Consider the following 54,438-nt stretch of genomic DNA (forward strand, 5'->3'; position numbering starts at 1 on the left):
ACGCGCTTGAACAGGAACACTTCGTCGGCAAGGCGCAGCGGATCGCCGTGGTTGAAATTCACCTCCAGCTGCGCGGCGCCCATTTCGTGAATCATCGTGTCGATCGTCAGCCCCATCAGCTCGCAATCGTCATAAATATGGTCGATGATGTCCTCATATTCGTTCATCGCCTCCAGCCCATAGGGCTGGCTCGCGGTTTCGGCGCGGCCCGACTGGCCCGTGGGCGGGGTCAGCGGGAAATCGGGATCGGTGTTCTGCGAGACGAGATAAAATTCGACCTCGGGCGCGATGATCGGCCTCCAGCCCTTGTCTTCGTAAAGACCGAGGACTTTTTTGAGGATCGTACGCGGCGCGATGTCGACTTCGGTGCCGTCGCCATTGAAGGCGTCGGCGATGACGAAGGCGGTGGGCGAGGTGAAGCCCGGCGCGATGCAGATCGTGTCGGGATCGGCGATCAGATATTTATCGGGGTCCTTGTCCCAGATGTCGTCGATATCCTCGGGGTAATGGCCGTCGATCGTGCAGATGAAGACGCTGCCCGGAATGCGCAGCGACTTGTCCTTGACCGAGGTTAGGAATTTGCGCGCGGGGAGAACCTTGCCGCGCTGAACCCCGTTGATGTCGGGGACGATACATTCGACTTCGTCGATATTATGGTCGCTGATCCATTGTTCCAGATTAACTGACATGCGCCCCCGATTGGGCCGCAGGATCGGCCCTCTTTGTGGAAGGTCAGAGCCTATCGCAAGGCGCGATGAAGCGCCAGAGGGCGGTTATCCGGCGGATTTTCGGCATTGCCAGCGCCGCGAGGGCGCGCCAGATTGATCTCCATGAAGAGGCAGGAGCAGGTTAGAATGCACGGTGACAACGACCAACTGGCCGCCTTCTGGATGCCCTTCACCGCCAACCGAGCGTTCAAGAGCCAGCCGCGTCAGCTCGTTTCGGCGCGCGGGATGTATTACCAGTCAAGCGACGGGCGGCAGATACTCGACGGCACGTCGGGCCTTTGGTGCAGCAATGCGGGCCATTGCCGGGCCGAGATTGCAAAGGCCATCGCCGACACCGCCGCGACGCTCGATTTCGCGCCGACCTTTCAGCTCGGCCACCCGCGTGCCTTCGAGCTTGCGCAGCGCCTTGGCGCGCTGATGCCGGCGGGGCTCGACCGCATTTTCTTCACCAACAGCGGCTCCGAATCGGTCGATACCGCGCTGAAAATCGCGCTGGCGGTTCAGCGTGCCAATGGGCAGGGAATGCGTACGCGGCTGATCGGGCGCGAACGTGGCTATCATGGCACGGGCTTTGGCGGGATCAGCGTCGGCGGCATCGTCAACAATCGCCGGGCCTTCGGCGGCGGATTGCCGGGCGTCGATCATCTCCGCCATACGCACGATCCAAAGCGCAACGCCTTCAGTCGCGGCTTCCCGCAGCACGGCGCCGAACTCGCCGACGACCTGCAACGCCTCGTCGACCTGCATGGCGCCGAAACGATCGCCGCGGTGATCGTCGAGCCGATGGCGGGCTCGACCGGCGTGCTGATACCGCCCGTCGGTTATCTGGCGCGGCTGCGCGAGATTTGCGACCGTCATGGCATCATCCTGATTTTCGATGAGGTCATCACGGCCTTTGGCCGCGTCGGCGGCGCAACTGCGGCAGAGGCGTGGGGTGTGACGCCCGACATCATCACGATGGCAAAGGGGCTGACCAACGCTGCGGTGCCGATGGGCGCGGTGGCGGTGAAGCGCGCGTTGCACGATGTGCTGATCGAAAGCGTACCGGGCGGAATCGAGCTTTTCCACGGCTACACCTATTCGGGGCATCCGCTGGCGAGCGCGGCGGGACTGGCGACGCTCGACCTTTACGCGCGCGACGGGCTGTTCGACCGGGCAAGCACGCTCGGCGCCTATTGGGAGGATGCAGCGCAAAGCCTGAAAGGGCGGCGACATGTCATAGACATCCGCACGATCGGCCTTGTCGCCGGGATCGAACTCGATCCGCGCCCCGGCGCACCGACTGCGCGCGCGATGGAGCTGTTCCATGCCTGTTTCGATAACGGCTTGCTGGTGCGCGCGACCGGCGACATCATTGCCCTGTCGCCGCCGCTGATCGTCGAGAAGGAGCAGATCGACGAGATGTTCGGCATGATTGCCGGGTTGCTCGACCGGATCGACTAGGACTCCATCCTATAGGGTCCTGATCCTAGGAGTTCTCGCCCTGGGCACCGGTCACGAGCGGGAACGTCACCGAAACGCGGGTGCCCTTGCCCAGTTCGCTGGCGATGTCGAGCTGGCCCTGGTGGCGCTCGCCGATATGCTTGACGATGGCGAGGCCGAGGCCGGTGCCGCCGACCGAACGGCTGCGTGCCTCGTCGACGCGGTAAAAGCGTTCGGTCAGCCGCGGGATATGGTCCGGCGCAATTCCATCGCCTTCGTCGCTCACCGACAGCCGGACGCGCGCCCCTTCGCGCAGCAGCTCGACCGTCACCGGCGTTCGGGGGCGTCCATATTTCATCGCGTTCGAAATGATGTTGTGGGCCAGCTGGCCCAGTTGTGCCGCGTCGCCCAGCATGAGCAGCGGCGCGTCATCCAAAACCGCGACGATGTCTCGGGGTCGCTCGGCCTCGCTGTCTTGCAGTTGCGCGATGGTGTGGCGCACGATTGCGGTCAGGTCGACTTCGGTGGTCGGGCGGCGGAAGCGGTCGGCCTCGACGCGCGAGATCGACAGCAGGTCGATGACCAGCTGTTGCATCCGCCGCGCCTCGCGTTCGATAATCGAAAGGAAGCGGTGCCGCGTCGGCGCGTCGGCTTCGCCGTTCATGTCCTGGAGCGTTTCGACATAGCCAAGAATGGCGGCAAGCGGCGTGCGCAGCTCGTGGCTTGCATTGGCGACGAAATCGGACCGCATCCGGTCGGCGGCGTCCAGTGCCGACCGATCCGCGAGGAACACGATCCTTTCGCGGTTCGACAATGCCGCGACGCGCATTGTCCAGCGTTGCCCCGGACGAGGGAAATCGAGGAGATTGATCGTCTCGAGCGCGGCATCGGCATCGTTGCGCGACAGCCATTCGGCGGCAACGGGGTGGCGGATCGCGGTGCGGATGTCGGCGCCGACGATATGCCGGCCGAGCAGTCGGATCGCGGCGTCGTTGGCAATCGCCACGATATTGTCGGCGACGCCGAGCAACGGGTCTTTTTCCTGATCGACCCAGCGAGCGAAATCGGGATGGCGCAGAAACGAGACCGGCGGCGCTTCGGCAGGCGCTTGCGCTGCCGCAGAGCCTTCGACCGCGGCCGGAGGCAGCGCGCTGTAAACCGTCGCGGCTGCAAGGACACCTGCTGTCAGCATCATGGCGATGCCCAGCGGATCGCCGCCCGCCAGTGCGGCGAAAATCGCCGCGATGCCGATCAGCGTCAGTGCGATGACAAGGCTGGACAGTCGATCGAACATGCGCGGCCCGCGTCGCACAAAGCGGGGGAGGGGCGCAAGCCGCTTTATAGGGGGTTAATCCTTTACTGCGCCTTGTGCCAAAGCGGGAAGTTGTGGCGGCATGTCCGGTCTTTCGCTTTTCCTCGGCGCTTCCTTGCGTTATGCGCCTGCCATGGAAAACCACGACGCTCCGGTCGATCGACCCGACACCGACGAAACGGCACCCTCGCGGCGCCGGATGCTCGCGCTTGGCGCGGCGGGGGTGTCGGCGGCGTTGACGATCCGCCCGGCTTTTGCGCAAACCGCCGTATCGGTCATGAACTGCCAGATCCCCGTTCCGGGGCCGACCGCGGCGGGTCAATATATCGATGCGGCGGGCAAGCTGGTTCCTCCGGGAACCAAGGGCGCTTTTCCCGGAGCACCGCGGCCCTTTACGGGCGAGGAAGTGAAGCGCGCGTTCCGCGGCCGCACGCTTCCCGGCACGACCTATGACCAGTCGCAGGCCTATCTTCAGTACATCCGGCGCTTGCAGGCGGGCCAGAGCGGCTTTACCTGTTTCGCATCGATCACGACGTCGCGCTGATTATCGCTTCCCGACAGGCGATGACGGTTTTCAGCCGCATCGTCAGACAAGGGAGTTTTCGTGAAACTAGCTTCGCTCAAACAGGGCCGCGACGGCCGGCTTGTCGTCGTTTCGGACGATCTCGCCTGGTACGCCGATGCTGCGGCGGTCGCGCCGACGATGCAGGCGGCGCTCGATAATTGGGCCGATGCCGCGCCGCGGCTTGCTGCGCTGGCCGAAGATCTCAACCATGACGCGATTCCGAAGGAGCGTTTTCACGAGCGCGACGCGGCTTCGCCGCTGCCGCGCGCCTATCAATGGGCGGACGGCAGCGCTTATGTGAACCATGTCGCGTTGGTGCGGCAGGCGCGCGGCGCCGAAATGCCCGACAGCTTCTGGCACGATCCGCTGATGTATCAGGGAGGCAGCGATGCTTTCCTGGGGCCGCGCGATCCGATCCCGCTCGGCGATCCGGCGTGGGGGTGCGACATGGAGGCGGAGGTCGTCGTTGTCACCGACGATGTCCCTGCCGGGATCGATGCCGTCGCCGCGCGCAGCAAGATCCTGCTCGTCGGGCTTACCAACGATGTTTCGCTACGCGGCCTTATTCCCGGTGAGCTTGCCAAGGGCTTCGGCTTTTTCCAATCGAAGCCGTCGAGCGCGATGTCGCCGGTCTTCGTGACGCCCGATGCGCTGGGCGAGCGCTGGCGGGACGGCAAGCTTCACGGGACGCTGTGCGTCGACCTCAACGGTCAGCCGCTCGGCCGCGCTGACGCGGGCGTCGACATGACGTTCGATTTCGGCCAACTCATCGCTCATGCCGCCAAGACGCGGAATCTGGGGGCTGGCACGATCATCGGGTCGGGCACCGTGTCGAACCGCGATTCCGATGGTGGCCCCGGCAGGCCGGTCGACGACGGCGGAGTCGGCTATAGCTGTCTGGCCGAAGTGCGGACAGTCGAAACGATCCGCCATGGCAAGCCCAGCACGCCCTTTATGAAGCGCGGCGACACCGTCTGTATCTGGATGGACGACGAACGCCACCACAGTATTTTCGGCGCGATCGAACAGAGCGTTGCCTGACGCATAAACGAGGGAGGGCGGAATCGCTTCCGCCCTCCCGTATCGATCGAAACGGGTTCGGCTGCCTATTTGCCGCCGAAGCTGCCGCCCGACATGGCATCGGCCAGCGAACAGGCCGCCGGACCCAGAATCACGATGAACAGTACCGGCAGAATGAACAGGATCAGCGGAACGGTCATGATCGCGGGCAGGCGCGCGGCCTTTTCTTCGGCCCGCATCATGCGTTCGTTGCGAAATTCCGCCGACAACACGCGCAGCGCGCTCGCCAGCGGCGTGCCATATTTTTCGGTCTGAATCATCGTCGTGACGACGCCCTTCACCGATTCCAGATTGACGCGATAGGCCAGGTTCTCGAACGCCTGTCGACGCTCGGTCAAAAATCCGAGCTCGATCGAGGTCAACGCAAATTCCTCGCCGAGTTCGGGATAGGCGCGGCCCAATTCTTTCGACACGCGTGCAAAGGCGGAGTCCACCGTCAGGCCGGCCTCGGCGCAGATGACGAGGAGGTCGAGCGCATCGGGAAGCCCCTTGCGGATCGCATCGGTACGCTTCTGGCGCATATTGTCGACGAACAGGTCGGGTGCCTTATAACCGAGGATGAGCGCGCCCATCGTGAAACCCGAACGCTTGAGCGACGTCAGCGTCGGCCACATGTCGACGATATAGATCAGAAAGATGGCCGTCCCGCCGAACAGGATCGGCAAGACCATCCGCCCGAAAATGACGGCGACAGCCAGATCTTTCGATCGGATACCGGCCTGCGCGAGCTTTTGCTGGACTTCCTTGATCTGTTCTTCCTGCAGGACCTGCAGGCGACCAAGGAAGTTGCGCATCCTGTCAGCGGTCTGGTTCTTGCGCACCAGCCGCGCGCGACGCTTCGCGGTCGAAGCGGTGATCCCGGCCTTCAGCTGCTCGCGGCGTTCATTGAGCGCCTTGACGCGCTTGGTCATCGGGTTGCGAACGGTGAGTGCGTTATAGATCGCCACAAGCACGGCAAAGACGCCGACCGCTGCCAGCACGGTGCCGGCCCACACGACGTCGATTCCGAGGATCGTCGGGCCGCCCTGGGTGCCCGAAAAGGCCGCGGTGATAAGGAGGCTGCTGGTCATGATCTTTGCCCCCTCAAATCTCGAAATTGACCATCTTGGCCATGATGCCGGCCCCGATACTCATCCAGATCAGCCCGCCGATGCCGGCCACGATCAGTCGCTGTTCGACAAAGAAGCCCGCGAGGTAGGTGGGGTTCACGACCCACACAACCCCGAACACGAAGAAGGGGAGGGCGCCGACGATATAGGCCGATGCCTTGGCTTCCGACGACATGGCGCGGATCTTCAGCTTCATCTGGGCGCGCTTGCGAAGCACGTCCGACAGATTGGCCAGCGTTTCCGCCAGATTACCGCCGGTTTCGCGCTGGATCTGGATTGTGATGCAAAAGAATTGGAACTCGGGGGTGCCGAGCATATCGGCCGATTCCTGGAGCGCTGCCTCCATCGTGTTGCCGATGCGGATGCGTTCGATGACGCCCTTGAACTCTTCGCCGACCGGACCCGGCAGTTCCTGGCTGACCACCTGAAAGGTCTCCGTGACCGGCAGGCCCGAGCGCAGCCCGCGCACGAGCAGGTCGATCGCGTCGGGAAAGCGGGCGTTGAATTGCGCGACACGCTTCCTGATCGCCAGACCGACGACCAGATAGGGCAGGCCAAGGCTGAGCATCAGGCCGACGAGGGCGGCCATTGCGAAAGGCGCGCGGATGATCAACATGGCGCCGGTCGCCACCACGAACAGGCCCATCGACGCGAACATATATTGGGTGAGCGTCCAGCGCTTTCCCGTCCGGCGGATGCGCTTTTCCAGCTCTTCGCGGCGCGGCAGCAGGCTGGTCAGCGATGAACCGCCCCGGTTTCCGCTCGACTGGATCGTCTTGCGCATCTGCGCGGCCACCACGGCTTCGGTCGACGCGGCATGCCGGTCCTTCACCATCGCCAGCCGCCGGGACTTGGCTTTGCTGGCCGACGGACCGCCCAGCAAAATCACAAGGACGGCCAGGGCCATCACGGCTCCGACGATGATAAGGATGACGGGCAGGTTCATGATCAACTGGGTCCGCTTCTGTCGCTGGTCGTCGCGGCGGCGCGTCTAACGCGCCGTCACGCGGCCTGTTTCGTACCTTTTTTGGTAAACCCAAGCTTGCCGAGCAGCGAGCCGCCGGCCTTGCCCTTTGCAGAGGCCGCCGCGGCCTCTTCGGCCTCGACATCGGCGCCGTCGAGAATCAGGCGCATCAGGTTGTTCCAAACCTGCGCCGCTTTGGTGCCCTTGCACGTTTCGGCATAGGATTTGCCAAGCTTCGCCGCTTGCGCCACCAATTTGGGATCGAACGGAATGACAATGTCGATCGGGCGTTCGATCGAGGATTCGAACTCCTTGCGCGACAATTCGCCGATCGCGCTCTGGAACTTGTTCGCAACCAGCACGACACGTGCGCCGGGTACATTTTGTTTGAACCACGACAGGAGGCGGATCGTATCGCGCGCCGCGGCGAGCGTGATGTCGCTGACGAGCAGGATCGTCCCCGCTTCGGACACCAGATGCGGAAAGGGGATCAAGACCTGACGCGGAATGTCCACAATCGTCATCTCGAACGCATTGCGCAGCTCTTCTTCCAGCTGGAAAAAAGCCGAACCGTCGGTCAACACCGGCTGATGGATCGGCGCTTCGGCCGACAGAAGGCTGAGCTTGTCCGATGCACGCACCATCGCGCGTTCGATAAACAGCCCGTCGATGCGGCTGGGGTTGTCGATCGCGTCGATCAGCCCGCGGCCGGGTTCGAGGTCGAGCGTCAGCGCGCCGGTTCCGAAATGCACGTCGAGGTCGAGCAGCGCGGTCTGGCGATCGGCTTGCTCGCTGATTGCCCAGGCGAGCGAGGTCGACACCATCGACGCCCCGACGCCGCCGCGAACGCCGACGACCGCCATCATGTGATGCGGCTTGTCGTCGTGCATGTCGGCATGTTTCGGCGCCGAAAGCATCGCCTGCGCCATCGTCAGCGATTCGCGCACCTGGTCCAGCGACAAGGGCTTCAGCAGATAGTCCTGGATTCCGCTCGACAGCAGGTCGCGATAGAGCCGAACGTCGTTGACCTGGCCCGCCGCAATCACGACGGTGCCGGGCTCGCAGACTTCGGCCAGCGCGTTGATGTCGTTGATTGGATCGCCCGATTCCGACATGTCGACGAACAGGATGTTCGGGCTTGCCGACACGGACAGCGATTGCACCGCGTTCCGCAGCCCGCCCTTGTTACACTTTTCCATCGGCCAGCCCATGTCGGCAGCCGCGACGCGGATCAACTCCAGCGTATCGTCGTCGCACACAAAGGCGTTGAAGGGATCGCGCAGCGATGCAGATTTGAAAGGAGCGTTCACTGGCCGCCTCCGCTGGTGGGTGCCTTGGTCAGTCCGCCGACACCGGTTTGGGGTTTCGTGCGATAGGTCTGGATCGCGCGCGTCGCGGCAGCCGGATCGGTTCCGGTGTCGCGCGTGCCCTTGATCAGATCATTGGGGTCGGCGACCATCGCAGCAAGGTTGCTGTTCGTTGCGCAGCCATAGTTCGACGAGGTCGCGTTGACCGGGTTCAGCGACGATTTGCTGCTCCAGTCGGGACACCCCGGAACCGAGGCCGATGCGCGCGTCACGACGATGCGCAAATGCCCGTCGGGCACCGCCCCGGTGGTCACGGGAACATCCCTGCTCAACAGCAGTCCGCGGCGTTCGACCATCGCGCGGACGGTCGCCTGCGCCGACGCGGCGCCGTAAAGCGACGAATCCTCGATCGCCACACGGTCGCCGTAACGGATGCCCATCGCGTCGAACCAGCCTTGCAGGCGGCCCTGCTCGCTGGGCGGCAGTTCGCCTCCACTCGCGGCGACGTCGAACTGATAGATGGCGTTGCGCACGACCGGCTGATGCACCGATTCCAGGCTGCGATTGCTATAGCCGCTGCCCGTGCAACCGGCGAGTGTCGCCGCCAGCGCCAGGACCGTGCAAGTTGCGATATTTTTCATCACTTTAGCTCCTGAAGTCGGTCGCGTCACTTGATGCTGAAACCAGGCGACACGTCGCTGCTGCCACCGCGCGGGCGGTCGGCGTCGCCGACATTGTTGTCGAGCCGCGGTTTCGGCCGATCGCCACCGGTCACGCCGTCGCTCGTCTGATTGAGCAGCAGGCGCTGCAGATCATTGGTGTCGCGGAACGCGTCGGTCGGCAGCTTGATGTCGTTCGCCGACACGGGCTCGACGAGATAGGGCGTGACGACGATGACGAGTTCGGTTTCGCCGCGGCGGAAGCTGTCCGATTTGAAGAGCGCGCCGAGCAGCGGCACATCGCCAAGGCCGGGCATCTTGTCGATGGCGCCGATCGAACGATTGTTGAGCAGCCCCGCGATCATAAAGCTTTCGCCCGAGCCCAGTTCGACGGTTGTTTCGGCGCGGCGGATTGTGAGCGCGGGGACCTGAAAGCCCTGCATCTCGATCGCGCCTTCGGTCGACAGTTCCGACACTTCGGGGCGGACGCGCAGGCTGATCCGCCCGTTCGACAGCACCGTCGGCGTATAGGCCAGGCTGACGCCATATTTGCGATATTCGATCGTCGTCCCCGCAAAGTTGCCGGGGATCGGCACGGGAAATTCGCCGCCCGCCAGGAAATCGGCAGTTTCGCCCGAAATCGCGGTCAGATTGGGCTGCGCGAGCGTCGCGACCAGTCCCGACCGTTCACCGATGTCGAGCGAGGCGATCAGGTCGAGCCCGAACAGACGGCCCGCGCCGGCAAGGCTGCGCGTCCCGGGCGGCGTGGTGATCGTGTAAACGGTCCGGCCATTGGCGTCGGTCGTGATCGTACCGGCCTGACGGCCGCCGAAGACGCCGCCCAGAAAGCCGTTGCCGAGCGGGCCGTCGGTGTCGCGGGTCAACAGGTTGCCGCTCATTTCCTTGACCAGCGAGCGGTTCACCTCGGCAATACGAACCTGCAAATTGACCTGGAGCGGCGTTGCCGTGCGCAGGCGCGACAGCACTTTGGTCTGTTCGCCGACGAACGCCTGGACAAGCCGTTCGGCTTCGGCCGCATCGTCGGGCGACTGGACGGTGCCGGTCAGCAGGACAAAGCCGTTCATCGTGTTGGCCGCAATGCTCGCTTCCGGCATCGCCAGCGACAGCATCTGGTCGATCGTCTCGATATTGTTGCCGACGCGTGCGACGGTCGAGAAAACGACCCGGCCGCTGGCGTCGGTTGCATAGATGCTGGTCTCGCCGGGCGTCTTGCCGAACACATAAAGCTGACGGCTGGAGCGCACCTGAACGTCGGCCACCTTGTCGTCGGCGACAAAGACGTCGCTCATCGCCGCGGGCAGGCTGATCAGGCGCCCGCGGCCGACCGACAGGTCGATGCTGCTGCTCGCATTCTGGACGGCCTGTGCCGTGGCGGGCTGTGAAGGCGCCGCGGCCAGCGTGGCGGCCACCAGGCCGATGGCCAGGGTCCGCGCCAGAGCCGCGGCCCTGAAATTGGCTTTGCTGTTCATCTTACTTACCCCCAACCGGAACTTCGGTCATCTTGTCGCCGCGGGTCACGCGCACGACCGGGCCCACCGGAACCGAAGCACCGCGTCCATCATAGGTCGGCACGTTATTGCCCCTGTTGTCGGCCTGTTGCCGCGGCGCGGACACCCGCCCGCGCACCGGGATCCAGAAGCGCGATACGTCGCCGCCGGTCGTCGCCGACGAACGGCTGGCGACGGGGCGCGCGGCCGCCTGGGCCAGCATCTTGCGTTCGGCGGCGGTCCCGCCCGATGCCGGTACTTCGATTTCGCCCGAAGCGATGGCAGCATCGAGTTCGCCGGCGCTTTCGGCCAGCGGGCGAAGCGCGAGCGAAAGGCGGCCCATGCCCTGTGCAACCGCGATCTTCTCGGCGATCTCCGGCGTAGCCTCCAGCGTCACCGAGCCAAAGGTGCGCACGGGGGTCTTGCCCGTCTCGTCCTCGGCGTCGTAGCGCTGGTCGGTCGCAAGGACGCGGATGTTGCGAACGATGGTTTCGGCGGTGAAGATCTGGTCGTCGGGATAGCTGCTCCCCTTTTCGACATCGATCGTCTGCATCAGCATCACGTCGACGCGGTCGCCCGGAAAGACGAAGCCGGCGACGCCCTGTTCCTGCGATACCTTGACGGTGATCGCGCGCATCCCCGGGCCGAGCGCCGCTGCCAGAAAACCGCGATCGTCGGGATGGACGAGCGCGCCCTGCGTCAGCGGCTGCCCCGCCGTGATCGGGTGGCGCACGACGGTGCCGACCAGCGTGTTCACGTCGGTCTTTTCCTTGACGAAATAGGCGTTCTCGACCAGCTCTTTCGGCCAGGGCTGGAACCGGAAGCTATCCGGCCCGATGATGGTGCCGATCGGCAGTTGCCGCGTTGCAACCAGGATCATCGGTCCCGTAATCTCCGGCGCCGCCGCCGCGCGCGCAGCCGGTGCCCCCGCACCGCGCATCATGTAGTTGACGCCGAATGCCGCGCCGATGGCAATCACCAGCGCGCCCACGATCAGCATAATCTTTCGCGTGTCCATGACGATTTTTCGCCTCCTGCACCGTCCGGAAACGGCGGTGCTTGCCCTCAGGTCAAACCGATAGCCTGAAACTGGTTAAGATAGTGTTGGTGAAGCGCCCACAGCCCCGCAGCGGCGATGGCAACGCCATAGGGCACCTCGACCGGCGTGGCCGAAGAACGCCATTTCATGTGGATGAGCATGATCGCCGACAGGATGCCGCCACCGACCGCCATGACCATCAGCATGGGCAGAAACAGGGGCAGCGGGATCCACAGCATCACCGCGCCGATCATCTTGACATCGCCGCCGCCCATCGCACCGATCGCAAAAAGGCCCGCGAAGACGGCAAAGACCAGCAAGGCCGCGCCGAACTGGACCGGCACGTCGGGCCAGATCGTCAGTCCCGACACGATCCAGAACGGGACCGCCAATATCGCCATCGCGGCGTTAAGCTCGTTGGAAATCGTACGCGACCGGATGTCGCTGACCGCTGCGGCGACCATCATCAGGGCCAGGACGGCCATCAGGCCGAGCGCGAGCGTTCCGTTCTCCATATGGACGCGTCTACGCCGTATGGCTTACCAAAGAGTAACCATCTTGGCTGGGAGGTGCGGCACTTGCATTCCGCGGGACAGCCGATATGCGGCGGGCATGACCGGCGCCGCCCCCTCCGCAACCGACATATTGATCGTGGGCGCGGGAATAGCCGGCGCCAGCCTGGCGGCAGCGCTCGCGCCCTGGCGCCGCGTCGTACTGATCGAGGCGGAGGATGCCCCCGGCTATCACGCCACCGGGCGGTCGGCCGCCTTCTGGCACGAAAGCTACGGCGGGGCCGGGGTGCAGCCGCTGACGCGGGCGTCGCTCAAGGCGCTCGACCGGCCGCCGCCCGAATTCGCCGACCGGGGGTTTCTGGCTCCGCGGACGGCCTTGACCATCGGACAGGCAAAGGACGCGGCGGCGGTCGATGCCTTCGTTGCCGAATTTGCCGCAAAGGGCGTCGACGTCGAGCGTATCTCGGGCGCTGCGATGGCGGAGTATATTCCCGGGCTTCGGCCGCAATGGAGCGAGGCGGCTTTTGAAGCCGCGTGCCGCGACATCGACGTGGGCCGGTTGCACGCGGCCTTTCTGCGCGCCGCCAAGCGTGCGGGGGCCACGCTCGTCAGGCGCGCGCCGCTGCGGCGGGCCCGCAGGGTCGGGCAGGGGTGGGAGGCAGAGGTCGGCGGCTCGACGGTCCATGCCGCATTGCTTGTGAACGCCGCGGGCGCCTGGGCCGACCAGGTCGCCGCCGCCGCCGGTATCGCGCCGGTGGGTATCCGGCCCTATCGCCGAACGATGTTGCAGGTGCGTCTGGCGATGCCGGTTCCGGCGACCCTGCCGCTCGTCGTCGACGTGGGCGGTTCCTTTTATTTCAAGGGCGAAAGCGAGGCGCGCGTGTGGCTTACGCCGCACGACGAAACTCCGGTCGAACCGCATGATGTCGTTCCGGAGGATATCGACGTGGCGATGGCGATCGACCGTTTGCAGTCAGTCGTCGATTGGCCGGTCGCGAGGATCGAGCGCAGATGGGCGGGGCTGCGCAGTTTTACCCCCGACCGGCTGCCGGTCTTTGGTGCCGACCGGAATGAGCCTCGCTTCATCTGGTGCGCGGGGCAGGGCGGCTTCGGCATTCAGACGGCGCCCGCGATCGCGGGGCTGCTTGCCGCGCAGCTTGGCGCCCCGGCGCCCGTCGACGCAATCGCAGCGGTTGATCCATCGCCCTATGCGCCCTCACGCTTTGATTGAACCGATCGGTGCTTGCGCGGCGAAGCGGCTTGGTTAGCATGGGGCCGGCGCGTCACCCCCGGCGCGGACCGACCAAGTGGAGGATGGCATGGCCCATTATTTCGAAATCAAGAAGAACAAGGCCGGCGAATTTGTCGCCTATTTCAAATATAATAGCGAGTCCATCTTCTGGACCGAGGGGTACAGCAGCAAAGCCTCTGCGAAGAATGCGATTGAATCGATCCTGAAAAATGGTCCGGGCGCCGAGGTGCGCGAAACCGACTGAGGAGCTGCGCGCGGGCGTTCAGCGCGCCCGCGCCACTTTCAGGGCGGCGTCGCTGGCAAGCTGGTCGGCCAGTTCGTTGTCGCCATGTCCGGCATGACCCTTGACCCATAGCCACTCGACCTTGTGCCGACCGGCTTCCTTGACCAGCCGCTGCCAGAGATCGGCGTTGGCGACGGGTTTTTTGGCGGCAGTTTTCCATCCGTTCTTCTGCCACCCGAAAATCCATTTGGTGATGCCGTCGCGGACATAGACGCTGTCGGTCGACAGTTCGACGTTGCACGGACGCTTGAGCGCGGCGAGCGCTTCGATCGCAGCCATCAGTTCCATACGGTTGTTCGTCGTGTCAGCCTCCCCGCCGGACAGCGTTTTGACGACATCGCCCCAGCGCAGCACCGCCCCCCAGCCGCCGGGGCCGGGATTGCCCTTGCACGCACCATCGGTGGCGACGATGACGGTTCGGCCGTCGCTCATTTTACGGCAAAGAGCGAAGCGGCGTCGGGCGCCTGATACCGCCGGAGCCGCGCTAGAAATGGCGCGGGATCCTTGCGCGTGACGAGGGCATCGGACGGCGTGTGAACCCAGTCATGCGCGCGCGTCAGCAAAAAGCGCAGCGCGGCGCCGCGCGCCAGTAATGGCAGCGCCGCGATCTCGTCGTCGGTCAGTGCTGTTTCGCGCGCATAACCGCGCATAAGCGCCACCGCGCGGTCGGCATGGCAATGCGTGCCATCGGCGGAAAAAGTCCAGGAAGCGTGCGTGACTGCGACATCATAGGCGCGAAAATCACAGGCCGCGAAATAGAAATCAATGAGGCCGGTTACGCGCTCGCCGAGCATGAGCACATTGTCCGGAAACAGGTCGGCGTGGATGACGTGCGCGGTCAGGTCGTGCGGCCAGTGCGCGTCGAGATAATCGAGTTCGGCGGCAACGATGGCCTGAAGCCCTGGCATCACCACGTCAAGATCGCCGGCGTCCTCGGCGATCGCGCGCCAGTGTGCGTGTCCCATTGTGTTCTCGCGGGCGCCCGCGAAACCCGCAACGGCGCGGTGCATCGCGCCCAATGCCGCCCCTGCCGCCGCGCACTGGCCGACAGTGGGATGCGTCAGCGAAATGCCGGGCAGGAACTGGATAACGCAGGCCGCGCGGCCCGAAACCTGCTGAATGGCCGTTCCGTCGCGGTCGCGGATCATCGCAGGCACGGGACAGCCGCGCCGCGCCAGATGGTCGAGCAGGCCGACAAAGAAGGGCAGATCGCCCTCGCTCACGCGCTTTTCATAAAGCGTCAGGATGAAGCGGCCGCCCGTCGTTTCGAGGAGGAAATTGCTGTTCTCGACGCCTTCGGCAATACCCTTGCACGACACCACGGTGCCGATGTCATATCGGGCGATCAGCGCGGCAAGGTCGTCGGGCTCGACGTGGGTATAAACGGCCATCAGGCTGCTTCGAGGCCGCGCGGGAGTTTGAACACCATGTTCTCTTCAGCCGTAACGACGATGTCCTCGGCGATCGGGCGCACTGCCGCAACTGCGTCGATCACCTCGCGCACCAGCGTTTCGGGCGCGCTTGCGCCCGCGGTAATGCCAAGGGTGCCGATGCCGTCCAGCCAGGTCTGCACGACGTCGGTTCCGCGCTGAACCAGATGGGCCGGCGTTCCGAGCCGCTCGGCCACTTCGACCAGGCGCAGGCTGTTCGAGCTGTTTGGCGCGCCGATCACGATCACCCGGTCGCATTGCGCCGCGATCGCTTTGACCGCTTCCTGCCGGTTTGAGGTCGCATAGCAGATATCTTCGCCGCGCGGCCCGGCGATCGTGGGAAAGCGATGCTGAAGCGCGGCGACGATGTCGCGGGTGTCGTCGACCGACAGGGTGGTCTGCGTCAGAAAGGAAAGATTATCGGGGTCCCGAGGCGCCAGCGCAGCCACGTCATCGACCGATTCCACAAGGGTCATTGCGCCGTTGGGCAATTGTCCCAGCGTCCCCACGACCTCCGGGTGCCCGGCATGGCCGATGAAGATGATATGCCGGTCGGCGTCGTGCGCGCGTTCGGCTTGGCGATGGACCTTGGACACCAGCGGACAGGTTGCATCGATATAGTCGAGTCCGCGCATCTCCGCTTTTGCAGGCACGGCTTTCGGCACGCCATGCGCGCTGAAAACGACGGGAACGCCATCGGGTACCTGATCGAGCGATTCGACGAAGATCGCGCCCCTTGCCTTCAGCGAGTCGACGACATAGCGATTGTGGACGATCTCGTGCCGGACATAGACGGGCGCGCCGTACCGTTCGAGCGCCAGTTCGACGATGCGGATCGCGCGGTCGACACCGGCACAGAAACCACGCGGCGCCGCGATCAGCACCTTGAGCAAAGGGCCGCCTTCGCCCGGGGGCGCTATCGTCGGATCGGGTGCGTTCATGGTGCGCGCGCTCTAGCGCAGCTGGTACCGCGGGGTAAAGCCGCTTCGTCGGTTGCGCCTTGTTCATCGCACCGATAAGAAGCGGCGCGCATGAAACGGGATCGATCGTCCCGGCGCCTGTTTGGAAAGATTTGTCATGATGGCCATTTCGCGTCCCTCCCGCAAGAATTTGACCCTGCTGTGCGGAGCGGCGGCGATGGTGACGGTTGCTGGCTGCGCCAAGGATAACGAGATCGAACTGGCCGGGGGCGTCGGGATTACCGCGACCCGGTCGGCCTGCCCCGCGGTTGCGGTTCCGCTGCACACCGGCGACATCACGCTGTTCGACCCGGCGACCAGCCGCGATGCGCGCGCGATTGATGTGGTCGCCGCGATCACCAATGTGACGCCGCAATGCAACGATAGCGGCGACAAGGTTTATCAGCTCGTGAACTTCGACGTCGTCGCCACGCGTCGCGACGCCGGACCCGCGCGCACGGTAACGCTGCCCTATTATGCCACGGTGCTGCAGGGCGGCACTGCTGTCGTCGCCAAGCGGCTGGGCAACGTCGCCGTGACCTTTGCCGAAGGACAGACGCGCGGGACCGGCCGCGCGCAGGCATCGGCCTATGTCGATCGCGCCGCGGCGACGCTGCCCGCGGACATCCAGGAACGCATTACGCGCCGGCGCAAGGCGGGCGATCAGGACGCGGCGATCGATCCGCTCAGCCTGCCCGAAGTCCGCGCGGCCGTGCAACGGGCGAGTTTTGAACTACTCGTCGGCTTTCAGCTGACGCAGGAACAGCTCGAATATAATGTCCGACGATAGATAGGGCGGCGGCGCCGCGCGCCGTTCGCACCACCGCGCCCCGCTCCGCCGACCGGCGACGCGGGGCTTTTCGCGCCCGCCGAGCTGTTATAGGGCGCGCCCATCCCTTTTGATCGAAGCCAGGCCAGCCCTATGACCCTGTTCCGCCGTTTTTCCGACCATATCGGCGCCGCGCTCGACGCGCTCGCTGCCCGAAACGCCCTTCCGGTAGGACTCGACCGTTCGGCGGTCAGCGTCGAACCGCCGCGCGATGCGGCGCATGGCGACATCGCGACCAATGCCGCCATGGTGCTTGCCAAGCCCGCGGGGATGAACCCGCGCGCGCTCGCCGAGCTGCTCGCTGGCGAACTCGGCGCGCTGGAAGAGGTGGTCGAGGCAAGCGTCGCGGGACCGGGTTTCATCAACCTGCGTCTCGTCGACGACAGTTGGCGCGACGAGCTGGCGCTGATCCACGATCTTGGCGGCGATTACGGCCGTTCGGCGATGGGGCAGGGGCGGCGCGTCAATGTCGAATATGTCTCGGCCAACCCGACGGGACCGATGCACGTCGGTCATTGCCGCGGGGCGGTCGTCGGCGATGCGCTTGCCGCACTGCTGGAATATGCGGGGCACGAGGTGATCCGCGAATATTATGTCAACGATGCGGGCGCGCAGGTCGATGTGCTCGCACGCTCGGTTCATATGCGGTATCGCGAGGCGCTCGGCGAGGATGTGGGCGCGATACCCGAAGGACTTTATCCGGGCGATTATCTGATTCCCGTGGCCCAAAAACTCGCGGCCGAGCATGGTGATCGTTTCGCTGCCGCGCCCGAAAGCGCCTGGCTCGGCCTTTTCCGCGCCGAGGCGGTCAGTGCGATGATGGACATGATCCGCGCCGACCTTGCCAAGCTCGGCATCCATCACGACCTTTTCTCGTCGGAGGCGGAGCTTCAGGCGGCGGGCAAGCCGGCCGCGGCAGAACAATGGCTGCGCGAGCAAGGGCTCGTCTATGACGGACTGCTCGAAGCGCCGAAGGGCGAAACGCCCGAAGATTGGGAACCGGTCGAGCTTCCCCTGTTCCGTTCGACGCAGTTCGGGGACGATCAGGACCGCCCGATCAAGAAATCGGACGGCAGCTGGACCTATTTCGGCGCCGATCTCGCCTATCATTTCCAGAAGAGCGAAACGGCCGACGAGCTGATCGACATCTGGGGCGCCGACCACGCCGGAACGGTGAAACGGATCAAGGCCGCGGTCGCCGCGCTCACCGGCGGCAAGACCCGTTTCGACGTCAAGCTGGTGCAGATGGTGCGGCTGCTCAAAAACGGCGAGCCGTTCAAAATGTCGAAACGCGCCGGAAATTTTGTCACGCTGGCTGATGTCGTCGACGAGGTCGGCAAGGACGCGGTGCGCTTTACGATGCTGACGCGCAAGGCCGACGCGCAGATGGATTTCGACTTCGCCAAGGTCGTCGAGGCATCGCGCGACAATCCGGTCTGGTATCTGCAATATGCGAATGCGCGTATCTCGCGCCTCCGCAAAAAGGCGTCCGATGCAGGGCTCGCGCTTCCGGCTCCGGAGCCGCAGCGGCTCGGCGCCTATGAGCTGGGACTGGTAAAGTTGCTCGCGCAATTCCCGCGGATCGTCGAAGCGGCCGCCTTTGCGCGCGAACCGCACCGGATCGCTTTCTATCTCGCCGATGTCGCGGCGGCGTTTCACGCCTGGTATAATCTGGGCAATGACGATCCGTCGGCGCGGATCGTGCTCGACAATGACCCCGAACTGACCGCGACACGGCTTTATCTGGCGGACGGAATCGGGCAGATTATCCGTAACGGGCTGCAACTCATGGGGGTTGAGGCGCTCGAGGAGATGAATTGATGGCCGGGGACAAGGAAACGGGACAGGATGACGCCGGGCTGGGGCTCGCCGACGAGGACCGGCTGCCGTGGCTCGAAGCCGCCGACGGGTACGAAGATGATGGCGAAGTGTCGCCGGCGCGCCTGCTGATCATGGTGCTGGGCGGTCTTTTGCTGATCGGCGCGGTGCTCGGCGGTCTCTGGTGGGTCCAGAATGGGGGGGCTCGCGGAAAAGGCGAACTGATCGCCGCCGAAAAGGGGGACTATAAGATTGCTCCCGCCAGCGATGGCGCCAAGACGTTCGAAGGCGAAGGCGATGCCAGCTTTTCGGCGAGCGAAGGCGCCGAGCCCGCGGGCAAGGTCGACCCGTCGCGGATGCCGGAAGAGCCCGCCGTGACGGCTGCTGGCCGGGACGCCGCGGCAAAGGCGGCAGCAGCGGCTGCACCCTCCAAAGCCGCCGAGCCCAAGGCAAACGAAAAGGCGGCCCCCGCAGCAGCAGCCGGATCGGGCGGCTCGATGATCCAGCTTGGCGCGTTCAGCAGTGAGGGCGCGGCGGCGAAGGCCTGGACGAACCTGTCGAAACGCTTTGCCTATCTCGCCGACCTCAACCGCGTGATTTCGCCCGCTGAGGTGGGCTCGGGCACGGTCTATCGCTTGCGCGTTCCCGCGGGAACGGCCGCCAATGCCGCAAATTTGTGCGGAAAGCTGCGTGTTGCGGGTGAAAATTGCGTCGTCGTTCGCTGATTCGGCGCGTTTGGCCGCAGACTCCGTTGGTACTATGATGGGGCTGTGGCATGGTGTCGGCCATGGTTGCCGCAGGAGGGGGCGGCGGCCGATGGAGGTTGACGGAGGATGATTCCCGCGATTTTCGGGCTGTCGGGCCCGACCTTGACCGAGGATGAGCGCGCCTTTTTTCGCGACTGCGATCCGGCGGGTTATATCCTGTTCGGGCGCAATATCGAAAACCGCGACCAGCTGCGGCGCCTGACCGACGATCTTCGCAGCCTCGACGGACGCAACAATCTGCCGATCCTGATCGATCAGGAAGGCGGCCGCGTCGCGCGTATGAAGGAACCTGAATGGCCCGCCTTCCCCAGCGGCGCGGCCTTCGATGCGCTTTACGAACGGGCGCCGGCCAGCGCGATCGAGGCCGCGCGGCTTAATGCCATGGCGCTCGCCGCAATGCTCGCCGAAGTCGGGATCACCGTCGACTGTCTGCCGCTGCTCGACGTGCGCCAGCCGGGCGCAAGCGACGTGATCGGCGACCGCGCACTCGGCAGCGAGCCGATGCGTGTTGCCGCGCTCGGCCGGGCGATCCTCAGCGGGCTTCAGGCGGGCGGGGTCGTCGGCATCGTCAAACATATTCCGGGACATGGCCGCGCGCTGCTCGACACGCACGAGGCGCTGCCGACGGTCGTGGCTTCCGATCGGGAGCTTCAGACCGACCTCGCGCCTTTCGCGGCGCTGCGCGACGCGGCGATGGCGATGACCTGCCACGTGATTTTTGCGGCGTGGGACCCGGACCGCCCCGCCACCTTGTCGCCCACGGTCATCGACAGCGTCATTCGCCAGCGGATCGGGTTCCACGGCCTGCTGATGACCGACGACCTCGATATGAAGGCGCTGTCGGGCGACGTTCCATCCCGTGCCGCCGATGCGATCGCCGCGGGGTGCGATATTGCGCTCAACTGTTGGGCGCGAATGGAGGATATGATCGGCATCGCGAACCGGCTCGATCCGATCAGCACCATTTCGCGCGCCCGGCTCGAAGGCGCGATGGACCGGATCAGCGGTGCGCGCGCCGAGAGCGGTTTCGCCGCGCTGGTCGATCAGCGCGACGCGCTGCTGGCGATGGCCTGACGCGCGGATGGAGGGCCTGCCGCTCGAATTTGAGGTCGCGGCACCCATGCCTCCGCGCGATGATGCGCTCCAGCTGTCCTTCGAAAGCTGGGAGGGTCCGCTCGACCTGCTGCTCGCGCTCGCCCGCAACCAGAAGGTCGATCTCAAGCAGATTTCGATACTCGCGCTGGTCGAGCAATATCTGCATTTCATCGCCGAAGCGCGCGAGCTCAAGCTGGAGGTTGCGGCCGATTATCTGGTGATGGCGGCATGGCTCGCCTATCTCAAATCGGCGCTGCTGCTTCCCAAGGACCCGCTCGAAGACCCCTCACCCGACGAGCTTGCGTTACGCCTGCAATTACGGCTCCAACGCCTCGCTGCGATGCGCGAGGCGGCGGCGCGGCTGCTTGCGCGCGACCGCATTGGCCGCGATGTCTTTTTGCGCCCGCGACCCGAAGGGCTGCGCGACGTCAAGGTGCGGCGCTGGGACGCGAGCCTGTTCGACATTCTCGCGGCTTATGGCCAGGTCAAGCTGCGCTCCGAACCCGTCGTCCATATGGTATCGCGGCGGCCCGTCATCACGCTCGACGCCGCGCTCCACCATCTTGAACGGATGCTCGGGGTTCAGCTCGACTGGGGCGAATTGTCGGATTTCCTGCCCGCGGACTATCAAGGCCCGCTCCGCCGTTCGGCAATCGCGTCGAGCTTTGTTGCTGCGCTCGAACTGGCGCGGCAGGGACGGGTCGATCTGAAACAGGAAGGCGCGTTTGCGCCGCTCTATCTGCGCGCGGCTACAGGCGGAGGGGGGACATGATCGACGATCTGGAACGCGCGATCGAGGCGATGCTGTTCGCCAGCGACGAAGCACTCGACGCGCGACAGGTCGCCGGGCGCCTCGGCGACGACATTACGCCAGGGCAGGTGAGGGCGATCATCGAAACTATCGCCCGGCGCCATGCCGGCAGTGGAATCGAACTTGTCGAGCGGGGTGGGCATTGGCATTTTCAGACGCCCGCCGATCTGGCGCACCTGTTGCGCCGCGAACGTGACGATCCGCGCAAGCTGTCGCGCGCGGCGGCCGAAGTGCTGGCGATCATTGCCTATCACGAACCCGTCAGCCGCGCGGAAATCGAGGCGATCCGCGGCGTTCAGACGTCGAAGGGCACGCTCGACGTGCTGATGGAGGCCGAATGGATCGCGCCGGCGGGGCGGCGTGAAGTTCCAGGGCGTCCGCTGATTTACAAGACGACCGACGCCTTCCTGCAACATTTCGGCCTCAACAGCCGCAAGGATTTGCCGGGAATCGAAGATTTGCGCGCAGCCGGCCTGCTCGATCCCGTCGACCTGGCTTTTGAAGCGGCGATGGACGAGCAGGACCTAGTAAAAGACGGCGAAGAGGCTTAGATGAGCCCTTCAAGGAGAATTTGAGATGGGTAGCTTCAGTATCTGGCACTGGCTCGTGGTCGGGATTCTCGTCCTGCTGCTGTTCGGCAAGGGGCGCTTTTCGGACATGATGGGCGATGTGGCCAAGGGTATCAAAAGCTTCAAAAAGGGCATGGCCGACGACGACGCGCCGACGCCCGCGCCGAAGCAGATCGAGGGGCAGCGCGTTCCCGACGCGCCGGCGCCGACGCCAACCGCGGAAACCGACAACCGCTGATCTTTGGCCGCCTGCGGGGATTGGGCTTTAGTAGATGTTCGATGTTGCGCCCACCGAGTTGCTGCTCGTCGTGGTGGTGGCCTTGGTCGTCATTGGGCCCAAGGATTTGCCCAAGGCGATGCGCGTCGTCGGCAAATGGATGGGCAAGGCGCGCGGTATGGCACGCCATTTCCGCGCCGGGCTGGACACGATGATGCGCGAAGCCGAGCTTGAGGAGCTCGAAAAACAGTGGCGCGAGCAGAATGAGGCGATCATGCGCGAGTTTCCGCGCATCGATGACGCCGACGCGACGGCCGCCTCGACATCGCCCAAACCGGCGGAAGAAGGGAAGGCGGACCCGGCGGCGGCTCCCGCACCTTCCGACGCTGCAGCAACCGAGCAGGCCGAAACGCATGTCGTGCCGCCGCGGGGCGACGCCCTGCCATGAGCGGCGCGGCTCCCGAAAGCCCGGCGGACGACGACGGCACAGGCGGCAAGATGCCGCTGCTCGACCATCTGATCGAGCTACGTTCGCGGCTGCTCAAATCGCTCGTCGCGGTCGCGATTGCCTTTGGCGTGTGCTTCTATTTTGCGCGGCCGATTTTTGCGATCCTCGTTCAGCCGCTGATCGCCGCGGGGCAGGGCAAGCTGATCTATACGCAGCTGTTCGAGGCCTTTTTCGTCGAGGTGAAAGTCGCCTTTTTCGCGTCGATGATGATCGCCTTTCCGGTGATCGCCAACCAGCTTTGGAAATTTGTCGCTCCGGGCCTTTATCGGCAGGAAAAGCGTGCGTTACTGCCTTTCCTCTTCGCCACACCGGTGTTGTTCGCCGTTGGGGCGTCCTTCGCCTATTTCGTCACCATTCCGCTTGCGCTGCGCTTCCTGCTCGGCTTTCAGGGCGATGTCGGGGGGATTACGCAGGAAGCCTTGCCCTCGGTGGGCAATTATCTGAGCTTCACGATGCAGTTCATCATGGCGTTCGGCATCGCCTTTCTGCTGCCCATCCTCCTGATGCTTATCGAGCGTGCGGGGCTGGTCAGCCGCGATCAGCTCATCTCGGCCCGCCGCTATATGATCGTTGCCGCCTTCGCGATTTCCGCGGTCGCGACGCCGCCCGACATTTTGAGCCAGTTCCTGCTCGCGGTGCCATTGATCCTGCTTTACGAATTTTCGATCTTCGCGATCTGGTTCACCCAGCGGCGACGAAAAACAGGCGCCGAAACGGCGCCTGTCGAACCTCTCGAAGAGGCTTAGGGTAAGCAAAATATCGGATCAGATAGCCCGGTCGCCTGCTTCGCCGACCGATTCGATGTCGCGGCCGACGCCCTTTACCGTATTGCAGCCAGCGACCAGAAAGCTCGCGAGCAGGGCCAAGAGGATTGCACGAAAACCAGTCATCTTTTCACCTCTTACCAAACTGTGATGCAAAATGGCCCGGCGCGCTTCGAGGGGGGGGGAGGGAATGCGGGCCGGGCCAATGTTGCTGAGCAGCGCTGCGGGGGGGCGATGACCGCTGCTCGAACGGGAAACGACCGATAGAGGCAATAAGTTCCGCAAAAAACGCGCGGTTCGCGAAAAATTTTTCGTCGCCATTGAAATATCAGGATTTCAGCGACTTGCCTTTAAAGCGTTGTCAGTCCGCTGAGCACCGCGAGGCCGAGAAAGGCCAGAAAGCCCATCGAATCGGTCGTCATCGTGACGAATATGGAGCTTGCGACCGCGGGATCCTGATCGAGCCGGTCGAGCAGCAGGGGGATCGCGACCCCGGCAACGCCGGCCACAAAGATGTTGACGATCATCGCCGCGGCAATCACGCCGCCCAGCGCGGGGTTGGCAAACCACAAGGCCGTTGCAGCGCCAGCGATCAGCGCGATCGTGCCGCCGTTGAGCAGCGCGATCTTCATTTCGCGCCAGATCGCGCGCCAGCTGTTCGAATCGGTGAGCTGGTTCATTGCGAGGGCACGGACGGTCACGGCGAGCGTCTGTGTCCCTGCATTGCCGCCGACTCCCGCGACAATGGGCATCAGCGCGGCGAGCGCCACCATCTGTTCGATCGCGCCACCGAACAGGCCCACGATGGTCGATGCGACGAGTGCGGTGCCCAGATTGGCGATCAGCCAGCGGACGCGCGCGCTATAGGTTTCGCGGATCGGTTCGTTGATGTCGCCATCGCCCGCGCCCGACAGGCGCAAAATATCCTCGCCGGCCTCTTCCTGAATGATGTGTACGATGTCGTCGACGGTGATCATGCCCACCAGCCGTCCCGCCTTGTCGACGACCGCGGCAGAGATCAGCGCATATTTCTGGAAACGCAGCGCGACCTCTTCCTGGTCCATGTCGACCGGTATCAGCGTCTGTTCGCGTTTCATCACGTCGCTGATCGCAATGTCGCGCGGGGTGCGCAGGATCCAGCTCAATTGGCAGGTGCCCACCGGGCGGTGCATCGGGTCGACGACGAAGATTTCCCAGAAATCGCTCGCAAGGTCGGCGTCCTCGCGCAGCCGGTCGATGACGTCGCCGACCGTGACATGCTCGGGCACCGCGACCAGATCGCGCTGCATCAGGCGGCCCGCCGATTCCTCCGGGAAGGAGAGGGCATCCTCGATCGCGGCGCGATCTTCGGGCTCCATCGCGTCGAGCACCGCCTGCTGCTCGTCGGCTTCCATATCCTCGATGATCGCGACGGCATCGTCGGTATCGAGTTCGGATGCGAGTTCGGCGACCTGTTCGGGCGCGAGGAGGTCGATCAGTTCCTCGCGCACATAATCGTTCATTTCCGCCAGTACGTCGGCCGAAAGCATGTCGCCGAGCACGGCTGCAAGCATCGGGCGCTCGTCGGTGCGCGCGAGTTCGAACAGGTCGGCGATGTCGGCGGGATGCAGGCGGCCGACGCGTTCGCGCGCCGCCTCGCTCTCACCCGCTTCGGCAAGATCGATCACGTCGCGGACAAATTCGGGTTTCAGCCGATCGTCCTCGTCGAGCTCGGTTTCGGGGAGCGCTTCGTCGCGGTCTTCCGCCACGGCCACATCTTCCGGCCTCCGGGATTCTTCGCGTTCGTCCATCGCGCGGTCCTCCCTCGTCTTTGGCGGCGTCCGGATTTTCCCCTAGAGCGGCCACCCGTCGATGGCAACGCCGCCGACGTGATTTCGCGAATTAGGGCGTGGCCTTGCCCCGCTTGTGCCGCTATGGCGCTGCCAACCTCGATTTCAGGAGCCCACTATGTCCGATACCCTTACGCTTTCGCTGTCGACCGGCGATGTCGTCATCCGCCTGCGCCCCGACCTTGCCCCCCTGCACGTCGAGCGCATCTCGACGCTTGCGAAAGAGGGCTTCTACGACGGCGTCGTCTTTCACCGCGTGATCCCGGGCTTCATGGCGCAGGGCGGTGATCCGACGGGCACCGGCATGGGTGGCAGCCAGCTTCCCGACCTGCCGCAGGAATTCAACAGCGAACCGCATGTCCGCGGCGTCTGCTCGATGGCGCGCGCGCAGAATCCGAACAGCGCGAACAGCCAGTTCTTCATCTGCTTCGACGATGCGCGCTTCCTCGACAATCAATATACCGTCTGGGGCGAAGTCACCGAAGGCATGGAAAATGTGGATGCACTGCCCAAGGGCGAACCGCCGCGCGAACCCGGCAAGATCGTGAAAGCGACTGTCAGCTGATTCCGGCGTCGTCCCCGCGAAGGCGGGGGCCGCCATCGGCATAGCTTAAGGCCGCAAGCGGCCCCCGCCTTCGCAGGGGCGACGAACCCTATTCCCTCACAAATCCGTTCAGCCGCTCGCAGGCGGCGATCCAGTCTTCCTTGAACGCCTGCACGACCTGCCCGGCGCCCATCGCCTCGTTCATCAGCCCGACGCCCTGGCCGACCCAATAGGTCGCGAGCGCCTTTGCGCCTTCGTGACCGCCTTCGGCCAGCTTGTCGACCTTGCGCAGCGCTGGTTCGCTGACAAGCGACTGGAGGGGCATCGGCAGCGGTTTCGGCGCGCCTTCGGCCTCCCACGCATCGGTCCAGGGCGAGCGGAGCTGGCGCGACGGTTTGCCGGTGCGGCTTTTCGATCGCACGGTGTCGCGCGCCGATGCGGCGAGCATCTTTTCCTTTACCACCGGGTTGGTTTCGGCCTCGGCGGTCGTCAGCCACACCGATCCGGTCCAGGCGCCATGCGCGCCCATCGCCATCGCCGCCGCCATCTGGCGCCCGGTGACGATGCCGCCCGCGGCGAGGATCGGCGTCGAGTCGCCGATCGCGTCGAGCGCCGCGGCGACTTCGGGGACGAGCACCATCGTCGCGACCTCGCCGCAATGGCCGCCCGCTTCGCCGCCCGCGACGACGAGGATGTCGACCCCTGCGCGGACCTGCGCGAGCGCGTGGTCGCGCGTGCCGACGAGCGCTGCGACGGGCACGCCATGGCGCTTGCCGAGTTCGAGCATCAGCGGCGGCGGGACGCCCAGCGCGTTGGCAATCAGCTTGATGGGGTGGCGGAATGCGACTTCCAGCAATCGCGCCGCGCCGTCTTCGCGCATGTTGTCGCCAAAGCTCTGTCGCGCCTCCATCGCTGAATCGAGCCCGCTCGGATCGACATCGAACTTGCCGAGCAGGTCGGCGGCGAAATTCCGGTGGCTGTCGGGGATGTGCGCAGCGCCGGACGAGGCGGCGTCGCCTTTGCCTGCAAAGCTGTTGGGGACGATCAGGTCGACGCCATAGGGTCGCCCGCCGATATGGGCGTCGATCCACGCCAGCTCCTCTTCCAGCCTTTCGGGCGGTAGCGCGGCGGCGCCGAACACGCCCATGCCGCCGGCTTTCGATACCGCGACGACGACATCGCGGCAGTGCGAGAAGGCGAGCAGCGGAAATTCGATGTCGAGCATCGTCGCGATGGGGGATTGCATGGGAACCTCTCCGTTTCGTTATGCGACCTATTTCGGCGATAGTTTACGTAAACGTCAAGTTGATTTGCGGCGCAGGCCGATTATCGCGGGGCGCATGACCCAGTTTTCCTTGCCCGGTTTCGACCTCGACGCTTTTGTCCGCGCCACTCTGGCCGAAGATCTGGGGGCGGGAGGGGATATTACGTCGATGGCGACGATCCCCGCCGATGCGCGTTTCGGCGGTGTGATGGACAGCCGTGATTCGATCGTCGTGGCCGGGTTGCCCATCGCCGAGCGCTTCTTTCGGGCGCTCCAACCCGACATGGAGATCGAGATTCTCGTTGCGGAGGGGGCCGAGGTTGCCGCGGGCAGCGACCTGATGCGCCTCGCGGGCAATGCGCGCGCGATGCTGACCGCCGAACGGTCGGCGCTGAATACCGTCCAGCATCTGTCGGGCATCGCGACGATGACGCGCCAATATGTCGATGCGATCGCGGGAACGGGCGCAACCCTTCTCGACACGCGCAAGACGATTCCGGGCCTGCGGCTGCTCGAAAAATATGCGACGCGCACGGGCGGCGCGAAAAATCACCGCATGGGGCTGTGGGACGCTGCGATGATCAAGGACAATCATGTCGCGGTCGCGGGATCGGTCGAGGAAGCGGTTCGCCGCGCCGTGGATGCAGGCATCGCGGACATCATCGTGGAGGTCGACCGCGTCGACCAGGTCGAACCCGCGCTGGCCGCCGGGGCAACGCACCTGCTGCTCGACAATATGACGCCCGACGAACTGCGGACGTGCGTGGAGCTGGTGGGCGGCAAGGTGCCGACCGAAGCCTCGGGCGGCGTACGGCTCGACACGATTCGCGCGATTGCCGAAACCGGCGTCACTTATATCTCGGTCGGACGGCTGACGCAGTCGGCGCCTGCCGCCGACATCGGGCTCGATTTTGCGCTGGCTTAGCGCCGCCGCGCTGGCGCTGATGCCTGTGGCGGCGCAGGCGCAGGCGCTGTCCTGCTCGGTCCCCGACCGAATATCGGTCCCGCGTCTCGAACAACCTAAACGGGGTGAACCGGTGCGCAGGCCGCCGGTCACGGGCTATCTGCTGGCCATGAGCTGGTCGCCGCAGCATTGCGCGGGCGTCCGCAACAGCAAGCGCGCGCGCGACGCTTTCCAATGTTCGGGCGAGCATGGGCACTTCGGCTGGGTGCTCCACGGGCTGTGGCCCGAAACCGACAATGCGGGTTATCCGCAATGGTGCCGCCCCGCCAGGATCGTGCCGCAACCGGTGCTGAAGCAACATCTCTGCATGACGCCTTCGGTGCAGCTGCTCCAGCACGAATGGGCAAAGCACGGGACATGCATGAGCCCGCACCCCGCCGCCTATTTCCGCGCCGCCCATATATTGTTCCGCGCGGTGCGCTTTCCCGACATGCAGGCGCTGGCGGCACGGCGGCAGACGGCGGGCAGCGTTCGCCGGGCCTTCGCCGCGGTCAACCGCGGGGTGGCGACGGAGATGATCGCGGTGACGTCCGATCGCGATGGCTGGTTGAGCGAAGTGCGGCTGTGCCTGGGGCCCCGCATGAAGCCCGCGCGCTGCAAATCCTTTCAGATGGGGTTGAAAGACGGCCGTGTGCTGCGCGTCCGGCCCATGGCGGAGACGGGGCGCTGAACGAACGCAAATGTCTCGAAGCGGGACGGCGCCGCCGTTAACGCTCTTTTAACCTTACCGACCCGTTAACTTCGCTCTAGCTTCGCCGCCATGGACTCGGGCGAACATGTCGACATTCGCGGTCGCATCAGGGCGCATGGCGCGCGGCAGTTGACGATTGCCCGGATGAATGCGCCGGCGGACTGGCAGGGCGAATTGCGCGCCGCGCTGGCGACGCACCGCAAGCCTGCCACGATCTTTTCCAACAACGACTTTCGGCTGTTCCTTCAAAGCTTTGCCATATTTTTCACCGCGACGATGCTGTTCGTGATGTGAAGGCAGCGTTGCGGGGCATTAACGCCGCATTCCGCCCGTCGCATATATCGGGTCCGCCGTTTCGCTAACCTCGCGTCGATACCGGCGCAGCATGGCCGACACGCGATCCGCCGTGCGCAGCGCCAGAGCGGCGATCGTCAGGGTGGGATTGGCCCAGCCGGCGGTCGGAAAAGTGGAGGAGCCGACAATATAGAGATTGTCGATCCCGTGGACACGCCCCTCGCTGTCGACCACGCCCGTCCGGGCGCTGCCGGACATGCGCGTCGATCCGATATGATGATAGCCGCCGATGGGGTGGGCCGAGATCAACGGGTCGCTTTGCCAGTTGGTAGCGGGATCGCGAAGCCAGTCGGCCAATTCGACTCGCCCTTGTCCGAGGCGGGTGAGCTCCATATCCAGCGCATCGACCAGCCCCCTGACGCTGTCCTTGTCCAGCGCCGAGAGCCGCCAGTCGAGGTTGACGCGCGGTACACCCAGCGCGTCGGTTTCGGTTGAAAGGCTGATCCGGCTGAGCGGATTGGGCGCCTGTTCGGCGCGCACCAGAAGGGCGATGTCGAGCATTCCGGCCTTGTGCAGCAACCAGGGGCGGGCGGGGTCGATATGGCGCTGCGCCCAGCTCGCGGCCTTTTTTGTCGCCATCCACAGCGCCCGTCCGCGCCGCGTCGGTGCCGTGCCATGTTTCAGGCTGTCATAGACGCGCATCCCGACGAACTGGCTGGCGTTGGCCGGTTGGCGCGCAACGATCGTGAACGACGAGTTGAGCAGGCCCATCCGGCGCTGGAGAACGGCGGCGGGGGTGATAAGCGCGGCGGTATCCTGCCCGTCGATCCGGTGGCGCCGTGCGAAGGCCTTCAGCAACTTCCAGCTATTCGCGTGCAAGATCCGTCCGCCACGCGCGTGGGGATGTTCCATGAAATAGCGGCCGACCTGATCGTGATGATTGCCGATATCGGACGCGAGCAGCAGTCGTGCATTCTCGATCCCGCCCGCCGCCAGCACGATGACATCGGCTTCGACATCGATGCGCCCGCCCTTTAGCGAACGCGCGACGAGCCGCGTGACGGCGCCATATTGCTGCTGCATCGCCGTCACATTGGCATGGGTGACGATCGAACAGCGTGGATGCTCGATCAGATCCGCGCAGGCGTCGAACGTAAAGCGGTTGAACGCCGGGTCGAAGGTCCAGACCGGCGTATGCAGCATGTGATCGTCGAAATCCGGGATGGGCACGCCGGAGGCGCGCAGGTCGCTCGCCGCGAAACGCCGTGCCGGGAGTCCGAACAAGGGGCGCGCCTCGGCGTAATAGGGGTCGAGATCGGCCCAGCCGATCGGCCAGCCCGAATGCGGAACCCACTCGCGGCGTTCGAGATCGATCGGATCAAGCTCGGCACAGCGCCCACCCCATATCGCGGTGGTGCCGCCAAAGAAGCGCAATCGCGCGTCGTGGAGCGGATAATAGTCCTCGCCGATATTGAAACCGGCATTGAGGTCGGCGGTCGGCGCCTCATAATCGGTGCCGCCGCTTTCCAGCAGCAGAACTTCGTGCCCGGCCGCGAGTAATCGCCGGGTCAGGATGATGCCGGCGGCCCCGGCGCCCACGACACAGATTTCGGTGCGGCGCGTGATCGCGCCGCCCATTTCGTCAAGGTCGAGCATTACAGGGCGTCCTGATTGTCCGACAAATCGGACGCGGCGCTGTTCAGGAACGGCTGCGATGCCCCTGTCAGCACATAAACCGTCCCGCCGCGTGTCCAATATGCCAGATCATTGCCGCGAACATTGGCGATCTTGGGCTTGCCTGGCGCGTCGATGCTGGCGCGCACGGCGAACAAGGAAACCTGCCGCTTTTTCCCTGCGTCGAATACCATCTGCAGGCTTGGACCGTAATCGGACGGGAAAAGCTGGACATCGAGAATACGCCAGCCGTTCGGCATCTGCGGAATGGCGATGTGCGTGGCATTTTTGACATCGGCAGGGTCAAAGCTCGGGACTTCCAGCTGCGATCGCATGCGCGACCGCATTACTGCGGTTCGATGCGACATCAGCGCCTCTTCCATGAACTCGGGCACCGCGGCCTTCGCGGGCGCAACGAACCGCCAGTCCTGCCAATAGATCGCGCCGGTCATCGATATGCCGAGTATCAGCATGGCCGCCATAGCCAGACGGCCAAGACGCCGGCTTATCCGGCCGCGCGCCAAGGCCGCCGAGAGCCGGCGCGCGGATTGGGCCACTGTGTCGGGAATCGCGTTGCTGTCCGCGAAAGCCAGCGCCCGCAAGGCATCGCGCATACGAAGATCCGCGAGCACCCGAGCCGCAATTGCGGGGTTGCGAACCAGGAAATCGGCGACCTCGAGGCGGCCGACCGGGTCCAACTGATCGTCGACATAGGCCTGGAGTTCGAACTCGCTGATATGGGGCTGGGTCATGTCTTAGTCCTTCACCAGGCGAAGGCGGACATCGGCCGCCTCGTTGGTCCCGTCACCCTCCATCTCGCGCAGTCTGGTTCGGGCCCGCGATATTCGGGAGATGAGCGTGCCAATGGGGATCGAAAGCACCGATGCGGCCTCCTGATAGGACAGCCCTTCGACGCCAACGAGATGCAGCGCGCACCGTTGATCGTCGCTCAATTCCTGGAGCGCTCGATCGACCTCGGAGAGACGGAGGCGTGCTTCCTGATCGGGCGGCTGCGCCATGGTTGCGGCATCGGCGAGCGAGGCCCGATGCTTCTTCTGAACCTCCATACGACGGACATCGCTCACGAACCGGTTGTGGAGGATCGCGAACAGCCATGTCCGCAGGGGACGATCCGGCCTATATTGGCCTGCGCGCGTATAGGCCTGAACGAGCGCATCGTGGACCAGATCCTCGGCGGCGCTCTCGTCGCGCGTCAGCGACCGGGCATATCGCAGCATCGCCGGGATATGTTCGATGACTTTGCTTTCGGACAATCGGGTCATTGCAACACATACGCGCGGTCAAAGCTATTAATCCCGCCCCGTCGAATTATTCGGCAATTTGCCCGCGACGTGCCCTGTCTTGAGCTGCGTCTTGAGCTGCGAGGCCAAAAGATGGGATCGATGCCGGTGCGTCGTTCGGCATGATAGCCGATAGGACAGGCGATGGCGACCGGACGGGGTCCGCCCGACAGGGCGGGGATCCCGAAATGCGGCTCAATGGCTCAAACGGCGGCCGTTCGCTCGCCCGTCAGACCATTGGCGATCCGGGTCAGTCGCACGCCCTGTGCAGCTTGACCGCAAGCCATGCCGAGACGAGGCACATGGCGGCGCTCATCAGCAGCTGGTCGACGACGCCAATTCCCGCGAAGCCGAGGCCCATGGCGAGCAGCGAACCGATCACCATCGCGCCCGAATTGACGATGTTGTTGGCGGCGACCGTACGCGCAGTCTGGTCCTTGGGCACCGTCGTCGTCAGGAAGGCATAGAGCGGGACAACGAACATGCCCCCGCTGATCGCGATGCCGAGCAGCGCTGCGAGCAGCGGGATGACGTCGGCATGACCCAGAAAACCCTCGATCCCGTACATCACCCCCGACGGATCATGTTCCCAGTTGCGGCATACCCAATAAAAGGCGACGACGAACAGGCCCATCACGATCACGCTGGCGGGGCTGTAGCGCGCCGAGACCTGCCCCTTGAGCAGACGGTTCACGGCGACCGAGCCGATTGCGATGCCGATCGAGAAAATCGCGAGGAAGAGGCTGGCGACGCTTTTGTCGGCGTGGAGGATATTCTTCACCAGCGGCGGGAACTGGATGAACAGCACCGCGCCGATCGTCCAGAAAAAGCTGATGGAGAGGATCGCGAGATAGAGGCGCGGGATGTGCATGGTGCCGCGCACGAGCGCCACCGACGACCGGATGATGTGCCAGTCGATGCCCGTTTCCAGATGTTCGGGCGGAGCGGGGGGCACCTTGCGTCCCGACCAGTAACCGATCGCGGCGACCAGCACGACGCCCAGCGCGGCCCATTCGACATCGATGATTCCGGCGAGGATCGTGCCAGCGAGAATAGCGATATAGGTGCCTGCCTCGACCAGCCCGGTGCCCGCAAGCACCTCGTCGCTTTTGAGATGCTGCGGCAGGATCGCATATTTGATCGGGCCGAAGAAGGTCGAGTGGATGCCCATGGCAAAGAGCGCGAGCATCATCAGCGGGATCGCGATGAAATGGACCGCAAAGCCGAGCCAGGCGAGGACGAGCCCCAGCCCGCCGACGAGCATGATGATGATCTCGCAAAATTTGACGATGCGGATGATCCGCGCCTTGTCGCGTGTGTCCGCCAGCTGGCCCGCGAGTGCGGAGAGGAGGAAGAAGGGCAGGATGAACAGCCCCGTAGCAACTGCGCTGAACAAGGTTTCGGAGGCTTCGTCGTTGAACACGCCATAAACGACAAACAGCACCATCGCGTTCTTGAACAGATTGTCGTTGAACGCGCCGAGCAGCTGGGTGACGAAAAGGGGCAGGAACCGGCGTTGCTTCAACAGCGCAAAGGAGCCGGTCATGCGTGGTCCAATCTTTTCAACATTGTCGGTTCGCGCGCATTTCGCGGGCAACAGCTTGTCGCCGGTGGGGCTTATCGGCTAGGGCGGTAACGGTCAAAGGTCATTTTGGCCAGCCACGTCGACGGGGATCATGCTGAGCCTTCCGAATATTTTGACGCTGTCGCGAATCCTCGCGGTTCCCATTTTGCTGTTCCTCCTGTGGCCGGGCGTGGCCGCGGGGTCGCACCAGCCAAAACCCATCGATTATGCACTGGCGTTCGGCCTTTACTGCCTGATGGGCATTACCGATTATTTTGACGGCTATGTTGCGCGCGCGCGCGGCACGGTGTCGCGGCTGGGAATCTTCCTCGACCCAATCGCCGACAAGATCATGATCGCTGCGGTCATCCTGCTGCTCGTCTTTACGCGCGATATCGACGGATGGCATGTCATTGCCGCGCTCGTCATTTTGCTCCGCGAAATCATCGTGTCGGGACTGCGCGAGTTTCTGGCGACCTTGCAGGTATCGATGCCGGTGACGCAGCTCGCCAAGTGGAAAACGGCATTTCAACTCGTGGCGTTCGGCGCGCTGATTCTGGCCGGAGCCTTGCCCGCTATGACGTGGATCAAGACGGTGGGTCTCGCATCGCTGTGGGGTGCGGCGGTGCTGACGCTGATCACCGGCTGGGATTATCTGCGCGTCGGCCTGAAGCATATGGACTGATGCGACTGGAGCTCGCCTATTTCGCCTGGGTGCGCGAGCGTATGGGAGCCGCCGGTGAGGCTGTCGACCTGCCGCCCGCCGTTGCCGACATCGCGGCGCTGCTAGATTGGCTCGCCGCGCGCGACGAACGCGGGGCGCAGGCCTTTGCCGAACCGCACCGTATCCGCGCCGCGATCGACGGGGCAATGACGGGACCGGACGCAAAGCTTGCGGGAGCGCGCGAAGTGGCACTGTTTCCGCCGGTGACGGGCGGATGATCCGCGTGGTCCTTCAAACAGCGCCGATCGACCTCGGCGCCGAGATCGACCTGCACGATGCCGGCGGACATGGCGCGAGCGCGAGTTTCATCGGGCGCGTGCGCGGCGACGATGACCTCGTCGAATTGTTCCTCGAACATCATCCGGCGATGACCGAAGCGGGACTGGGGGAACTGGCGCACGCCGCTGCGGACCGCTGGAAGCTGGGGGCGCTGACCCTGATCCACCGCGTCGGCGCGATGCAACCGGGCGAGACGATCGTACTCGTTCTCGCCAGCAGCCGCCACCGCGCCGAGGCGCTCGCGGCGTGCGAGTTTCTGATCGACCGACTGAAAACCGACGTGATGCTGTGGAAGCGCGAGACCTTTGCCGACGGGCGCGTCGCGTGGGTCGAGGAGCGAGCAGGGGACCGGGACCGCGCGGGACGGTGGGCTCAGCACCCATAGACGCGCGGATTGGCGGTTACGGGCGGGGTTTCGGCCATCTGTTTGGCCGTCATCGCCGCCTTATCGGGATGGCGCAACGGAAGCTGCCACTCTCCACCCAAAGAGATCGAAAGGGTCAGGCTTCGGTCAAATCCAGCAACGTACGGGCATCGAGGCCGATGCGGCGCATTTGCTGCGCGACGGGCGGCCAGACATTGGTAAGAAAATCGTCGCGCATCAGCTCGCGAAGCCGTTCGGTCGCGCCATCGGCGACGAACATGCCGACGCCGCGTTTCACCGTGACCAGCCCCTCGTCCTGAAAGGACTGATACGCCTTGGCGACGGTGAGCGGGTTCGCGCCTTCGTCGGCGGCAAGGCTGCGCACCGAGGGAAGCATGTCGCCATCACGATAGGTACCGTCGAGAATCGCGCTGGCGATAACATCGCGCAGGCGCTGATATACGGGCTTGGACTGATCGAGCATGGCGCCTTAATGCCATAAGACAGCAGCACAGTCAAATGCAGCTTGTTGCGCATGCCCCCTATATCACGACATTAAATGTCCCAGTTGCGAACGACCGCATCATATTCGGGCCTCGGCCGCTCGGAAAGCGGCGCGCCTGCGGTGCCTAAGAAGAAATAGCCGACAATCGTGCCGCCGTCTCCCGCTCCGAAGGCGGCTGCGACGTCGGCATTATAGGCGGCCCAGCCGGTAAGCCAACTGCCGACGAAGCCATGGGCATGGGCGGCATGAAGCAGGTTCATGCCGACTGCGCCGGCGGACATCTGTTGCTCCCAGATGGGGATTTTCGCGCCGGGAACGGGGGTGGAAATCAGCACGAGCAGCGTCGGGGCCTGATGCGCAAACTGGTCGAGCGCAGAAAGGTCCATACCGGCAGCGCCAGGATTTTCCTTGACCCACGCTTGCTTGAGCAGCGCGGCGAAGCGCGCGCGCTGGTCGTTGGCGACGGTGACGATGCGCCACGGCGCAAGCTTGCCATGGTCGGGGGTGCGCAGGGCGAGCTCGATGATGCGGCGGAGTTCGGCGGCGTCGGGGCCGGGCGCAATCATGTCGCGGGCCTTCCCCGATCGGCGCGTGGCAAGATGGGCGAGCAGCGAGGAGGTGTCGTTGAACATGCGGTGCCATGTGGCCTTTGACGCGGCTTTGCGCAAGTGTTGCGAGCGATTCGCAACAAATTCGGGTGCGGTGGCGATAGTTTCGCGCGCAATTAGATTCTTCCCATACGCAATTTTCGCGCTAGGTTGCGCCATTCGCGCGGTGGGGAGCCGCGCCCACGATAATCGGGAAAAGGGACGCTTTGATGAAAGATATGGGCCTTTGGCAGGAGGGCGACTGGATTGCGGCCATCGCATTGGTCGTACTGGCAGGTTTCTTGAGCATTGGCGCGCTGATTGCCACGAGCCGGAAACCGGAGTTCGCGGGCCACCCCAAGGGCCTCTACATGCTCTTCTTCGCCGAAATGTGGGAGCGCTTCTCCTATTATGGCATGCGCGCCATCCTGATTTTCTACCTGACGCAGCACTGGCTGTTCAGTGATAGCAAATCGAGCCTGATCTACGGCGCCTATACGAGCCTGGTCTATATCACGCCCGTTCTTGGCGGCTATCTCGCCGACCGCTATCTGGGACAGCGCAAGGCGGTCCTGTTCGGCGGTCTTCTGCTTGCTGCCGGGCATAGTCTGATGGCGGTCGAGGGTGTCGGGGGGCAGGATGACCCGACGATCAATGTCTTCTGGGCCGCGCTTGCCTTCATCATCGTCGGGTCGGGCTTTTTGAAAGCCAATATTTCGGTGATGGTCGGGCAGCTTTACAAGCTCACCGATACGCGCCGCGACAGCGCCTACACGATCTTTTACATGGGCATCAATGTCGGCGCGGCGCTCGGCACAATCCTGGTCGCCTATCTTGGCCAGACGATCGGCTGGGGCTTTGGCTTCGGCCTCGCGGGCATCGGGATGCTCGCCGGCCTGGTCGTGTTTGTGCTGGGCAAGGGCGTGCTGAATGGCGCGGGCGAAGCGCCTGCGCCGCTCGCCAAATCGCGCGAAATGACCATTTATGCGATCGGCTTTGCCTCGGTCGCCGTGATCTGGGCGCTGGTGCAATATCAGGATGTGATCCAGACGTTGCTTGCCATCTCGGGCGTCGCGTTGCTCGGCTACGTTCTTTACGAGAGTCTGAAGCTGGACAAGGAACCGCGCGAGCGCATGTTCGCGATCCTGTTCCTCATCAGCCTCAATCCGCTGTTCTGGGGCCTGTTCGAACAGGCGGGCGGGTCGATGAATCTGTTCACCGACCGCTTCGTTGATCGCAGCGGCGTGCCGGCAGGCATCTTCCAGTCGATCAACCCGATTATTATCATTCTGGTCGCACCGCTCTTTGCTGCGCTCTGGGTATGGCTCGGCAAACGCGGCGCGGAGCCGTCGGCACCCGCCAAATTCGGCCTCGCGCTCGCGCAGATGGGCTTCGCCAACCTCGTTCTCGTGTGGGGTGCCGAGGCCTATGGGGTAGCGGCGATGACGCCGGTGATTTTGGTGTTCGCTTATTATTTCTTTGCGACGACCGGCGAACTCTGCCTCAGCCCCGTGGGGCTTAGCGCGATGAACCGGCTTGCGCCGAGCTTCCTTGCGTCGCTCATCATGGGCGCATGGTTCTATATGACCGCGGTTGGCAATTTCGTGGCCGGCAAGATCGGCGAGGCGACTGGCGGGCATGATGGGCAGATGACAAAGCAGGGTCTGCTCGACATTTATGAGCTGTTCGGCTGGATCGCGATCGGCGCGGCGGTGGCGGTGTTGCTCGTCAGTCCGATCGTCAAGCGCTGGATGCACCTCGACACGCTGCGCGACCGCGACGACGGCCTGGCGGGTGTCGGAGAGGCCGAGCCGCAGGCAGGCGGCGTTCATCCCGAACCCAAAGGGGCGTAATCGATGATCCATGGTGTGAAGGGCAGCCTGCTGGCTGCGGTGTCGCTGGCGCTTGTCGGCTGTGCGGCGACCGGCAAGGAAACTGCGTCGGCAGGAAGCAAGCCCGCGGCCAGCGCCGACAGGCCGGCGAAATTCGACAAGAATCCTTATCCGTCGACGTACAAGCCCTATCCCGGCCGGCCGACGGCGGTGCGGGGCGTGACGATCTTTGACGGCGAGGGCACGCGCATCGACGATGGCGTCGTGCTGTTCGCGGATGGCAAGGTCGAGGCCGTGGGCGGCGCCGACACCGCGATCCCGGCGGGTTACGATGTGATCGACGGCAGCGGCAAATATCTGACGCCCGGCATCATCGATATTCACAGCCACCTGGGCGACTATCCCTCGCCCAGCGTCGATGCGCACGACGACGGCAATGAGGCGACGTCGCCGACGACCCCCGAGGTCTGGTCCGAACACAGCGTCTGGCCGCAGGATCCGGGATTCAGCCGCGCGCTGGCAAATGGCGGCGTGACGGCGCTCCAGATTCTGCCCGGCAGCGCGAACCTGATGGGGGGACGCTCGATCACGCTCAAAAATGTGCCGTCGCGCACGGTGCAGGGGATGAAATTCCCCGGCGCGCCCTATGGCCTTAAAATGGCGTGCGGCGAGAATCCGAAGCGCGTTTATGGCGGCAAGGGACGGATGCCCTCGACGCGCATGGGCAATTTCGCGGTCAATCGCCAGACCTGGGCGAAGGCGGCGGCCTATAAAAAGAAGATGGACGACGGCAAGGCGGTCGACCGCGACCTCGCGATGGAAACGCTCGCCGGGGTGTTGACGGGCGAAATCCTGATCCACAACCATTGCTACCGCGCCGACGAAATGGCGCTTGTCATCGATATGTCGAAGGAATTTGGTTACAAGGTGTCCACCTTTCACCACGCGGTCGAGAGCTACAAGATCGCCGACATGCTCGCGAAAGAGGGCATTTGTTCGGCGATGTGGGCCGACTGGTGGGGGTTCAAGATGGAGGCCTATGACAGCGTGAACGAGAATGTTCCGCTGGTCCACCACGCCGGGGCTTGCGCGATCGTCCACTCGGACGATGCGAACCAGATTCAGCGGCTCAATCAGGAAGCGGCGAAGGCGCGCGCCGCCGGACGCCGCATGGGGATCGACGTCAGCGATGCGGTGGCATGGACCTGGCTGTCGTACAATCCGGCAAAAGCGCTGGGGATCGCCGATCAGACGGGAAGCTTGAAGGCCGGAAAGATGGCCGATGTCGTGCTGTGGAACGGCAATCCGTTCAGCGCTTATACGCGGCCCGAGAAAGTGTGGATCGACGGCGCCCTGATGTTCGACGCGATGGACCCGCGGCGGCGCCCGGTGAGCGATTTCGAACTGGGCCAGCCGGGCGAAGGAGATGTGAAATGATGCGCGCGCTCCTCCTTTCGGCAGCAGCGATGATCGCGCTTCCCGCGGCGGCGCAGGACATCGCCATCACCAATGCGAAACTCGTCATCGGCGACGGCAGCGCGCCGATCGAAGGCGGCACCGTCGTCGTGCGCGGCGGCAAGGTCGTTGCGGCGGGGGCAGGGGTCGCGGTGCCCGCCGGCGTCGAGCGCGTCGATGCCGAGGGCCGCTATGTCACGCCAGGCATCGTCGCGGCGTTCAGCCGCGTCGGATTGACCGAGGTGGACGCGGTGAGCGGATCGAACGACCGGTCGGCGGCGCGCTCGCGCTTTTCGGCGGGGCTCGACATTGCGCCGGCGTTGAACCCGATGGGATCGCCCGTCGCGGTCAATCGCGCGTCGGGCGTGACGCGTGCGATCGTCGCGCCGTCGACGAGCAGCAATTTGTTCGCCGGGCAGGGCGCGGTGGTCGACCTGGCCGACGACATGGACATGGTGACAAAAGCGCGCGCGTTGCAGTTCGTCGCGTTCGGCGAGGCGGGGGCGAGCAAGGCGGGCGGAAGCCGCGCGGCGACTTTCCTTCTGTTCCGCGAACAGTTGCTTGCCGCGCGCAGCTATGCCCGCAACCCCGCGGCGCTTGCCGAATGGGGCAATGACGCGATGCTCCAGCGCGCCGACGCCGAGGCGCTGGTGCGCGTGATCGACGGTACGACACCGCTCTTCGTCCGCGTCGACCGCGCGGCCGACATCGTCAATGTGCTGAAGCTGAAGGGCGACTTTCCGGCGTTGAAGCTGGTGCTCGTCGGCGTCACCGACGGCTGGCTCGTCGCGCGGGAGATCGCCGCGGCCAAGGTGCCGGTGATCCTGTCGCCGCTGAGCGACCTGCCCGACAGTTTCGAACGGCTCGCGGCGACGCAATCGAACGCGGGGCGGCTGAAGGCTGCGGGCGTCGATGTGTCGGTCGGGGTGTTCGACGACGATGACGCGCACAAGATGGGCTATGCGACGCAATATGCGGGCAATCTGGTGGGCCTTGCGCGCCTGCCGGGCGCGAGCGGCTTGACGTGGGACCAGGCGTTCGCCTCGATCAGCAGCGCGCCCGCGCGTGCGGTCGGCATGGATGGCAGCATCGGATCGCTGCGTCCCGGCCGCGCTGGCGACGTCGTGATCTGGGACAATGATCCGCTCGAACTCGGGAGCCGCCCGGCCGCGATCTGGATCGACGGCAAGGCGCAGTCGCTGACGACGCGGCAGGATCGCCTGCGCGAGCGTTATGCAACGCCGCAGGAAGGCGCCCTGCCGAAGGCGTATGACAGGTAGGACGCGATCCATTTCGTCATCCCGGCCTTCGCGGGTATGACAGGTGCCGATTGTACCGGTATGACAGGTGCCGATTGTAATAGACCGATCGGATCGAACGATCAAATGTTGACGATGTTATCTTTGCTGTCCATGATGTTGTCACTGCAAACATCGCGACTCGTCTGATGGCGTATCGGGCGGGGATGCGAGGGGGTATTTGACTAGCAAGGGTGTGCGCCATGCAACCGATGTCGCTGTTGATTACGACCTGCGTTCTGTTCGTCGGCACCCATCTTCTGCTGTCGCATCCGCTGCGCGCGGGCCTTGCCGGCCGGTTGGGCGCGCGCGGGTTCCAGATCGTCTATTCGATCGTCGCGATCGCGACGTTCATCCTGGTGGTTCAGGCGTGGCGCGGGATGCCGCCCGAGCCGCCGCTGTGGGCGGTGGGCGACGGGCTTTGGGCGCTCGCTTCGCTGATCGTGCTGGTCGCGAGCGTGCTTTTCGTGGGATCGCTGGTGGGCAATCCGGCACTGCCCGCGCCGCACGCGGCACGCGATGCCGCCGCGATGCCGCGCGGCGTGTTCGCAATCACGCGCCATCCGATGATGTGGGGCTTTGCGCTATGGGCGCTTGCGCATGTCATGGTGGTGCCGACGCCGGGCCAGATCGTCCTGTCGGCTACCATCGCCGTCCTCGCGCTCGTGGGATCGGCGGGGCAGGATGTCAAAAAGGCGCGGCTGATGGGCGAAGCGTGGCGCGGCTGGGCGGCGCGGACAAGCTTCCTTCCCTATGCGCGGCAGCTTTCGGGCCAGGCGCGCTGGGCCGATGCGATCCCGCGGCCATATGCGCTGCTGGGCGGAATAGGGCTTTGGATTGCGGCGACCTGGGCGCATGGTGCGCTCGGCTATATGGTCGCCGGCATCTGGCGCTGGATCGGTTAGGAACCGGATGAACGCGGTCACGCATCTCCACGATCTGTCGTTGCGGTTGCTGGGACGCACCTTCGACCAGCTCGATGCGGAAGAGCGGCGGGTGGTCGAGGCGATAGCCGCGCGGGCGCCGAGCAGCCGCGACGCCGCCGATATCGAGGACGCGCAGGCGAGCCGTGGGGACCGGCTGGCCGACAGGGTCGCTGCCGTCGGCGGTTCGTGGGGCTTCATCATTGTTTTTTCGCTGGTATTGCTCGGCTGGATGCTGCTCAATTCGGAAGTGCTCCAGCACTTCGGCCTGGCGTTCGACCCCTATCCCTTCATCTTCCTCAACCTGATGCTTTCGACGCTGGCGGCCGTGCAGGCGCCGATCATCATGATGAGCCAGAACCGCCAGGCCGCGAAAGACCGGCTGACCGCAAGCGTCGATTATGAAATCAATCTGCGCGCCGAGCTGGAGATCATGCGGCTGCACCACAAGATCGATGCCTTGACGGAAAAGGTCGATGCGTTGAGTGCGCGGGGGGACGCGAGGGAGCGGGCGTAGAGACGCCGACCTGTCCCGCTTCTGATTGTTATCGGCCGAAGCCTTACAACCGCACCATCCGCATACCCTGTTCGCCGTAGCGGGGACCGCTGGTGGCACCTTTCGGAGCTGCGGCCGCGATTGCCGCCAGATCTTCTGTACGCAGCGTAACGTCCGCGGCGCCTATACTATCCTCCATGGTCGCGCGGCGCTTGGTGCCGGGGATGGGGACGATGTCGTCGCCCTGCGCAAGAAGCCATGCGAGCGCAACCTGCGCTTTCGATACGCCATGCCTGTCCGCCACCGTGCCGATGGCGTCGACGATCGCGAGGTTGGCGGGAAGGTTTTCGTCCGAATAGCGCGGGTCGCCACGGCGCCAGTCGGTTTCGGGCAATTCGTCGCGGCTGCGTATCGCGCCGGCAAGAAAGCCGCGGCCGAGCGGCGAATAGGGAACGAAGCCGATGCCGAATTCGCGGCAGACGGGCAGGATTTCGTCCTCCACATCGCGTTCCCATATCGAATATTCGCTTTGCAGCGCCGTGATCGGCGCGGCCTTCGCGGCGCGACGCAGCGTTTCGGGCCCGGCTTCCGACAGCGCGATGTGGCGGACCTTGCCTTCCTTGACCAGCTCCATCATCCCGCCGACCGTTTCCTCGATCGGGACATTGGGATCGACGCGGTGCTGATAGAAGAGGTCGATCGTGTCAATACCGAGCCGCTGGAGCGATCCTTCGCAGCTTTTGCGCGCATTTTCGGGGGATCCGTCGACCCCGGTGATCTGTTTGCCTTCGAAGCGGAAGCCGAATTTGGTCGCGATGACGAGGCCGTCGCGCCTGCCGCGGATCGCTTCGCCCAACAGTTCCTCGTTGCTGAACGGGCCATAGATTTGCGCGGTGTCGAAAAAGGTGACGCCAAGGTCGATGGCGCGATGGATCGTGCGCGTCGATTCATCCAGGTCGGCGGCCGCGCCATAAAGGATATTGCCGCCCTTGATCATCGGCATGCAGCCGATGCCGATCGCCGATACGTCAAGGCCTTGGCCGAGCTTGCGATATTTCATGGCGTTTCTCCTGCAACTTCGTTTTCGACCCCGTCGGCGGCATATTTGGTCGCGGCTACATCGGCGACGACATTGCCGAGCGTGCGAAAGATGTCGGGGAAGGTCTCGACCGCGACGAGCAGCCCCAGCGGCGCGACGGGGACGCCCATCGACACCGCAATCGGCGCGATCGAGGTGACGAAGCTGATCGACCCCGGCAGGCTGACCGACGACAGCGCGGCGGCGAGCGCAACCGCCAGGCCGACCGCCATCTCCCACGGCGTCAGCTCGATACCAAAGAGCCACGCGACATAGACGACGACGGCGAGGTTCATCGCCGGGCTGGTAAAGCGGAACAGCGCGACCGCGAGCGGCAGCACGACGTCGGCCTTTTTGGCATCGACGCCCAGCTCTTCCGATGATTTCAGCATCGCGGGCAGGCTGGCGAGCGAGCTTTGCGTGCTGATCGCCACCGCCAGCGTCGGCACCATCGCGCGCAGGAAACGCGGCGGCGCGACGCCGACGACGAACCAGGTGAGCAGGAGGCCGAGGATGAGGCAGCAGACGCCGATGCCCATCAGGATCAGCACATAATGGACGAGCCCGCCGAACGCCGCGACCCCGGCCTTGACCGCGAGCGCATAACCGAGCGCAAACACCCCGATCGGCGCGAGTGCGAGCACCCAGCCGATGACGATCAGCATGGCATCGCCGAGCGCCTTGAACAGCCCCGACAGCGTCGCGCGCTGCGGCGCATCGAGCCGGGTGATCGCAAAGGCAAAGATGGTGGTGAAGACGATCAGCGGCAGGATCGCGGTTTCGGCGGCGGCGGCGATGGGGTTGGTCGGAACGAGCGACAGCAGGAAATCGCCAAAGGTCGGTGACGGCCCCGCTTCGGCCGTACCGCCGAGCCCGCGCCGCAGCGCCTCGGCGGCGGCGGTGGAGAGCGGGAAGAGGCGGAGCAGCAGCGGCGTCATCAGCAGCGACATCGTCCCCGACAGCGTGATCGCGCCCAGGAAGATCATCACCGCGCGGAAGGCCAGCCTGCCCGCGCGTGCGGCGTCGGCGGTCGCGGTGATCCCGGTGATCAGCAGCGCGACCACAAGCGGTACGATCGTCATCTTGAGCGCGTTGAGCCAGAGCAAGCCGACGGGTTCGATCCACGGCAGCGACGCGGCCGCGGCGGCGGGCGATGCGAGTTCGACCGCCATTCCCAGAAGCATACCGGCGACGAGCGCGGCAAGAATGAACCAAGCGGATTTCAAGCAAATTCTCCCCGGCGCGTTTCTGGCCTGCTTGCCAAGCAAATTCGGGTGACTTAGAGCATCTCCCGTAACAAACGGGAACCGGTTTTTGGGCGGGCAAGGCTCCGCGGGGATCGGCCACAGGCGCCGGATCCGGTCTTTTGCCGGGCTTCGCTCCGGTTAGCAGAGGTGAGATGCGCAAATTTTTCGGAACCGACGGGATTCGCGGGCTGACCAACAAGGCCCCGATGACCGCCGAAGTCGCGATGCGCGTCGGCATGGCGGCGGGCGCGCATTTCCTGCGCGGCGATCACAAGCATCGCGTCGTGATCGGCAAGGACACGCGCCTGTCGGGATATATGCTGGAAAATGCGCTCGTTGCGGGCTTTACCAGCGTCGGCATGGACGTGGTACAGGTCGGTCCGATGCCGACCCCCGCGATCGCGATGCTGACGCGGTCGATGCGCGCCGATCTGGGGGTGATGATTTCGGCGAGCCACAACCCCTATCAGGATAACGGGATCAAGCTGTTCGGCCCCGACGGATACAAGCTGTCCGATGCCGACGAAGCGGCGATCGAGCGGCTGCTGGTCGAGGAGCCGCGGCTCGCCGATCCGGGGTATATCGGCCGCGCCAAGCGGATCGAGGATGCGCGCGGCCGCTATATCCATGCCGTCAAACAGAGCCTGCCCGAAACGGTGCGGCTCGACGGGCTGCGTATCGTCCTCGATTGCGCGAACGGCGCCGCCTATAACAGTGCGCCGACGGTATTCTGGGAACTTGGCGCCGATGTGGTGGCGATCGGGGTGACACCCAACGGGACCAACATCAACGACAAATGCGGTTCAACCGCACCCGCGCTCCTTCAGGAGACCGTCGTGGCGAGCGGCGCCGACATCGGGATCGCGCTCGACGGCGATGCCGACCGGCTGATCGTTGTCGACGAAAAGGGGCGGGTGATCGACGGCGATCAGATCATGGCGCTGATCGGCGCGAGCTGGGCGCGGCAGGGGCTGCTGAAGGGCGGCGGCGTGGTCGCGACGGTGATGTCGAACCTGGGGCTGGAGCGCTTTCTGGAGGCGCAGGGCTTGCGGCTCGAACGCGCCAAGGTCGGCGATCGCTATGTGCTGGAGCGGATGAAAGAAGGCGGCTTCAATGTCGGCGGCGAGCAGTCGGGGCACATGATCCTGCTGGATCATGCGACGACCGGCGACGGCACGCTGGCGGCGCTGCACCTGCTCGCCGAGCTGGTCGTTACCGAACGACCCGCAAGCGAATTGCTGCACCAGTTCGATCCGGTTCCGCAGCTTTTGAAAAATGTTCGTTTCGCCGGCGGGAAGCCGCTTGAGGACCAGCAGGTGATGGCCGCGATTGCCGAAGGCGAGGCGGCGCTGAACGGCCGCGGGCGGCTGGTGATCCGCCCGTCGGGCACCGAACCGTTGATCCGTGTGATGGCCGAAGGCGACGATGCGGGCGAGGTCGAGCGCGTCGTTGACATGATCTGTGACGCCGTGCGCGCGGCCGTCTGACCAATTTTCCTGACTGAAAGAGACACGATATGCTTGAAATGCGACCCGATTGCGAACGCTGTGGACGCGACCTACCCGCCGATATTCACGGCGCCTTCATCTGCTCGTTCGAGTGCACCTTTTGCGCGAACTGCGCCGACAAGCTCGACGAACGTTGCCCCAATTGCGGCGGCGACCTGCTCGACCGGCCGCTGCGCGAAGGGGCGGCGCTGGCGAAATTTCCGGCCTCGACCGAACGGCGGCATCCGGGAGCTAGAGCCTAGGTGCCCACCACAGCGCGCGTCCTGATTATCGCCGGATCTGATAGTGGCGGCGGAGCGGGGATTCAGGCCGACATCAAGGCAGTGACCATGCTTGGCGGCCACGCGATGACCGCGATCACCGCGATCACCGCGCAGAATACGCTGGGCGTGCAGCGCGTCCACGCGATTCCCGCCGACATGGTGCTGGAACAGATCGACAGCGTCGCCGGGGACATTGGTGTTGACACTGTCAAGATTGGTATGATCGGCAGCGCCGAAACCGCCGCGGCGGTCGCCGAGCGATTGTCGCGGCCCGACCTTGCCGACGCCGCGCTGGTGTTCGACCCGGTGATGGTCGCCACCAGCGGATCGGTGCTCGCCGATGCGGCGACGATCGAGGCGTTCCGCGCGCTGCTGCGCCGCGCGATGGTGGCGACGCCCAATATCCCCGAACTCGATGCTTTGGGCGGCACCGACGCGGTGCTCGCGCACGGCTGTTCGCTGCTGGTGAAGGGCGGACATGGCGAGGGAGAGGTTGTGACCGACCGCCTGCTCGAACCCGGCGAAGGCGAGGTTGCGCGCTGGGATGCGCCGCGGATCGACACGGTGCACAGTCACGGCACCGGCTGTACGCTCGCCAGCGCGATCGCGTGCGGGCTGGCGCAGGGGATGCCGCTCGAGCCCGCAATCGCGCGCGCGCGCGATTTCGTGCGGCTGTCGCTGCTCGACGCGCCGGGGCTGGGGCGCGGCCACGGACCGATGGGGCAGCAATATGTGCGCAACGACGGGCTGTTTACCGGCCCCGCGCTCAACCAGATCACCTTGTCCGCCGACGACTATGCGGTATCGGTCGCCTTTTACAAGCAAATGGGCCTCAGGCAGATCGTCGATAGCCCCGACAATGGTTATGCGCGGTTCGAGGCCGCGAACGGCATGACCCTCTCGATCCATGTAGATGGCGCGGCTGCGGGCGGTGCGACCACCTATCTGGAAAGCGGCGCACTCGACGCCTGGGTGGCCTATCTTGCGCGGCGCGGGGTGCGGTTCGACCAGATGCCGAGGGATGAGCAATGGGGCTGGCGCGAGGCGCGGCTGACCGATCCGGCGGGAAACCCTTTGTGCCTGTATCAAGCAGGCGAATATCGCAGGTTTCCGCCGTGGCGGATCTGATCGTCGGGGTCGACGAGGCCGGGCGCGGGCCGCTGGCGGGGCCGGTAGTCGCCGCGGCGGTGCTGCTGTGCGAGGGCGGCATCGCGGGGCTCGACGACAGCAAGAAACTCAGTGCGAAGCGGCGCGGCGCACTCGAAATCGAGATCAAGGCGCGCTGCCGCTGGTCGCTCGGCGAGGCTAGCGTCGCCGAAATTGACAGTGTTAACATATTGCAGGCGACCTTTCTGGCGATGACCCGCGCGGTCGAGGGGCTGGGCTTCGAGCCGGGCGAGGTGCTGGTCGACGGCAACCGGCTGCCGCGCTGGCGTTACCGCGCGCGTGCGATCGTCGGCGGCGATGCGCTGCATCCGTGCATTTCGGCCGCGAGCATCCTTGCCAAGCAGCATCGCGACCGTCTGATGATCGCCGCAGCGCGCGATTTCCCGGCTTTTGGGTGGGAGAGCAACATGGGCTATGGTACGGCGCAGCATCTTGCGGCGCTGCGCCAGCATGGACCCACGCCGTTCCACCGGACCAGTTTTGCACCCGTTGCGCAATTACAACTGGTCTGACCGCCCGCAAGCCTGAGAGGGGAAAGGCATGAGTAGCGGATTTATGGCCGACGACGTGTCGGCCCAGAACGGCCGCACCTTCCTTGTTACGGGCGCCAATGCGGGGCTCGGTTTCGAGGTGTCGAAAATCCTCGCGGCGCGCGGGGCGCATGTGATCGTGGCTTGCCGCGACGCGGCGAAAGCCGGGGCGGCGATGGACCGCATCTGTACCGATGTGCCCGACGCTCGATTGTCGTTCCAGCCCCTCGACCTTGCCGATCTCGACCAAGTGAAGGAGGCGGCCGCGGCGGTCCGTGCAGGACCGCGGATCGATGTGCTCGTCAACAATGCGGGAGTTATGGTTCCGCCGCGGATGCTGACGAAGCAGGGCTATGAGCTGCAATTCGGCGTCAATCATCTCGGCACATTCGCTTTTACCGGGCTGGTGCACGGCCATGTCGACGATCGTATCGTGATAACCGGCAGCATCGCGCACAAGAGCGGCGAGATGGATTACAGCGACCTGTCGGCGTCGCGCAGCTATCATAATTGGGCGCGCTATCAGATGAGCAAACTGGCGAACCTCCTCCATATGTTCGAGCTCGACCGGCGGCTCGGCGCGGCGGGCCGCGCGACGCAGGCGATCGGATGCCATCCCGGCGTCGCGCTCACCGAATTGCAGCGCCATCTGCCGTGGCCGCTGCGTGCGATGACGCCGCTCGCCACGCCCTTTTTCAACAGCGCGGCACAAGGCGCCTGGCCGACGCTGCAAGCGGCTACGGGCGCCCATGTGCAGGGGGGCGACTATCTGGGGCCGCAGGGGCTCGGCGAGGTATCGGGGCGATCCGGACCCGCACGCGCGAGCCGTGCGGCGCGCGATCCGAAACTGGCGCGCGAGCTGTGGGAGCGGTCGGTCGATCTAACGGGGGTCGATCCGGGGATTTGACTGACAACACTCCTTCTTCCGCAAGGGGAGAAGGTTTTTCTGATTTTTTTCTTCACTGAGTCCTCATCGCCACACCACCAGTGGTTGAGTCTCCGAGTCGCGCCAGACTCCATATGTCGTGGAGGACTCGTTTCGTTCCCATCGCGTTAACTATTGTGACACCCGAAATCCCTAGAATCCTTGGCTTGACGGCGGACTCCGCCGGACTCATCAGGGGCTTCTTTGGATCGAGCAACGGGGTGACGCATGGGTGTGATGGAACGGGTGAAGGCGCCGGCAACGAAGCAGCGGGCGCCGGCAATCGCCCCCGCGGGCCTGCCGCTCGACAGCATTTTGCAGGGCGATTGCGTCGAGATGATGCAGAGCCTGCCCGCGGCTTCGGTCGACATGATTTTTGCCGATCCGCCCTATAATCTCCAGCTTGGCGGCGATCTGTTGCGTCCCGACGGGAGCCAGGTCGATGCGGTCGACGATGACTGGGACAAGTTCGACAGCCTTGCCACCTATGACCGTTTCACCCACGCGTGGCTGAAGGAAGCAAAGCGCATCCTGAAACCGGGCGGCAGCATCTGGGTGATCGGCAGCTATCACAATATCTTCCGTGTGGGCACCGCGCTCCAGGACAATGGCTATTGGATCCTCAACGACATTGTGTGGCGGAAAGCGAACCCGATGCCCAATTTCAAGGGAACGCGCTTCACCAACGCGCATGAGACTTTGATCTGGGCGTCGATGGGGGAAAAGGCGCGCTACACCTTCAACTATCGCGCGATGAAGACGCTCAACGACGAGCTTCAGATGCGCTCCGACTGGCTGATCCCGATCTGCGGCGGGCAGGAGCGGCTCAAAAAGGGCGGGCACAAGGTCCACCCGACGCAGAAGCCCGAGGCTTTGCTCTATCGCATTCTGCTGGCCTGTTCGAACCCCGGCGATGTGATCCTCGATCCCTTTTTCGGCACCGGCACGACGGGCGCGGTCGCGAAGCGGCTGGGGCGCCATTATATCGGTATCGAGCGCGAGGATGATTATATCGCTGCGGCGAAAGAGCGTATCGAGATGGCGCTGCCGCTCGACGAAAGCGCGGTCAAGACGATGATGGCGCCCAAGGCCGCAACGCGCGTGGCCTTCGGCACGCTCGTCGAATGCGGGATGATTGCGCCGGGAACGGTGCTCACCGACGCCAAGCGCCGCTGGAAGGCAAAGGTACGCGTCGACGGCAGCCTCGATTGCGAGGGACAGGCGCCCGGGTCGATCCACAAGGTCGGCGCGGGGGTGCAAGGCGCGCCGAGCTGCAACGGCTGGACCTTCTGGCACGTCGACAATGGCGAGGAATTGCGCGTGATCGACGCGGTGCGCCAGGATTGGTTGCTGGCGAACGAGGCGTAACATGCGCGAATGAATCGTCGTCTCCGCGAAGGCGGAGACCGCTATCGGGATCGTGCAAGATTGCCAGCGGCCTCCGCCTTCGCGGGGACGACGAGAAGGGTAAACGATGTTTCAACCGCTAACCAAACCCGACCTCGGGAGCGCCTCCTCGACCGCGCAAGTCTATCTCCGTCCGACCTCTTTCGTCGACCGCCCGCACGAGCTGGACGACGTCTGCCTGCGGATCGCCGACACGATGGTCTGGTTCGCGGCGTGGCATGTCAGCGTGCGCGAGGGCGATAGGGTCCAATCGGCGATCGTGCCGGTGCCCGACCTCGACGCGTGGATCGCGGCGATGCCGGATCGGCTGGGCGAAGCGGCTACGGCGCAGCGCGCGGGGATCGCGCGTCCGCGCGGGGCGTTCCATCTCGGCGAACGGACGATCCGGCTGGGCGAGCCGCAGCTAATGGGTATTTTGAACGTCACGCCCGACAGTTTTTCGGACGGCGGCAAGCATGTCGATGCCGCGGCGGCGATAGATGCGGGCTTTGCCCTGGCCAGTGCCGGGGCGGCGATTATCGACGTGGGCGGTGAATCGACGCGGCCCGGCGCACCCCTGCTGTGGGAGGGCGACGAGATTCAACGCGTCGAAAGCGTCGTATCGGCGCTGGCAAAGGGCGGCGTCGCGGTGTCGATCGACACGCGCAAGGCGGCGGTGATGGAGGCTGCGCTTGCCGCGGGGGCCCGGATCGTCAACGATATTTCGGCGCTGCGTTACGACGACCGCGCGATGGAGGTCGTCGTTCGCGCAGGCTGTCCGGTCGTACTGATGCACGCGCCCTCGGCCAAAAGCGACCCCCACGAGGGCGGCAGCTATGCGCACGTCCTGCTCGACGTTTACGACATGCTCGCGGAGCGCGTCGCGGCGTGCGAGGTGGCGGGGATCGACCGCGCAAAGATCATCGTCGATCCGGGGATCGGCTTCGGCAAGGGCGTCGGCGACAATCTGGCGCTGGTGAACGGGCTGGCGCTGCTCCACACGCTCGGTTGCCCGATCCTGTTCGGCGCGAGCCGCAAGCGGATGATCGGGGCGCTCGATAACGAAGCGGCGGCGGATCAGCGGCTCGGCGGTACGGTGGCGCTGCACTATCAGGCTGCGGGGCAAGGCGCGCAATTGCTGCGTGTCCACGACATCGCCGAAAACCGGCAGGCGCTGCGCGTCTGGCGCGGGCTGCGCGATGCTGCGTTGACGGCCTAGTCAATCGGCATTCCCGGCGTCATCCCGCCCTATGCTGCCGAAAAATGTCGGCCAACATGCGGAACTCTTCGGCGCGCGGGCTGCCTTTGCGCCACACGAGCGCGATCGTGCGCCAGTCGTGCTCCGAATCGAGCGGGCGCGTATCGATGTCGGTGTGGTCGAGAATGCCGGCCTCGATCGCCATCTGCGGCAGCATGGTAATGCCAAGTCCATTGTCGACCATCTGGACGAGCGTGTGGAGCGACGTGCCCATCATCCGCGCGCCGGCACGCAGTTCGGGCCGGTTGCACGCCGCGAGCGCGTGATCCTTCAGGCAATGGCCATCCTCGAGCATCAGCATCTGCGCCGGATCGATCTGATCGGCGCTGACTGTTGCCGGGAGGTTTTCGGACTGGTCGCCGGGGAAGGCGACGAACAGCGCATCGTCGAACAGATTCTCCGCCTCGACATCGCCGCACGCATAAGGAAGCGCGAGCAGCACGCAGTCGACGGTGCCGTGGTGGAGCGACTCGCACGCCTGCGCGCTCGGCTCTTCGCGCAGGAAAAGCTTGAGCGAGGGACGCTCCTTGCGCAGCCGCGGAAGCAGGCCGGGAAGGAGGAAGGGCGCGATCGTCGGGATGACGCTCATGCGCAGTTCGCCGACGAGCGGCGCCGCCGCCGCCGCCGCCATGTCGGCGAGCTCCTCGGCCTCGCGCAGCACGCGGTGCGCCTTGTCGACGATCTTGTTGCCGAGCGCGGTGAAGCGCACGACGCGGCGCGTGCGCTCGACGAGCGTTTGGCCGAGCAGCGTCTCCAGCTCGCGGATACCGGCGGAGAGGGTGGACTGGGTGACGTTGCAGGCGTCGGCTGCGCGCCCGAAATGGCCGTGCTCGTGCAGCGCGACGAGATATTGCATCTGTTTCAGTGAAGGGAGATAATTTTGCATTGATCGGATATAGCAATTTGTCGGGCGATTTTTAACAGATTTAGCGATTAAAAAGCGCTCGCTTCCGAAATTTGTCGCCAATATGGTCGCATCGCGTGGCGCCGCGGCGCGGCCCATGATAGCTGTTCCGCCGGTCGGAGCGGAGGGGCGGATGGCGGTTTCGCGGTTTCTGATCGGCGGCATGGCGAGTGCGCTGCTGCTGACCGGCGGAGTCTTTTTGTGGCAGGGGCACAGCCAGCTTGCCGAGGATAGGGTGCTGCCCGATCCGCCACCCGCGCTGCCCGCCATCCCGGTTGCCGGAGCGAATGCGCCCAGGCACGGGCCTCCGCCGCCCGACCTGCCCGCCGCAAAAGAGGCCTCGCGCGAGGAACGGCGCTTCAACCGTTACGACCGCGATCGCAACGAACGGATCAGCCGCATCGAGATGATGGCGACGCGCAGCGCGGCGTTCCGCAAACTCGACAAGGACGGCAATAATCTGCTGACCTTCGAGGAATGGGCGGCCGCGACGGGCGAGCGCTTTGCGGGGGCCGATGCCGACAAATCGGGCGATCTGACGCGCGCTGAATTTGCGACGACCGCGCCGAAGCGGACGGCGAAGCCGAAGTGTAGCTGCTGAGGGAGTAACGGCGGCGGCGTGTCGGGAACGATGCGTGGCCGCCGTGTGACTTGCAATACCCGTTCGCATCGAGCGAAGTCGAGATGCCCATGGGGAGAGGCGCAAGGTCGATGGGTGTCTCGACTTCGCTCGACACGAACGGGAAGATGGGCAGGGCGGGAAGCGACCGGAATACGACATCTCCTCCTTTGTCATCCCGGCGAAGGCCGGGATCTCACCCTGTCGGTTTGCTGCACCGGCGAGATCCCGGCGTTCGCCGGGATGACGGAATTGAAGAAGTCCGCTCGCCACTCCAAAACTGCCGTTTTGACATCATAACCCCAGCCGAGCGGGTTTTAGGCAGCAATACCCTCGGCCATCTTCATCCACTCGGCGAGCGCCTTGCCCGCGCGCTGAGTATAGCCCAGCTTGCGGTCCTTCTTGCGCACCTCGTCGGCGAGCGGCGGGAACAGCCCGAAATTGACGTTCATCGGCTGATAGGATGACGCATCGGCGCCGCCGGTGATATGGCCGAGCAGTGCCCCCAGCGCGGTTTCGGGCGGCGGCGGCGGCAGGGTGCGGCCCGCGAGTTCGGCGGCGGCGAAGCGCGCGGCGACCAGGCCGATCGCGGCGCTTTCGACATAGCCTTCGCAGCCGGTGATCTGTCCAGCGAAGCGGATATGCGGCGCCGATTTCAAACGAAGCTGGCTGTCGAGCAGTTCGGGCGAGCGGATGAAGCTGTTGCGATGCAGCCCGCCGAGCCGCGCGAACTCGGCCTTCTCGAGCCCCGGAATGGTGCGGAACAGCTCGACCTGCGCGCCATGCTTCAGCTTGGTCTGGAAACCTACCATGTTCCAGAGCGTGCCGAGCGCATTGTCCTGGCGCAGCTGGACGACCGCATAGGGCCAGCGCCCGGTCCGCGGATTGTCGAGCCCGACGCCCTTCATCGGGCCGAAGCGCAGCGTTTCGACCCCGCGTTCGGCCATCACCTCGATCGGCATGCAGCCCTCGAAATAGGGCGTGTCCTTTTCCCACTCCTTGAAATCGGTCTTTTCGCCGTCGATCAGCCCCTGGACAAAGGCGTGATATTGCTCCTTGTCCATCGGGCAGTTGATATAATCCTTGCCGTCGCCGATCGGACCGACCTTGTCCCAGCGGCTAGCCATCCACGCGATGTCCATGTCGATGCTGTCGCGATAGACGATCGGCGCGATCGCGTCGAAAAAGGCGAGCGCATCCTTGCCCGTCGCGGCGCCAATGTTTTCCGCAAGGCTGGCGGCGGTGAGCGGGCCGGTCGCGACGATGGTGAGTCCTTCGGCCGGCAGCGTGTCGATACGTTCGCGCACGATGATGACGTTCGGATGGTCCGACAGCGCCTTCGTCACTCCGCCCGAAAAGAGGTCGCGGTCGACCGCGAGCGCCGAACCCGCGGGCACCTTGGTCGCATCGGCCTCGCGCATGATGATCGAGCCAAGCGCGCGCATTTCGCGGTGGAGC

59 protein-coding genes (2 of these 59 cut by a window edge) are annotated in these 54,438 nt (G+C 64.7%); 34 read left to right on the forward strand and 25 right to left on the reverse strand.

Annotated features, from left to right (window positions below; genetic code table 11):
- Window positions 1–689, reverse strand: partial view of a glutamine synthetase family protein gene (locus RIA72_RS02905; RefSeq protein WP_350030870.1) — the 5' portion only. Its footprint begins 658 nt before the window's first position; only the first 689 of its 1,347 coding nucleotides appear in the window; it begins with the start codon at window positions 687–689; its stop codon lies off the left edge, out of view.
- Window positions 690–854: 165 nt separating this feature from the next.
- On the opposite strand from RIA72_RS02905, the gene aptA reads away from it, so the two are divergent.
- Window positions 855–2,171 carry an omega-aminotransferase AptA gene (gene aptA / locus RIA72_RS02910; RefSeq protein ID WP_350030871.1) on the forward strand — a complete coding sequence of 439 codons (1,317 nt, stop codon included), beginning with the start codon at window positions 855–857 and terminating at the stop codon, window positions 2,169–2,171.
- A gap of 25 nt (window positions 2,172–2,196) precedes the next feature.
- Here the strand turns inward: aptA and RIA72_RS02915 are convergent, their stop codons facing one another.
- Complete coding sequence (locus RIA72_RS02915) at window positions 2,197–3,444, reverse strand: ATP-binding protein (RefSeq protein WP_350030872.1); 1,248 nt, start codon at window positions 3,442–3,444, stop codon at window positions 2,197–2,199.
- A gap of 151 nt (window positions 3,445–3,595) precedes the next feature.
- Here RIA72_RS02915 and RIA72_RS02920 point away from each other — a divergent pair, with 151 nt between their 5' ends.
- On the forward strand, window positions 3,596–4,006 hold the full coding sequence (locus RIA72_RS02920; protein ID WP_350030873.1) for a hypothetical protein: 411 nt from the start codon (window positions 3,596–3,598) through the stop codon (window positions 4,004–4,006).
- A gap of 60 nt (window positions 4,007–4,066) precedes the next feature.
- A complete protein-coding gene (locus RIA72_RS02925; protein WP_350030874.1) occupies window positions 4,067–5,068 on the forward strand; it encodes a fumarylacetoacetate hydrolase family protein in 1,002 nt (333 codons plus the stop codon).
- A 65-nt stretch (window positions 5,069–5,133) separates the two neighbouring features.
- Here RIA72_RS02925 and RIA72_RS02930 read toward each other — a convergent pair whose 3' ends face one another.
- The 7 genes from RIA72_RS02930 to RIA72_RS02960 form a co-directional block, all read right to left on the reverse strand.
- Complete coding sequence (locus RIA72_RS02930) at window positions 5,134–6,177, reverse strand: type II secretion system F family protein (protein WP_350030875.1); 1,044 nt, start codon at window positions 6,175–6,177, stop codon at window positions 5,134–5,136.
- 13 nt (window positions 6,178–6,190) lie between these two features.
- Window positions 6,191–7,123: a type II secretion system F family protein gene (locus RIA72_RS02935; RefSeq protein WP_350030876.1), complete on the reverse strand. Its 933-nt coding sequence runs from the start codon at window positions 7,121–7,123 to the stop codon at window positions 6,191–6,193.
- 95 nt (window positions 7,124–7,218) lie between these two features.
- Complete coding sequence (locus RIA72_RS02940) at window positions 7,219–8,490, reverse strand: pilus assembly protein CpaE (RefSeq protein ID WP_350030877.1); 1,272 nt, start codon at window positions 8,488–8,490, stop codon at window positions 7,219–7,221.
- On the reverse strand, window positions 8,487–9,128 hold the full coding sequence (locus tag RIA72_RS02945) for a CpaD family pilus assembly protein (RefSeq protein ID WP_350030878.1): 642 nt from the start codon (window positions 9,126–9,128) through the stop codon (window positions 8,487–8,489). The genes RIA72_RS02940 and RIA72_RS02945 overlap by 4 nt, the downstream gene beginning before the upstream one ends.
- 26 nt (window positions 9,129–9,154) lie before the next feature.
- A complete protein-coding gene (locus tag RIA72_RS02950; RefSeq protein WP_350030879.1) occupies window positions 9,155–10,636 on the reverse strand; it encodes a type II and III secretion system protein family protein in 1,482 nt (493 codons plus the stop codon).
- Window position 10,637: 1 nt separating this feature from the next.
- Entirely contained in the window at window positions 10,638–11,672 is a 1,035-nt protein-coding gene (cpaB, locus tag RIA72_RS02955; RefSeq protein WP_350030880.1) for a Flp pilus assembly protein CpaB, read from the reverse strand.
- A 47-nt stretch (window positions 11,673–11,719) separates the two neighbouring features.
- Window positions 11,720–12,208: an A24 family peptidase gene (locus RIA72_RS02960; RefSeq protein ID WP_350030881.1), complete on the reverse strand. Its 489-nt coding sequence runs from the start codon at window positions 12,206–12,208 to the stop codon at window positions 11,720–11,722.
- 97 nt (window positions 12,209–12,305) lie between these two features.
- On the opposite strand from RIA72_RS02960, the gene RIA72_RS02965 reads away from it, so the two are divergent.
- A complete protein-coding gene (locus tag RIA72_RS02965; RefSeq protein WP_350030882.1) occupies window positions 12,306–13,436 on the forward strand; it encodes an NAD(P)/FAD-dependent oxidoreductase in 1,131 nt (376 codons plus the stop codon).
- A gap of 88 nt (window positions 13,437–13,524) precedes the next feature.
- Window positions 13,525–13,701: a YegP family protein gene (locus RIA72_RS02970; protein ID WP_350030883.1), complete on the forward strand. Its 177-nt coding sequence runs from the start codon at window positions 13,525–13,527 to the stop codon at window positions 13,699–13,701.
- An 18-nt stretch (window positions 13,702–13,719) separates the two neighbouring features.
- Here the strand turns inward: RIA72_RS02970 and rnhA are convergent, their stop codons facing one another.
- From rnhA to ispH, 3 genes are read right to left on the reverse strand one after another with little or no spacing between them, the layout of a single operon-like run.
- A complete protein-coding gene (rnhA, locus tag RIA72_RS02975) occupies window positions 13,720–14,172 on the reverse strand; it encodes a ribonuclease HI (RefSeq protein ID WP_350030884.1) in 453 nt (150 codons plus the stop codon).
- The gene (gene thrB, locus RIA72_RS02980; RefSeq protein WP_350030885.1) at window positions 14,169–15,131 is read right to left on the reverse strand and encodes a homoserine kinase; all 963 of its coding nucleotides are present in this window, start codon (window positions 15,129–15,131) and stop codon (window positions 14,169–14,171) included. Before thrB ends, rnhA begins: the two co-directional genes overlap by 4 nt.
- Window positions 15,131–16,111 carry a 4-hydroxy-3-methylbut-2-enyl diphosphate reductase gene (ispH, locus tag RIA72_RS02985; protein WP_350030886.1) on the reverse strand — a complete coding sequence of 327 codons (981 nt, stop codon included), beginning with the start codon at window positions 16,109–16,111 and terminating at the stop codon, window positions 15,131–15,133. The genes thrB and ispH overlap by 1 nt, the downstream gene beginning before the upstream one ends.
- A gap of 136 nt (window positions 16,112–16,247) precedes the next feature.
- On the opposite strand from ispH, the gene RIA72_RS02990 reads away from it, so the two are divergent.
- The 9 genes from RIA72_RS02990 to tatC all read left to right on the forward strand — a co-directional run bounded on the left by RIA72_RS02990 (window position 16,248) and on the right by tatC (window position 23,489).
- Window positions 16,248–16,919, forward strand: a complete 672-nt coding sequence (locus tag RIA72_RS02990) for a hypothetical protein (RefSeq protein WP_350030887.1) — start codon at window positions 16,248–16,250, stop codon at window positions 16,917–16,919.
- A gap of 132 nt (window positions 16,920–17,051) precedes the next feature.
- Complete coding sequence (argS, locus tag RIA72_RS02995) at window positions 17,052–18,779, forward strand: arginine--tRNA ligase (RefSeq protein WP_350030888.1); 1,728 nt, start codon at window positions 17,052–17,054, stop codon at window positions 18,777–18,779.
- Window positions 18,779–19,501, forward strand: coding sequence for an SPOR domain-containing protein (locus tag RIA72_RS03000; RefSeq protein WP_350030889.1), 723 nt, complete (start codon window positions 18,779–18,781; stop codon window positions 19,499–19,501). The genes argS and RIA72_RS03000 overlap by 1 nt, the downstream gene beginning before the upstream one ends.
- Window positions 19,502–19,609: 108 nt before the next feature.
- Entirely contained in the window at window positions 19,610–20,617 is a 1,008-nt protein-coding gene (nagZ, locus tag RIA72_RS03005; RefSeq protein WP_350030890.1) for a beta-N-acetylhexosaminidase, read from the forward strand.
- Between the two features lie 7 nt (window positions 20,618–20,624).
- Window positions 20,625–21,410, forward strand: a complete 786-nt coding sequence (locus RIA72_RS03010; protein ID WP_502957926.1) for a segregation and condensation protein A — start codon at window positions 20,625–20,627, stop codon at window positions 21,408–21,410.
- Window positions 21,407–22,000 carry an SMC-Scp complex subunit ScpB gene (gene scpB / locus RIA72_RS03015; RefSeq protein WP_350030891.1) on the forward strand — a complete coding sequence of 198 codons (594 nt, stop codon included), beginning with the start codon at window positions 21,407–21,409 and terminating at the stop codon, window positions 21,998–22,000. The genes RIA72_RS03010 and scpB overlap by 4 nt, the downstream gene beginning before the upstream one ends.
- A 25-nt stretch (window positions 22,001–22,025) precedes the next feature.
- Complete coding sequence (locus RIA72_RS03020) at window positions 22,026–22,256, forward strand: twin-arginine translocase TatA/TatE family subunit (RefSeq protein ID WP_350030892.1); 231 nt, start codon at window positions 22,026–22,028, stop codon at window positions 22,254–22,256.
- A 34-nt stretch (window positions 22,257–22,290) separates the two neighbouring features.
- A complete protein-coding gene (gene tatB, locus RIA72_RS03025; protein ID WP_350030893.1) occupies window positions 22,291–22,683 on the forward strand; it encodes a Sec-independent protein translocase protein TatB in 393 nt (130 codons plus the stop codon).
- Entirely contained in the window at window positions 22,680–23,489 is an 810-nt protein-coding gene (tatC, locus tag RIA72_RS03030) for a twin-arginine translocase subunit TatC (RefSeq protein ID WP_350030894.1), read from the forward strand. The genes tatB and tatC overlap by 4 nt, the downstream gene beginning before the upstream one ends.
- A gap of 18 nt (window positions 23,490–23,507) precedes the next feature.
- On the opposite strand, the gene RIA72_RS03035 is transcribed toward tatC, so the two are convergent.
- Both RIA72_RS03035 and mgtE read right to left on the reverse strand, forming a co-directional pair.
- Window positions 23,508–23,633 carry an entericidin A/B family lipoprotein gene (locus RIA72_RS03035; protein ID WP_041383123.1) on the reverse strand — a complete coding sequence of 42 codons (126 nt, stop codon included), beginning with the start codon at window positions 23,631–23,633 and terminating at the stop codon, window positions 23,508–23,510.
- Window positions 23,634–23,857: 224 nt separating this feature from the next.
- Window positions 23,858–25,297, reverse strand: a complete 1,440-nt coding sequence (gene mgtE, locus RIA72_RS03040) for a magnesium transporter (protein WP_350030895.1) — start codon at window positions 25,295–25,297, stop codon at window positions 23,858–23,860.
- Between the two features lie 157 nt (window positions 25,298–25,454).
- Between mgtE and RIA72_RS03045 the strand changes: the two genes are divergently transcribed.
- Window positions 25,455–25,901 (forward strand): peptidylprolyl isomerase, encoded by a 447-nt coding sequence (locus RIA72_RS03045; RefSeq protein WP_350030896.1) that lies wholly within the window; start codon window positions 25,455–25,457, stop codon window positions 25,899–25,901.
- 88 nt (window positions 25,902–25,989) lie between these two features.
- On the opposite strand, the gene RIA72_RS03050 is transcribed toward RIA72_RS03045, so the two are convergent.
- Window positions 25,990–27,126, reverse strand: a complete 1,137-nt coding sequence (locus RIA72_RS03050; RefSeq protein ID WP_350030897.1) for an NAD(P)H-dependent flavin oxidoreductase — start codon at window positions 27,124–27,126, stop codon at window positions 25,990–25,992.
- A 94-nt stretch (window positions 27,127–27,220) separates the two neighbouring features.
- On the opposite strand from RIA72_RS03050, the gene nadC reads away from it, so the two are divergent.
- From nadC to RIA72_RS03065, 3 genes are all read left to right on the forward strand, one after another.
- Window positions 27,221–28,069 (forward strand): carboxylating nicotinate-nucleotide diphosphorylase, encoded by an 849-nt coding sequence (gene nadC / locus RIA72_RS03055; RefSeq protein ID WP_350030898.1) that lies wholly within the window; start codon window positions 27,221–27,223, stop codon window positions 28,067–28,069.
- The gene (locus tag RIA72_RS03060; protein WP_350030899.1) at window positions 28,056–28,778 is read left to right on the forward strand and encodes a ribonuclease T2 family protein; all 723 of its coding nucleotides are present in this window, start codon (window positions 28,056–28,058) and stop codon (window positions 28,776–28,778) included. Before nadC ends, RIA72_RS03060 begins: the two co-directional genes overlap by 14 nt.
- A gap of 90 nt (window positions 28,779–28,868) precedes the next feature.
- A complete protein-coding gene (locus tag RIA72_RS03065; protein WP_350030900.1) occupies window positions 28,869–29,093 on the forward strand; it encodes a hypothetical protein in 225 nt (74 codons plus the stop codon).
- Window positions 29,094–29,111: 18 nt separating this feature from the next.
- On the opposite strand, the gene RIA72_RS03070 is transcribed toward RIA72_RS03065, so the two are convergent.
- From RIA72_RS03070 to RIA72_RS03085, 4 genes are all read right to left on the reverse strand, one after another.
- Window positions 29,112–30,749: an FAD-dependent oxidoreductase gene (locus RIA72_RS03070; RefSeq protein ID WP_350030901.1), complete on the reverse strand. Its 1,638-nt coding sequence runs from the start codon at window positions 30,747–30,749 to the stop codon at window positions 29,112–29,114.
- Window positions 30,749–31,381 (reverse strand): anti-sigma factor, encoded by a 633-nt coding sequence (locus tag RIA72_RS03075; protein ID WP_350030902.1) that lies wholly within the window; start codon window positions 31,379–31,381, stop codon window positions 30,749–30,751. Before RIA72_RS03075 ends, RIA72_RS03070 begins: the two co-directional genes overlap by 1 nt.
- Before the next feature lie 141 nt (window positions 31,382–31,522).
- Window positions 31,523–32,041, reverse strand: a complete 519-nt coding sequence (locus tag RIA72_RS03080) for a sigma-70 family RNA polymerase sigma factor (RefSeq protein ID WP_350030903.1) — start codon at window positions 32,039–32,041, stop codon at window positions 31,523–31,525.
- A 277-nt stretch (window positions 32,042–32,318) separates the two neighbouring features.
- Window positions 32,319–33,614 carry an MFS transporter gene (locus RIA72_RS03085; RefSeq protein ID WP_350030904.1) on the reverse strand — a complete coding sequence of 432 codons (1,296 nt, stop codon included), beginning with the start codon at window positions 33,612–33,614 and terminating at the stop codon, window positions 32,319–32,321.
- A 130-nt stretch (window positions 33,615–33,744) separates the two neighbouring features.
- On the opposite strand from RIA72_RS03085, the gene pgsA reads away from it, so the two are divergent.
- The 3 genes from pgsA to RIA72_RS03100 are packed head-to-tail and all read left to right on the forward strand — an operon-like array spanning window position 33,745 to window position 35,020.
- Entirely contained in the window at window positions 33,745–34,317 is a 573-nt protein-coding gene (gene pgsA / locus RIA72_RS03090; protein WP_350030905.1) for a CDP-diacylglycerol--glycerol-3-phosphate 3-phosphatidyltransferase, read from the forward strand.
- A complete protein-coding gene (locus tag RIA72_RS03095) occupies window positions 34,317–34,574 on the forward strand; it encodes a MoaD/ThiS family protein (RefSeq protein ID WP_350030906.1) in 258 nt (85 codons plus the stop codon). Before pgsA ends, RIA72_RS03095 begins: the two co-directional genes overlap by 1 nt.
- Complete coding sequence (locus RIA72_RS03100) at window positions 34,571–35,020, forward strand: molybdenum cofactor biosynthesis protein MoaE (protein WP_350030907.1); 450 nt, start codon at window positions 34,571–34,573, stop codon at window positions 35,018–35,020. Before RIA72_RS03095 ends, RIA72_RS03100 begins: the two co-directional genes overlap by 4 nt.
- 115 nt (window positions 35,021–35,135) lie before the next feature.
- On the opposite strand, the gene RIA72_RS03105 is transcribed toward RIA72_RS03100, so the two are convergent.
- Window positions 35,136–35,483 (reverse strand): GntR family transcriptional regulator, encoded by a 348-nt coding sequence (locus RIA72_RS03105; protein WP_350030908.1) that lies wholly within the window; start codon window positions 35,481–35,483, stop codon window positions 35,136–35,138.
- Window positions 35,484–35,554: 71 nt separating this feature from the next.
- Window positions 35,555–36,136 carry a nitroreductase family protein gene (locus RIA72_RS03110; protein WP_350030909.1) on the reverse strand — a complete coding sequence of 194 codons (582 nt, stop codon included), beginning with the start codon at window positions 36,134–36,136 and terminating at the stop codon, window positions 35,555–35,557.
- A 185-nt stretch (window positions 36,137–36,321) separates the two neighbouring features.
- Between RIA72_RS03110 and RIA72_RS03115 the strand changes: the two genes are divergently transcribed.
- From RIA72_RS03115 to RIA72_RS03135, 5 genes are all read left to right on the forward strand, one after another.
- Window positions 36,322–37,944, forward strand: coding sequence for a peptide MFS transporter (locus RIA72_RS03115; RefSeq protein WP_350030910.1), 1,623 nt, complete (start codon window positions 36,322–36,324; stop codon window positions 37,942–37,944).
- A gap of 3 nt (window positions 37,945–37,947) precedes the next feature.
- On the forward strand, window positions 37,948–39,360 hold the full coding sequence (locus RIA72_RS03120) for an amidohydrolase (protein ID WP_350030911.1): 1,413 nt from the start codon (window positions 37,948–37,950) through the stop codon (window positions 39,358–39,360).
- Window positions 39,357–40,658 carry an amidohydrolase family protein gene (locus RIA72_RS03125; protein ID WP_350030912.1) on the forward strand — a complete coding sequence of 434 codons (1,302 nt, stop codon included), beginning with the start codon at window positions 39,357–39,359 and terminating at the stop codon, window positions 40,656–40,658. The genes RIA72_RS03120 and RIA72_RS03125 overlap by 4 nt, the downstream gene beginning before the upstream one ends.
- 221 nt (window positions 40,659–40,879) lie before the next feature.
- A complete protein-coding gene (locus RIA72_RS03130; protein WP_350030913.1) occupies window positions 40,880–41,581 on the forward strand; it encodes an NnrU family protein in 702 nt (233 codons plus the stop codon).
- Between the two features lie 7 nt (window positions 41,582–41,588).
- Entirely contained in the window at window positions 41,589–42,116 is a 528-nt protein-coding gene (locus RIA72_RS03135) for a DUF1003 domain-containing protein (protein ID WP_350030914.1), read from the forward strand.
- 43 nt (window positions 42,117–42,159) lie between these two features.
- On the opposite strand, the gene RIA72_RS03140 is transcribed toward RIA72_RS03135, so the two are convergent.
- Both RIA72_RS03140 and RIA72_RS03145 read right to left on the reverse strand, forming a co-directional pair.
- Window positions 42,160–43,155, reverse strand: coding sequence for an aldo/keto reductase (locus RIA72_RS03140; RefSeq protein ID WP_350030915.1), 996 nt, complete (start codon window positions 43,153–43,155; stop codon window positions 42,160–42,162).
- The gene (locus tag RIA72_RS03145) at window positions 43,152–44,399 is read right to left on the reverse strand and encodes a dicarboxylate/amino acid:cation symporter (protein ID WP_350030916.1); all 1,248 of its coding nucleotides are present in this window, start codon (window positions 44,397–44,399) and stop codon (window positions 43,152–43,154) included. The genes RIA72_RS03140 and RIA72_RS03145 overlap by 4 nt, the downstream gene beginning before the upstream one ends.
- A gap of 173 nt (window positions 44,400–44,572) precedes the next feature.
- On the opposite strand from RIA72_RS03145, the gene glmM reads away from it, so the two are divergent.
- The 7 genes from glmM to folP all read left to right on the forward strand — a co-directional run bounded on the left by glmM (window position 44,573) and on the right by folP (window position 51,418).
- A complete protein-coding gene (gene glmM / locus RIA72_RS03150; protein WP_350030917.1) occupies window positions 44,573–45,907 on the forward strand; it encodes a phosphoglucosamine mutase in 1,335 nt (444 codons plus the stop codon).
- Window positions 45,908–45,936: 29 nt separating this feature from the next.
- Window positions 45,937–46,170, forward strand: a complete 234-nt coding sequence (locus tag RIA72_RS03155) for a DUF1272 domain-containing protein (protein ID WP_350030918.1) — start codon at window positions 45,937–45,939, stop codon at window positions 46,168–46,170.
- On the forward strand, window positions 46,171–47,319 hold the full coding sequence (gene thiD / locus RIA72_RS03160; RefSeq protein ID WP_350030919.1) for a bifunctional hydroxymethylpyrimidine kinase/phosphomethylpyrimidine kinase: 1,149 nt from the start codon (window positions 46,171–46,173) through the stop codon (window positions 47,317–47,319). It abuts the gene before it with no gap.
- On the forward strand, window positions 47,316–47,870 hold the full coding sequence (gene rnhB / locus RIA72_RS03165; RefSeq protein WP_502957931.1) for a ribonuclease HII: 555 nt from the start codon (window positions 47,316–47,318) through the stop codon (window positions 47,868–47,870). The genes thiD and rnhB overlap by 4 nt, the downstream gene beginning before the upstream one ends.
- A 28-nt stretch (window positions 47,871–47,898) precedes the next feature.
- The gene (locus RIA72_RS03170) at window positions 47,899–48,795 is read left to right on the forward strand and encodes an oxidoreductase (RefSeq protein ID WP_350030921.1); all 897 of its coding nucleotides are present in this window, start codon (window positions 47,899–47,901) and stop codon (window positions 48,793–48,795) included.
- A gap of 246 nt (window positions 48,796–49,041) precedes the next feature.
- Entirely contained in the window at window positions 49,042–50,181 is a 1,140-nt protein-coding gene (locus tag RIA72_RS03175) for a site-specific DNA-methyltransferase (protein WP_350030922.1), read from the forward strand.
- A 106-nt stretch (window positions 50,182–50,287) separates the two neighbouring features.
- Window positions 50,288–51,418, forward strand: a complete 1,131-nt coding sequence (folP, locus tag RIA72_RS03180; RefSeq protein WP_350030923.1) for a dihydropteroate synthase — start codon at window positions 50,288–50,290, stop codon at window positions 51,416–51,418.
- A 19-nt stretch (window positions 51,419–51,437) separates the two neighbouring features.
- On the opposite strand, the gene RIA72_RS03185 is transcribed toward folP, so the two are convergent.
- Complete coding sequence (locus RIA72_RS03185) at window positions 51,438–52,343, reverse strand: hydrogen peroxide-inducible genes activator (RefSeq protein WP_350030924.1); 906 nt, start codon at window positions 52,341–52,343, stop codon at window positions 51,438–51,440.
- 151 nt (window positions 52,344–52,494) lie between these two features.
- Here RIA72_RS03185 and RIA72_RS03190 point away from each other — a divergent pair, with 151 nt between their 5' ends.
- On the forward strand, window positions 52,495–52,962 hold the full coding sequence (locus RIA72_RS03190; RefSeq protein ID WP_350030925.1) for an EF-hand domain-containing protein: 468 nt from the start codon (window positions 52,495–52,497) through the stop codon (window positions 52,960–52,962).
- Window positions 52,963–53,297: 335 nt separating this feature from the next.
- Here RIA72_RS03190 and trmFO read toward each other — a convergent pair whose 3' ends face one another.
- A protein-coding gene (trmFO, locus tag RIA72_RS03195; RefSeq protein ID WP_350030926.1) for a methylenetetrahydrofolate--tRNA-(uracil(54)-C(5))-methyltransferase (FADH(2)-oxidizing) TrmFO crosses the window boundary here: on the reverse strand, window positions 53,298–54,438 show its 3' portion. It continues 206 nt past the right edge of the window; only the last 1,141 of its 1,347 coding nucleotides appear in the window; its start codon lies off the right edge, out of view; it ends in the stop codon at window positions 53,298–53,300.

It is taken from the genome of Sphingopyxis sp. (assembly GCF_040216815.1).
GTDB lineage: Bacteria > Pseudomonadota > Alphaproteobacteria > Sphingomonadales > Sphingomonadaceae > Sphingopyxis.

What these genes read in the sequence shown, in the direction of transcription:
- RIA72_RS02915 (WP_350030872.1), bottom strand. Translation starts at nt 3,444, where the DNA reads ATGTTCGATCGACTGTCCAGCCTTGTCATCGCACTGACGCTGATCGGC.
- scpB (WP_350030891.1), top strand. Translation starts at nt 21,407, where the DNA reads ATGATCGACGATCTGGAACGCGCGATCGAGGCGATGCTGTTCGCCAGC.
- RIA72_RS03120 (WP_350030911.1), top strand. Translation starts at nt 37,948, where the DNA reads ATGATCCATGGTGTGAAGGGCAGCCTGCTGGCTGCGGTGTCGCTGGCG.
- RIA72_RS03105 (WP_350030908.1), bottom strand. Translation starts at nt 35,483, where the DNA reads ATGCTCGATCAGTCCAAGCCCGTATATCAGCGCCTGCGCGATGTTATC.
- RIA72_RS03045 (WP_350030896.1), top strand. Translation starts at nt 25,455, where the DNA reads ATGTCCGATACCCTTACGCTTTCGCTGTCGACCGGCGATGTCGTCATC.
- tatB (WP_350030893.1), top strand. Translation starts at nt 22,291, where the DNA reads ATGTTCGATGTTGCGCCCACCGAGTTGCTGCTCGTCGTGGTGGTGGCC.
- RIA72_RS03095 (WP_350030906.1), top strand. Translation starts at nt 34,317, where the DNA reads ATGCGACTGGAGCTCGCCTATTTCGCCTGGGTGCGCGAGCGTATGGGA.
- mgtE (WP_350030895.1), bottom strand. Translation starts at nt 25,297, where the DNA reads ATGGACGAACGCGAAGAATCCCGGAGGCCGGAAGATGTGGCCGTGGCG.
- RIA72_RS02960 (WP_350030881.1), bottom strand. Translation starts at nt 12,208, where the DNA reads ATGGAGAACGGAACGCTCGCGCTCGGCCTGATGGCCGTCCTGGCCCTG.
- RIA72_RS02990 (WP_350030887.1), top strand. Translation starts at nt 16,248, where the DNA reads ATGATGGCCATTTCGCGTCCCTCCCGCAAGAATTTGACCCTGCTGTGC.
- RIA72_RS02935 (WP_350030876.1), bottom strand. Translation starts at nt 7,123, where the DNA reads ATGGCCCTGGCCGTCCTTGTGATTTTGCTGGGCGGTCCGTCGGCCAGC.
- RIA72_RS03035 (WP_041383123.1), bottom strand. Translation starts at nt 23,633, where the DNA reads ATGACTGGTTTTCGTGCAATCCTCTTGGCCCTGCTCGCGAGCTTTCTG.
- RIA72_RS02970 (WP_350030883.1), top strand. Translation starts at nt 13,525, where the DNA reads ATGGCCCATTATTTCGAAATCAAGAAGAACAAGGCCGGCGAATTTGTC.
- RIA72_RS03170 (WP_350030921.1), top strand. Translation starts at nt 47,899, where the DNA reads ATGAGTAGCGGATTTATGGCCGACGACGTGTCGGCCCAGAACGGCCGC.
- RIA72_RS03115 (WP_350030910.1), top strand. Translation starts at nt 36,322, where the DNA reads ATGAAAGATATGGGCCTTTGGCAGGAGGGCGACTGGATTGCGGCCATC.
- folP (WP_350030923.1), top strand. Translation starts at nt 50,288, where the DNA reads ATGTTTCAACCGCTAACCAAACCCGACCTCGGGAGCGCCTCCTCGACC.
- RIA72_RS03065 (WP_350030900.1), top strand. Translation starts at nt 28,869, where the DNA reads ATGGACTCGGGCGAACATGTCGACATTCGCGGTCGCATCAGGGCGCAT.
- RIA72_RS03000 (WP_350030889.1), top strand. Translation starts at nt 18,779, where the DNA reads ATGGCCGGGGACAAGGAAACGGGACAGGATGACGCCGGGCTGGGGCTC.
- nagZ (WP_350030890.1), top strand. Translation starts at nt 19,610, where the DNA reads ATGATTCCCGCGATTTTCGGGCTGTCGGGCCCGACCTTGACCGAGGAT.
- cpaB (WP_350030880.1), bottom strand. Translation starts at nt 11,672, where the DNA reads ATGGACACGCGAAAGATTATGCTGATCGTGGGCGCGCTGGTGATTGCC.
- ispH (WP_350030886.1), bottom strand. Translation starts at nt 16,111, where the DNA reads ATGAACGCACCCGATCCGACGATAGCGCCCCCGGGCGAAGGCGGCCCT.
- RIA72_RS02950 (WP_350030879.1), bottom strand. Translation starts at nt 10,636, where the DNA reads ATGAACAGCAAAGCCAATTTCAGGGCCGCGGCTCTGGCGCGGACCCTG.
- RIA72_RS03075 (WP_350030902.1), bottom strand. Translation starts at nt 31,381, where the DNA reads ATGCGCGATGCCTTGCGGGCGCTGGCTTTCGCGGACAGCAACGCGATT.
- RIA72_RS03140 (WP_350030915.1), bottom strand. Translation starts at nt 43,155, where the DNA reads ATGAAATATCGCAAGCTCGGCCAAGGCCTTGACGTATCGGCGATCGGC.
- RIA72_RS03100 (WP_350030907.1), top strand. Translation starts at nt 34,571, where the DNA reads ATGATCCGCGTGGTCCTTCAAACAGCGCCGATCGACCTCGGCGCCGAG.
- RIA72_RS03070 (WP_350030901.1), bottom strand. Translation starts at nt 30,749, where the DNA reads ATGCTCGACCTTGACGAAATGGGCGGCGCGATCACGCGCCGCACCGAA.
- RIA72_RS03050 (WP_350030897.1), bottom strand. Translation starts at nt 27,126, where the DNA reads ATGCAATCCCCCATCGCGACGATGCTCGACATCGAATTTCCGCTGCTC.
- RIA72_RS03135 (WP_350030914.1), top strand. Translation starts at nt 41,589, where the DNA reads ATGAACGCGGTCACGCATCTCCACGATCTGTCGTTGCGGTTGCTGGGA.
- RIA72_RS02945 (WP_350030878.1), bottom strand. Translation starts at nt 9,128, where the DNA reads ATGAAAAATATCGCAACTTGCACGGTCCTGGCGCTGGCGGCGACACTC.
- aptA (WP_350030871.1), top strand. Translation starts at nt 855, where the DNA reads ATGCACGGTGACAACGACCAACTGGCCGCCTTCTGGATGCCCTTCACC.
- RIA72_RS02920 (WP_350030873.1), top strand. Translation starts at nt 3,596, where the DNA reads ATGGAAAACCACGACGCTCCGGTCGATCGACCCGACACCGACGAAACG.
- glmM (WP_350030917.1), top strand. Translation starts at nt 44,573, where the DNA reads ATGCGCAAATTTTTCGGAACCGACGGGATTCGCGGGCTGACCAACAAG.
- pgsA (WP_350030905.1), top strand. Translation starts at nt 33,745, where the DNA reads ATGCTGAGCCTTCCGAATATTTTGACGCTGTCGCGAATCCTCGCGGTT.
- RIA72_RS03155 (WP_350030918.1), top strand. Translation starts at nt 45,937, where the DNA reads ATGCTTGAAATGCGACCCGATTGCGAACGCTGTGGACGCGACCTACCC.
- nadC (WP_350030898.1), top strand. Translation starts at nt 27,221, where the DNA reads ATGACCCAGTTTTCCTTGCCCGGTTTCGACCTCGACGCTTTTGTCCGC.
- RIA72_RS03085 (WP_350030904.1), bottom strand. Translation starts at nt 33,614, where the DNA reads ATGACCGGCTCCTTTGCGCTGTTGAAGCAACGCCGGTTCCTGCCCCTT.
- RIA72_RS02930 (WP_350030875.1), bottom strand. Translation starts at nt 6,177, where the DNA reads ATGACCAGCAGCCTCCTTATCACCGCGGCCTTTTCGGGCACCCAGGGC.
- RIA72_RS03020 (WP_350030892.1), top strand. Translation starts at nt 22,026, where the DNA reads ATGGGTAGCTTCAGTATCTGGCACTGGCTCGTGGTCGGGATTCTCGTC.
- RIA72_RS03185 (WP_350030924.1), bottom strand. Translation starts at nt 52,343, where the DNA reads ATGCAAAATTATCTCCCTTCACTGAAACAGATGCAATATCTCGTCGCG.
- RIA72_RS02965 (WP_350030882.1), top strand. Translation starts at nt 12,306, where the DNA reads ATGACCGGCGCCGCCCCCTCCGCAACCGACATATTGATCGTGGGCGCG.
- RIA72_RS03175 (WP_350030922.1), top strand. Translation starts at nt 49,042, where the DNA reads ATGGGTGTGATGGAACGGGTGAAGGCGCCGGCAACGAAGCAGCGGGCG.
- thrB (WP_350030885.1), bottom strand. Translation starts at nt 15,131, where the DNA reads ATGGCCGTTTATACCCACGTCGAGCCCGACGACCTTGCCGCGCTGATC.
- tatC (WP_350030894.1), top strand. Translation starts at nt 22,680, where the DNA reads ATGAGCGGCGCGGCTCCCGAAAGCCCGGCGGACGACGACGGCACAGGC.
- RIA72_RS03125 (WP_350030912.1), top strand. Translation starts at nt 39,357, where the DNA reads ATGATGCGCGCGCTCCTCCTTTCGGCAGCAGCGATGATCGCGCTTCCC.
- rnhA (WP_350030884.1), bottom strand. Translation starts at nt 14,172, where the DNA reads ATGAGCGACGGCCGAACCGTCATCGTCGCCACCGATGGTGCGTGCAAG.
- argS (WP_350030888.1), top strand. Translation starts at nt 17,052, where the DNA reads ATGACCCTGTTCCGCCGTTTTTCCGACCATATCGGCGCCGCGCTCGAC.
- RIA72_RS03190 (WP_350030925.1), top strand. Translation starts at nt 52,495, where the DNA reads ATGGCGGTTTCGCGGTTTCTGATCGGCGGCATGGCGAGTGCGCTGCTG.
- RIA72_RS03110 (WP_350030909.1), bottom strand. Translation starts at nt 36,136, where the DNA reads ATGTTCAACGACACCTCCTCGCTGCTCGCCCATCTTGCCACGCGCCGA.
- RIA72_RS03130 (WP_350030913.1), top strand. Translation starts at nt 40,880, where the DNA reads ATGCAACCGATGTCGCTGTTGATTACGACCTGCGTTCTGTTCGTCGGC.
- RIA72_RS03010 (WP_502957926.1), top strand. Translation starts at nt 20,625, where the DNA reads ATGGAGGGCCTGCCGCTCGAATTTGAGGTCGCGGCACCCATGCCTCCG.